Origin of the sequence: Cytobacillus sp. S13-E01 (assembly GCF_029193815.1) — a bacterium.
Classification (GTDB): Bacteria; Bacillota; Bacilli; order Bacillales; family Bacillaceae_L; genus Bacillus_BV.
This window is the reverse complement of record NZ_JARFVC010000037.1, coordinates 1-40,793: the sequence shown is the minus strand read 5'-3', so window position 1 is coordinate 40,793 and position 40,793 is coordinate 1. Positions and strand designations below refer to the sequence as shown.

At 36.2% G+C, this 40,793-nt stretch carries 34 protein-coding genes and 1 rRNA gene; 10 read left to right on the top strand and 25 right to left on the bottom strand.

All coding sequences use genetic code 11. The features are described 5' to 3' along the window. Nucleotides 1-133 precede the first annotated feature (133 nt). The 14 genes from PY093_RS17890 to PY093_RS17825 all read right to left on the bottom strand — a co-directional run bounded on the left by PY093_RS17890 (nt 134) and on the right by PY093_RS17825 (nt 15,934). Nucleotides 134-1,198, bottom strand: coding sequence for an IS30 family transposase (locus tag PY093_RS17890; RefSeq protein ID WP_275647170.1), 1,065 nt, complete (start codon nt 1,196-1,198; stop codon nt 134-136). Nucleotides 1,199-1,353: 155 nt separating this feature from the next. After that, complete coding sequence (locus PY093_RS17885) at nt 1,354-2,640, bottom strand: adenylosuccinate synthase (RefSeq protein WP_275647169.1); 1,287 nt, start codon at nt 2,638-2,640, stop codon at nt 1,354-1,356. Between the two features lie 218 nt (nt 2,641-2,858). Then, on the bottom strand, nt 2,859-4,223 hold the full coding sequence (dnaB, locus tag PY093_RS17880) for a replicative DNA helicase (RefSeq protein ID WP_275647168.1): 1,365 nt from the start codon (nt 4,221-4,223) through the stop codon (nt 2,859-2,861). 404 nt (nt 4,224-4,627) lie between these two features. Continuing rightward, nucleotides 4,628-5,074, bottom strand: a complete 447-nt coding sequence (gene rplI / locus PY093_RS17875) for a 50S ribosomal protein L9 (RefSeq protein WP_275647167.1) — start codon at nt 5,072-5,074, stop codon at nt 4,628-4,630. Then, complete coding sequence (locus PY093_RS17870) at nt 5,071-7,044, bottom strand: DHH family phosphoesterase (RefSeq protein ID WP_275647166.1); 1,974 nt, start codon at nt 7,042-7,044, stop codon at nt 5,071-5,073. Before PY093_RS17870 ends, rplI begins: the two co-directional genes overlap by 4 nt. A 29-nt stretch (nt 7,045-7,073) precedes the next feature. Continuing rightward, a complete protein-coding gene (locus PY093_RS17865; RefSeq protein ID WP_275647165.1) occupies nt 7,074-8,012 on the bottom strand; it encodes a YybS family protein in 939 nt (312 codons plus the stop codon). Between the two features lie 519 nt (nt 8,013-8,531). After that, the gene (gene rpsR, locus PY093_RS17860; RefSeq protein ID WP_275647164.1) at nt 8,532-8,774 is read right to left on the bottom strand and encodes a 30S ribosomal protein S18; all 243 of its coding nucleotides are present in this window, start codon (nt 8,772-8,774) and stop codon (nt 8,532-8,534) included. Between the two features lie 47 nt (nt 8,775-8,821). Further along, nucleotides 8,822-9,343 carry a single-stranded DNA-binding protein gene (gene ssb, locus PY093_RS17855; protein ID WP_275647163.1) on the bottom strand — a complete coding sequence of 174 codons (522 nt, stop codon included), beginning with the start codon at nt 9,341-9,343 and terminating at the stop codon, nt 8,822-8,824. A gap of 51 nt (nt 9,344-9,394) precedes the next feature. Beyond that, entirely contained in the window at nt 9,395-9,682 is a 288-nt protein-coding gene (gene rpsF / locus PY093_RS17850; RefSeq protein ID WP_275647162.1) for a 30S ribosomal protein S6, read from the bottom strand. Between the two features lie 187 nt (nt 9,683-9,869). Then, nucleotides 9,870-10,970 (bottom strand): redox-regulated ATPase YchF, encoded by a 1,101-nt coding sequence (ychF, locus tag PY093_RS17845; RefSeq protein WP_275647161.1) that lies wholly within the window; start codon nt 10,968-10,970, stop codon nt 9,870-9,872. Nucleotides 10,971-11,332: 362 nt separating this feature from the next. Next, nucleotides 11,333-13,333 carry a molybdopterin-dependent oxidoreductase gene (locus tag PY093_RS17840; RefSeq protein ID WP_275647160.1) on the bottom strand — a complete coding sequence of 667 codons (2,001 nt, stop codon included), beginning with the start codon at nt 13,331-13,333 and terminating at the stop codon, nt 11,333-11,335. Nucleotides 13,334-13,583: 250 nt separating this feature from the next. Further along, entirely contained in the window at nt 13,584-13,781 is a 198-nt protein-coding gene (locus tag PY093_RS17835) for a DUF951 domain-containing protein (protein WP_275647159.1), read from the bottom strand. 204 nt (nt 13,782-13,985) lie between these two features. Continuing rightward, nucleotides 13,986-14,867 (bottom strand): mechanosensitive ion channel family protein, encoded by an 882-nt coding sequence (locus PY093_RS17830; protein WP_481769319.1) that lies wholly within the window; start codon nt 14,865-14,867, stop codon nt 13,986-13,988. A gap of 47 nt (nt 14,868-14,914) precedes the next feature. Beyond that, nucleotides 14,915-15,934 (bottom strand): YkvI family membrane protein, encoded by a 1,020-nt coding sequence (locus PY093_RS17825; protein WP_275647174.1) that lies wholly within the window; start codon nt 15,932-15,934, stop codon nt 14,915-14,917. Between the two features lie 146 nt (nt 15,935-16,080). On the opposite strand from PY093_RS17825, the gene yyaC reads away from it, so the two are divergent. Continuing rightward, complete coding sequence (gene yyaC / locus PY093_RS17820; protein WP_275647158.1) at nt 16,081-16,707, top strand: spore protease YyaC; 627 nt, start codon at nt 16,081-16,083, stop codon at nt 16,705-16,707. Between the two features lie 339 nt (nt 16,708-17,046). Here the strand turns inward: yyaC and PY093_RS17815 are convergent, their stop codons facing one another. From PY093_RS17815 to rpmH, 11 genes are all read right to left on the bottom strand, one after another. After that, nucleotides 17,047-17,781 carry a DUF554 domain-containing protein gene (locus PY093_RS17815; protein ID WP_275647157.1) on the bottom strand — a complete coding sequence of 245 codons (735 nt, stop codon included), beginning with the start codon at nt 17,779-17,781 and terminating at the stop codon, nt 17,047-17,049. 26 nt (nt 17,782-17,807) lie between these two features. Beyond that, nucleotides 17,808-18,662, bottom strand: a complete 855-nt coding sequence (locus tag PY093_RS17810) for a ParB/RepB/Spo0J family partition protein (protein ID WP_275647156.1) — start codon at nt 18,660-18,662, stop codon at nt 17,808-17,810. After that, nucleotides 18,655-19,416 (bottom strand): ParA family protein, encoded by a 762-nt coding sequence (locus tag PY093_RS17805; RefSeq protein WP_275647155.1) that lies wholly within the window; start codon nt 19,414-19,416, stop codon nt 18,655-18,657. The genes PY093_RS17810 and PY093_RS17805 overlap by 8 nt, the downstream gene beginning before the upstream one ends. 682 nt (nt 19,417-20,098) lie before the next feature. Beyond that, nucleotides 20,099-20,965, bottom strand: a complete 867-nt coding sequence (gene noc, locus PY093_RS17800; protein ID WP_275647154.1) for a nucleoid occlusion protein — start codon at nt 20,963-20,965, stop codon at nt 20,099-20,101. A gap of 235 nt (nt 20,966-21,200) precedes the next feature. Then, nucleotides 21,201-21,917: a 16S rRNA (guanine(527)-N(7))-methyltransferase RsmG gene (gene rsmG, locus PY093_RS17795; protein ID WP_275647153.1), complete on the bottom strand. Its 717-nt coding sequence runs from the start codon at nt 21,915-21,917 to the stop codon at nt 21,201-21,203. A gap of 55 nt (nt 21,918-21,972) precedes the next feature. Then, complete coding sequence (mnmG, locus tag PY093_RS17790; protein ID WP_275647152.1) at nt 21,973-23,853, bottom strand: tRNA uridine-5-carboxymethylaminomethyl(34) synthesis enzyme MnmG; 1,881 nt, start codon at nt 23,851-23,853, stop codon at nt 21,973-21,975. 31 nt (nt 23,854-23,884) lie between these two features. Beyond that, nucleotides 23,885-25,270, bottom strand: a complete 1,386-nt coding sequence (gene mnmE, locus PY093_RS17785) for a tRNA uridine-5-carboxymethylaminomethyl(34) synthesis GTPase MnmE (protein WP_275647151.1) — start codon at nt 25,268-25,270, stop codon at nt 23,885-23,887. A gap of 528 nt (nt 25,271-25,798) precedes the next feature. Further along, nucleotides 25,799-26,419, bottom strand: a complete 621-nt coding sequence (gene jag / locus PY093_RS17780) for an RNA-binding cell elongation regulator Jag/EloR (protein WP_275647150.1) — start codon at nt 26,417-26,419, stop codon at nt 25,799-25,801. Next, a complete protein-coding gene (gene spoIIIJ / locus PY093_RS17775) occupies nt 26,416-27,141 on the bottom strand; it encodes a YidC family membrane integrase SpoIIIJ (RefSeq protein ID WP_275647173.1) in 726 nt (241 codons plus the stop codon). The genes jag and spoIIIJ overlap by 4 nt, the downstream gene beginning before the upstream one ends. A 230-nt stretch (nt 27,142-27,371) precedes the next feature. Further along, complete coding sequence (gene rnpA / locus PY093_RS17770) at nt 27,372-27,722, bottom strand: ribonuclease P protein component (protein ID WP_275647149.1); 351 nt, start codon at nt 27,720-27,722, stop codon at nt 27,372-27,374. 359 nt (nt 27,723-28,081) lie between these two features. Continuing rightward, nucleotides 28,082-28,216: a 50S ribosomal protein L34 gene (gene rpmH / locus PY093_RS17765; RefSeq protein WP_275647148.1), complete on the bottom strand. Its 135-nt coding sequence runs from the start codon at nt 28,214-28,216 to the stop codon at nt 28,082-28,084. A gap of 1,260 nt (nt 28,217-29,476) precedes the next feature. On the opposite strand from rpmH, the gene dnaA reads away from it, so the two are divergent. The 9 genes from dnaA to PY093_RS17720 all read left to right on the top strand — a co-directional run. After that, nucleotides 29,477-30,826: a chromosomal replication initiator protein DnaA gene (dnaA, locus tag PY093_RS17760; protein WP_275647147.1), complete on the top strand. Its 1,350-nt coding sequence runs from the start codon at nt 29,477-29,479 to the stop codon at nt 30,824-30,826. A 224-nt stretch (nt 30,827-31,050) separates the two neighbouring features. Continuing rightward, nucleotides 31,051-32,190 carry a DNA polymerase III subunit beta gene (gene dnaN, locus PY093_RS17755; protein WP_275647146.1) on the top strand — a complete coding sequence of 380 codons (1,140 nt, stop codon included), beginning with the start codon at nt 31,051-31,053 and terminating at the stop codon, nt 32,188-32,190. A 163-nt stretch (nt 32,191-32,353) separates the two neighbouring features. Next, nucleotides 32,354-32,569 carry a S4 domain-containing protein YaaA gene (gene yaaA / locus PY093_RS17750; protein WP_275647172.1) on the top strand — a complete coding sequence of 72 codons (216 nt, stop codon included), beginning with the start codon at nt 32,354-32,356 and terminating at the stop codon, nt 32,567-32,569. Between the two features lie 15 nt (nt 32,570-32,584). Then, nucleotides 32,585-33,703, top strand: a complete 1,119-nt coding sequence (gene recF / locus PY093_RS17745) for a DNA replication/repair protein RecF (protein ID WP_275647145.1) — start codon at nt 32,585-32,587, stop codon at nt 33,701-33,703. A gap of 9 nt (nt 33,704-33,712) precedes the next feature. After that, entirely contained in the window at nt 33,713-33,985 is a 273-nt protein-coding gene (gene remB / locus PY093_RS17740; protein WP_275647144.1) for an extracellular matrix regulator RemB, read from the top strand. Nucleotides 33,986-34,058: 73 nt separating this feature from the next. Continuing rightward, the gene (gyrB, locus tag PY093_RS17735; RefSeq protein WP_275647171.1) at nt 34,059-35,981 is read left to right on the top strand and encodes a DNA topoisomerase (ATP-hydrolyzing) subunit B; all 1,923 of its coding nucleotides are present in this window, start codon (nt 34,059-34,061) and stop codon (nt 35,979-35,981) included. Nucleotides 35,982-36,320: 339 nt separating this feature from the next. Further along, on the top strand, nt 36,321-38,867 hold the full coding sequence (gyrA, locus tag PY093_RS17730; RefSeq protein WP_275647143.1) for a DNA gyrase subunit A: 2,547 nt from the start codon (nt 36,321-36,323) through the stop codon (nt 38,865-38,867). Between the two features lie 94 nt (nt 38,868-38,961). After that, complete coding sequence (locus PY093_RS17725; protein ID WP_275647142.1) at nt 38,962-40,038, top strand: HD-GYP domain-containing protein; 1,077 nt, start codon at nt 38,962-38,964, stop codon at nt 40,036-40,038. Between the two features lie 357 nt (nt 40,039-40,395). Beyond that, nucleotides 40,396-40,793: ribosomal RNA gene (locus tag PY093_RS17720) — 16S ribosomal RNA — on the top strand; the annotation flags it as partial.

Sequence of the window (40,793 nt, the reverse complement as noted above, 5' to 3'; positions counted from 1 at the left end):
CCACTCCATTTTTTTCCTTTTGTTGGCATGGCTTTTTGTAGTCTTGGAGGAGAGTTTGTCAAGAGGAAGAGCGTAGCGGCTCTTGATAAACTCTCCTCCAAGACTTATTCTATCTGACCAACAAAAGGAAAAATTAAGCTACACTATGTAGTTCACGATCTATACATTGCTCAGGTGTTTGGTAGCCTAGTATTTTTCTAGGTCGATTATTAATAGCGTCTGTGTACATTTGTAAGTCGCTATAAGTAAGAGTCCTTAGTGACTCTCCTTTTGGTATGAACTCCCTTAAAAGTCCGTTGTGTCGCTCATTTGTGCCTTTTTCCCATGAAGCAAAAGCGTGCGTAAAGAACACTTGTACGGCTGGTTCTTTTTCTTCAATAAGAGAAAGTGTAGAAAACTCTGATCCATTATCAGTTGTAAGTGATTTGAAATCTTCTAATCCATGTTTCTTCATCAATTGTAAGGTTGCAGCTTGAACTGTTTCCGCATCTTTACCCCAAATCTTTTTCGTCAAGAGGAAGCGAGATTTCCTCTCAACCATTGTCAAAATAACTGGTTCTCCTTTTGTCTTTTTACCAATTACCAGGTCAACTTCCCAATGACCAGTTTCTTCTCGTGAAAGTACAGAGGCGTCTCTTTCTTCTATACTTCGACCGAGATGTTTTGTATTTTTACCTTTTGGCTCAGAAGGTTGTTTCTTTCGTGGCCGCATCCGCGTTTTCATTGGTAAATCAATATTACGGATAGATAGAACGCCTTGACCAATTAACGTATAAACCGTCTTCGTACAAGGTACATGTTCATCTGGATGGTCCTTTCGATACGTGTGGACAAAGGTATCAATACTATGTTCACGTGGCTGTTTCTTAGTAGAAATGATGGCCTTTGGTAATTCCTTAAAGAAACCCTCCGAGTATTTATGGAAGTCTTTTGCATGACATGATTGCCTGTTTTCATGATAAACACGTGCTCCGGAATCAGCCAGGTAGCGATCGTAATATGTTCGATTAGATGCCATTTGACGCGTTCTACCACGTTTTAGTTCTCGTGATATCGTTGATTGACTTACATTTAGCTCTTGTGCCATTTCAGCTTGCGTGTAGGTGCCTTGCCTTGCCATTTCCTCAAGTCGTCCTCTGTGAATATCTGTCAGGTGTTTAAAGCTTCTTTCGGTTGTGGTAAAATTAGTATTGTTCATGTAGATGCTCCTTACTTATTGGTTTGGTCACTTTTAAGTATATCGCATCTACATGATTTTTTATATTTTCTCTATGCATTTCATTTTACAATTAACCTCTTAAATAAAAAGGCCCTTTTAGCACAATACAATCTGTACTAAAAGGGTCTATTTCATTATGCGTATACACTACGAACAATATTTGTTTGTGTACGGTCTGGTCCTACAGAGAATACAGAAAGAGGGATACCTGTTAATTGGGATACGCGTTCAATATAATGACGTGCATTTTCAGGTAAGTCCTTTAGGTTTTTAACTCCTGTAATATCTTCTGTCCAGCCTGGTAATTCTTCATATACTGGCTCACATTTAGAGAGAATTTTTAAGCTTGCTGGGAACTCTTCGATTACTTCCCCATTATATTTGTAAGCAACACAAATTTTTAATGTTTCAATTCCGGTCAGAACATCGATAGAGTTCAAAGATAAATCAGTAATACCACTAACTCTTCGTGCGTGACGTACAACAACACTATCAAACCAACCTACGCGGCGTGGACGTCCAGTTGTAGTTCCATACTCACGACCAACTTCACGAATTCGCTCACCGATTTCATTCTCTAATTCTGTTGGGAATGGACCATCACCTACACGAGAAGTATAAGCCTTACATACTCCGACAACATGATTAATCTTTGTTGGTCCTACTCCAGAACCAATCGTTACGCCTCCAGCAACTGGGTTAGAGGACGTTACAAATGGATATGTACCTTGGTCAATATCTAACATAACTCCTTGTGCACCTTCAAACAATACTCGACGCCCTTCATCTAGTGCATCATTCAGCACAACTGATGTGTCACATACATATTGTGCAACTTGTTGTCCATACTCGTAATATTCATCTAAAATGGCTTCAATTTTAAAACCTTCAACTTCATATACTTTTTCTAGTAGACGGTTTTTCTCCGCTAAATTATGTGTTAGTTTTTCTTCAAATACTTCACGGTCTAATAAATCTGCCATACGGATACCCACACGAGCAGCTTTATCCATATAAGCCGGACCAATACCCTTTTTGGTTGTTCCAATCTTGTTAGCACCTTTACGTTCTTCCTCAACCTCATCTTGTTTTAAATGATAAGGAAGAATGACATGTGCACGGTTACTAATTCGTAAATTGTCTGTACTTACACCACGATCATGTAAATATTTTAGTTCCGTAACTAGTGCTTTCGGGTCAACGACCATTCCATTACCAATCACGCAAATTTTATCTGAATAAAAAATCCCTGAAGGAATTAAATGAAGTTTATAAGTTTCACCGTTAAATACAATCGTATGACCGGCATTGTTTCCACCTTGATATCTTGCAATAACCTCTGCATTTTCAGATAGAAAGTCGGTAATCTTTCCTTTACCTTCATCTCCCCACTGCGTTCCAACAACTACTACTGAAGCCATAGGCTTAGCACCTCCGAATGTACTTCTAAAAATTAACGTTCATTTTCTCAATCAAACAAACTAAGTGTATCAATTTCATATAGTAAAGTCAATAAAACACGAACGTTTAATTAGTAATTATATTATTCGTTCGTATTAGTAATTTGAACTGTTCATAACTATTTTATCCTATAATATAAAAAAAGAACCCTCTCATTTGAAAAGGTCCTTCCACTATTCTATGCACCTGGTGGCATATCTGTGTCATCAAATCGCCGCTCTAAGTTAACGAATTTATTATATTCTTTTACAAAAGCTAAGGCGACAGTGCCAACTGGACCATTACGTTGCTTTGCAATAATGATTTCAATAATGTTCTTATTCTCAGATTCCTTATCGTAATAATCGTCACGGTATAAAAACGCGACAATATCGGCATCCTGCTCAATACTTCCAGATTCACGAATATCCGACATCATTGGGCGTTTATCCTGTCTTTGTTCGACTCCACGTGATAACTGTGAAAGGGCAATAACAGGCACCTTGAGTTCACGAGCTAATTCTTTTAAAGAACGAGAGATTTCCGAAACTTCCTGTTGACGGTTTTCACCACTTCGGCCAGAACCTTGAATAAGCTGCAAATAGTCGATTAAAATCATACCTAGGCCAGTTTCTTGTTTTAAGCGTCGACATTTTGAACGAATGTCGCTTATACGTATACCAGGTGTATCATCAATAAAAATCCCTGAATTAGAGAGGCTTCCCATTGCCATTGTGAGCTTACTCCAGTCCTCTGCTGTTAAAGCACCTGTACGGAGGTTTTGCGCATTAATATTTCCTTCGGCACACAACATCCTCATAACAAGTTGCTCAGCACCCATCTCAAGGCTGAAAATAGCGACATTCTCATCTGTTTTAGTAGCCACATTTTGAGCGATATTTAAGGCAAAGGCCGTTTTACCTACTGATGGACGTGCCGCAACAATAATTAAATCATTTCGTTGAAAACCGGCGGTCATCCGATCTAATTCTGTAAATCCCGTCGGAATACCGGTAATATCACCTTTACGGTTTGTAAGTTCTTCTATATTATCATAGGTCTGAACGAGAACATCTCTTATATTTTGGAATGCACCCGCATTTTTTCTTTGGGCTACTTCCATGATCGTCTTTTCCGCTTCGCTAAGCAGGGCTTCAACTTCATCTTCACGTGAATATCCATCTTGAGCTATTGTAGTTGCTGTCCTAATTAATCGTCGGAGAATTGATTTCTCTTCAATTATTTTCGCATAATATTCTATGTTAGCTGCTGTTGGAACAGAATTAGCAATATCACTTAAATAGGATACACCACCAATTTCTTCTAATAGTTTTACATCTGCTAATTCCGACGTAACTGTAATTAGATCGACTGGTTCGCCTTTATCATTAAGAGTAAGCATTGCATTAAATATTTTTTGATGTGTTGCACGGTAAAAATCCTCTGGTATTAAAATCTCAGAAGCTAATGTTAATGAAGCTGGCTCTAGAAAAATGGCCCCTAACACAGCCTGCTCTGCCTCAATATTTTGCGGAGGAATACGATCAGCAAGAAGGGTACTCATATTATCTCCACTCTCCCCTTTTGTTTATAGAGATATTGTAAGAAAAGCGCAAGGCGCGCCCGCCTTTCGGCGCGTCGATTAAAACCCGCCACGTCCTGTGGCGAACATCGACATCAGCACATCCTGTGCAAGTCAAGCATAAGACGAGCCCTGACTGAAGGCGTTTGTTGCCTTCGGGAAGGGATTGTCTTATGACCTCAGGTCCGATGGCGCCCGGAGCTAGACACTATAACTAAGTACAAACTTTTATACTTTCTTATCTTTTTAAACAAAGTTACATTCTATATATCTAATAGTCTATTTTTATCTTGTACGCTCATTATATAAGAAAAATGTGACCTGTATTTATAACAAAATCACATTTCACTATTTTATATGATAAGAAAGCTTTATTTCAATGGTAATTACTGCTCTTTAACTTGAACCTTAACAGAAGCAGTCACTTCTGGGTGTAGTTTAAGAGGAACATTTGTAAAGCCTAAAGACCTTATTCCATCCGGCAAATCAAATTTCCGCTTATCAATTTTAATTTTATGTTTTTTAGAAAGTTCATCTGCAATTTGTTTACTTGTTACTGAACCAAATAAACGGCCCCCATCGCCAGCTTTAGCGGTTAACTCAATTGTTAATGACTCAAGTTTTTCTTTTAATTGTTTAGACTGCTCTAATTCTTCTGCAGCCTCTTGTTTAACTTTATTTTTCTGTGCATCCAGCATTTTAATATTACCAGGTGTTGCTTCAATCGCTACCCCTTGTTTAATCAAGAAGTTATGTGCGTATCCATCTGAAACATTTTTCACTTCACCTTTATTTCCTTTACCTTTCACATCTTTTAGAAAAATCACTTTCATGATTTTTTCCCTCCTTCTAAATAATCGTCTATTGCAGCTTTTAATCTTCCTTCTACCTCATCTATTGTAACATTCAGCAATTGTGTTGCAGCGTTTGTTAAGTGTCCGCCGCCTTCAAGACTTTCCATGATTACTTGGACATTAACTTCTCCAAGTGAACGTGCACTTACGCCAATTAAAAGGTCATTTCGTGCAGATATTACAAAAGAAGCAACAACTCCGTTCATCGCTAACAGTGTATCAGCCGCTTGAGCAATTAGTACTTGATCATATGCTTCATCTGGATCACCTTTTGAGATAGCAATACCTTGTTTATAAATAGAGGCATTTCCTACTAATTTAGCACGTTTATTAAAATGTTCAATATTTTCTTTTAAAAATTTCTGTACAAGAACTGTATCTGCTCCTTGTGAGCGAAGATAGGAAGCTGCATCAAATGTCCGCGAACCTGTACGTAATGTAAAACTTTTTGTATCTACAATAATACCAGCTAATAATGCTGTAGATTCAAGCATATCAATTTTCATCCGTTTTGGTTGATATTCTAATAACTCGGTTACAAGTTCTGCTGTTGAAGATGCATAAGGTTCCATATAAACCAGTAATGGAGAGTCAATAAATTCTTCACCACGGCGATGATGGTCAATTACAACCACATTATCAATCTTTGATAACAATCGTTCTTCAATAACTAATGAAGGTTTATGGGTATCTACTATAACAAGTAATGTTTCATCAGTTGAAACTTCTAATGCTTCTTCGGGACTTATAAAATGGCTCCAAAGATCAGGATGATTTTTCACTTCTTCAATCAAGCGCGATACACCTATATCAATCTCATTACTATTTAAAACGATATAGGCATCTGTTTGGTTGATTTGTGCAACCTTTAATATCCCTATAGCTGCTCCTATAGCATCCATATCAGGGTATTTATGACCCATAATCACGACTTTATCACTTTCATTAATAAGTTCTCGTAGGGCATGTGAAATTACACGAGCACGTACTCTTGTGCGTTTTTCCATTGGATTGGTTTTACCACCAAAAAACTTAACCTTTCCATTTGTTTGCTTAACTGCAACCTGGTCTCCACCTCTTCCTAATGCTAAATCCAAACTTGACTGAGCTAAAGCTCCTAGCTCTGGAAGAGATGAAACACCAGTTCCAATTCCAATACTCAATGTTAAGGCGATATTTTCTTTTGCTGTCTTTTCTCTTACCTCATCAAGAATAGCAAATTTACTTTTCTCTAAATGTGTTAGAATATGTTCATTAAATACGGCAGTGAAACGTTCTGAAGATGTTCTTTTTAAATAGACACCATGATCCATAGCCCATTTATTTAGAATCGAGGTTACCTGACTATTAATGGTACTTTTTCTTTGATCATCCATTCCTTGCGTAACTTCATCATAATTATCAAGAAAAATGACACCTAATACCGTACGCTCATTTTCATACAATTTCTCAATTTCTGTCTGTTCAGTAACATCAAAGAAGTATAATAGTCTTTCATCACGTTTTAAGATGACTTTAAACTTTCGTTCGTGAAGTGTAACCACTTCTGTCTCAACCTCTTGTTTAATCAATGGAACTAACACTTCGCCAACATCAAAAAGAGATCTTCCTACTAATGTGTCTTCATTAAAGCAAGATGCAATAAAAGGATTTGTCCACTCAATATAGAGGTCATCATTAAACAGCATGATTCCAATCGGCATTTCCATTAGGGCTTCTTCCCCAACCTTTTTTAACCGATAAGACAAGGTTGAAATATAACTTTCCATTTCTTTATTTAAAATAGAATCTGCCTTATAAAGATAAAATAGAACTAATCCAAGGAGCAGAAAACAAGCTAACCCTATAATCCAATTAAAATAAAATGTAATTCCCAATAATATTGTTGAAATAAGCATTAATGCATAAATGGGATAGCGGAATATCTTCTTTTTATAAAATTCAGGCATAATTTCAGCTCCTAAATATCAATGGTGCATTATTTTTTGAGTTGAATTTTTTCTCTAATTTGAAATCCTAAGTCAATTATACCTAAGATTCTAATAATATAAAGGAGAAATGGTAAGATGAGTGAAACAATCGTTATTGCAATTGGGATGCCCTTCACAATCCCCTTTTGGTAACAAAAATAAAAGATAAAGGATACTCCTTGAATCATCATTAAAAGCTGCAATATGTAAAAGAGATTTATGATTGCAGTATATCCAAATGTTCCAACTTCAAATTGTAAGAACATCAAGACCATTACAATTAAGTAATACCATAATATACTTTTTGGTAACATCAGATCTCTAAATGGTGGCCAAGCTTCGACATCTATTTTTAACCTCTTTAAAAATGGAATTGATGCCAATTGAGTAAAAAAGGCAAGTATAAAAGCAAGCATGAGAAATGTACTAGGTAATAAATAAGGAATAACTTTTAATGCCTCCTCAAACTGCTGTAAGGCTGTTTCATTCCCTTGTTGGCCTATTGACTTCAAAAAGTCTGATGAAGTGTCCATTGTTTCTCTTGTGGTAGTCAGTGCTAAATCCATCACATTAATATTCATCAATGTAACAGCAATAACATAGAGAATTACAATATTAATAATGTAGACTAACGTTCCACCTAATAATATTCCATATCTACTTTTTCTACTTCTAATCAAATAGCCAAGCACAATTCCGCTACTGCCAAACATAAAGGTTAGAGGCAAAGCGGCAAATGACCCTAGAATAATAGTTAACAATAGCGCAGCGATAAATAAAACTACAGTATTATTTATTCCATTTCTAATTGTGTAAATGATAAAGGGTAATGGTAATACAAATAGGACGATTATTCCTACTAATGGAACGTATAAAAAAAGTAATAGTAATATACTATATAATGCAAGTAATATAGCACCTTCTGTAAGTTGTTTTGTTTTTTCCACTTCTTCACCTCACGATCAAGCTTAGTAATTCCCATAAGGAAGGGACCATTCTATTTTATCCGCAATCCGAAGCCCATTCAACTATCTTGCGTATACAATAAAAAGCTGTTAACCATTTTTCCCTATAATTTAATTATTTAACAAAATATATTGTAAATGGTACGTTAAATTTATAATTAATTATAAACTAAACCTACAATTAGTGGGGGTTTTACTGCCCCTTTAGCGTGGAATAATACAGTTTATACGGTTGTTCATTTTTAAAAAGAACAAAAGCGCAAGCGCCCCGTTTAGGGACGTATGGACTGGACTGAGCCGCATGAGATAAAGGAAATACGAAAGAGCGATAGCGATTCGATGTTGACTTATCGTAAGGAGGTGAGGGAAGTCCACTAGTCGTTGGGCGCTGGAGCTAGACGTAGATAGACAAAGACACGAAGTTATACACAACCTTACAATTTTATAAATTCCTTATCAATTAAAAAAGCAGTGAGGAGTACTCACTGCTTTTGAATGCTATTATTCACCAGTTACATATGGTAATAAAGCCATTTGACGAGCGCGTTTGATCGCAACTGTTAGTTTACGTTGATATTTAGCGCTAGTACCTGTTACACGACGTGGTAAAATTTTACCACGCTCTGAAATAAAACGTTTTAACACGTCAAGATCTTTATAGTCGATATGAGTGATTCCGTGTGATGTAAAGAAACACACTTTACGACGCTTTGCTCCACGTCCACCTCTACGTCCTCCTGCCATGTGATACGCCTCCTTTCACTTTTAATTTTTAAGAATATATGGTCGGCCTAAAATGGCAAGTCATCATCTGAAATGTCAATTGGTTGTCCATCATTTGCAAATGGATCGTCATCAACTCGAGTATATCCTTGGTTATTATTACGTTGTTTCTGTTGGTTCTGATCTTGTTGTCCGTAAGAATACCCTTGTCCTTGTGGTGATCCACCGTAGTTACCGCCACCGCTGCGTTGTTGATCATTGCCACCACTATTCCTAGGCTCTAGAAATTGGACACTTTCAGCAACAACTTCAGTAATATATACACGTTTACCATCTTGGCCTTCAAAATTACGCGTTTGAACTCTGCCATCAACACCCGCTAAACTGCCTTTTTTAAGAAAGTTTGCAACGTTTTCTGCAGGTTTACGCCAAACTACACAACTAATGAAATCCGCTTCACGTTCACCTTGCTGGTTTGTAAACGGTCTGTTAACAGCTAAAGTAAACGATGCTACAGCTACTCCACTTTGGGTATACTTTAATTCAGGATCCTTCGTAAGTCTGCCAACGAGAATTACGCGATTCATCATCAGAACCACTCCTTACAAGCTATTCAAAAAGAACATACTGTCCTTATTTCCTTACTCTTCTACTCTAATAATGATTTGACGGATAATGTCTTCACTGATTTTAGCTAAACGATCAAACTCGTTAACAGCTTGAGCATTCGACATTATGTTAATAAGCATGTAGTAACCATCACGGAAATCGTTGATTTCATAAGCAAGACGACGTTTACCCATTTCTTTAACGTTTGTAATCTCCGCACCATTGTCAGTTAAAACGCCATTAAAACGCTCTACTAAAGCTTTTTTCGCTTCATCATCAATGTTTGGACGGATGATATACATAATTTCGTATTTTCTCATCACGTTCACCTCCTTTTGGACTAACGGCCCATTATAGGGCAAGGAGCAATCTTTTAAATTACTCACAGGAACAAATTATACCATAATCAATTGTGTACTGCAAGATAATAAAAATCCTTTTGTTTTTGTAATCTTTCAAAAGCAAAAAACCTCGGTCTATAATTGTAGACTGAGGTTTTTATCTTTATTACACGTTAAAACGGAAATGAATGACATCGCCATCTTTAACGATATATTCCTTGCCTTCAAGGCGGACTTTGCCTGCTTCACGTGCAGCACCCATCGTGCCATTGGCAAGTAAATCTTCATAAGAAACAGTTTCCGCGCGAATAAATCCACGTTCAAAATCTGTGTGAATAATCCCTGCGCATTGCGGAGCCTTCATGCCTGTTCGGAATGTCCATGCACGGACCTCCTGTTCTCCAGCAGTAAAATAGGTTGCTAATCCAAGTAGATTATAGGAAGCGCGAATTAATTGATCTAGCCCTGATTCAGGAATCCCAACTTCTTCTAGGAACATCGCTTTTTCATCACTATCCAGTTCAGCAATTTCTGACTCGATTTTTGCACAAATAACAATAACTTCTGCATTATCTTTATCAGCAAATTCACGGACCACTTTAACATATTCATTTGAAGATGGATCAACTACATCATCTTCACTCACATTTGCAACATAAAGAACAGGTTTAATTGTTAGAAGGTGTAACGCCTTTACATATTTCATTTGTTCTTCTGTGAATTCAACCGTACGTGCTGGCATATCATTTTCGAATGCCTCTTTTAATTTTACTAGAGCTTCATGCTCATAGACAGCATCCTTATCTTTTTGTTTCGCCAATTTACCTACACGGTCCATTCGCTTTTCAACAGATTCTAAGTCAGCTAAAATGAGTTCAAGATTGATTACTTCAATATCATCAATTGGGTCGACTTTTCCAGAAACATGTGTAATATTATCATCGGCAAAACAACGAACAACATGACAAATTGCATCAACTTGACGAATATGTGATAGGAACTTATTACCTAATCCCTCACCCTTACTAGCACCTTTTACAATTCCAGCAATATCTGTGAATTCAAATGCTGTTGGAACTGTTTTTTTAGGCTTTACAAGCTCAGTTAATTTATTTAAACGATGATCAGGAACCTCTACTATTCCAACATTCGGATCAATTGTACAGAACGGATAGTTTGCAGATTCTGCACCCGCTTGTGTAATTGCATTAAAAAGTGTTGATTTTCCGACATTTGGAAGACCTACTATTCCTGCTGTTAATGCCATTATAAACTTCACTCCTCTATTTTTCCATAAGGCTATTTTCGTAAACTTATTGCTATCAAAGGTATATATTAATTCTCATTGTAGATGGTATAGTGGCATCTTCCCTGAACATAATGCGTGAAAATCCTAAAATTACATTCTAAGGGATATTAAAACCAACAATCCTTTAGAAAAGAGTCTTTCGTTAACACATAACACTACACAATTATAGATATTTACTATTAAAAAGACAAGTTTATTTATCATTCCTCACAATAACGCAATAATGTTCTTCTAGCCTGTTACCTGTAGATAGCTTACGAAAATAAAAATTCTATAAGTCAAAAAAACCGCTCACAGAGCGGAACGGAATAATTTATACTTTATAACTTCTCAATATTAACTAAGCAATCATACAAACTACTTCCAAGTCCATTATCAGATTCTTTGTTTGATGTTAGCAGATTTACACTTCCTCCAAATTTACTCCATTGACCTTCGTCGATGTTAATGGTTCTAGGATGAGCCTTCTGCATAATTCTTACCATTCCCTTTAACTCTCCTCTTCCATTATACACCTTCACTTCATCATCATCGTTTAGCCCTTTTTCTTTGGCAATATCCTCAGATATATCAACCCTTATTTGTTGCAAAGCATCGATAATATGGTAATGCTGAGAGTGATTTGAGCGCATTGGATGAATAGTCAACAGTGAATAAGGATACTCCTTTAATAGATCCTGATTCGTCGATTCCTCAGGAAATAATAATTTCAGCTTACCATCATGACCTTTTTCTATAGCACCGCTTGATGTAAATTCAAATTTACCACTGGCTGTACCAAATTTATAATCACTCCAAGGCACATCCTCAACTGGTAATGGTAAGTGATGATTTTCCATTATCTTTTCAAGGGTTATTCCCTTTTCCTCTAACTGACCAAGACCTATTTTTAAAAATTCCTTTCTAGTATAGGAAAAATCTTTACCAAAACCTAGTAAATTAGCTAACTCAGTCCAAATCCATAAATCTGACCTGGCTTCCCCTGGTGGATCTACTAGTTTTGGACCATAGTTCATATAATGATGATACATAGATGAATAATAGATATCTTCTTCTTCAAATACTGTCGTTGTTGGCAGAACATAATCCGCTAATGAGGCTGTGTCTGTCATAAATTGATCAACTACAACTAGTGTATCGACAGATTCAAAAGCTTTTTTGACTAAATTAGTATCAGGAACTTGTGTCAAAGGGTTACCGCAGGTTACAAAAATCATCTTAATTTCTGGATTCACTGCCTTTAGTATTCCTTCTGCTTGTTTCATCATTGTAAATGTTCGAGATTGACTTTTACGTTCAGCTAACGCAAGTGCCCCAGTATCAAAGCTTTGCCCAACTTGAAGATTACCAAAATTAGCACCTCCGCCACTTATCCCAATATTGCCACTTACAGCAACTAATGCATCAATAAGCCGAATCGTATTGCCGCCATTTGTGTAGCGCTGCATTCCTAAGCCCATATACGTGGTGGTAGGACGATCACAAAAAACCTCTGCTAGGTATGAAATTGTTTCACGTGGAACATCTGTTTTTTCTACGATTTCCTCAATTGAAATACTATTAACTAACTCTAGTAAATCTACAAAACCGTATGTGTGGTCAGTAATAAATTCTTGATGTTCCAGATTATTTGAAAGAATCTCCTTGATAATACCTAACGCAAGAATACCATCCATTCCTGGCTTAACAGATACATAGTGGTTTGCCATTTTAGCCGTAGCATTATAAATTGGATCTATAACAATAATTTTTGTACCTTTTTTCTTCACATCTAGTAAGTAATGGTAGAGGTGCATATTTGTTCGTACTACATTCCTACCCCAAATAACAACGTTCTTACTATTATAAATATCCTCTGGCGAATGACTCCACGCATTACCAAAATCCCATTTTTGCGCTTCGATTCCAGCACCCCAACATATACTGCCTACTAATTCAGTAACCCCACCATAGCAATTAAAAAAGCGTTTATCTAAATTTTTTAATAGCCCACCGTTTGAATAGTCATGGCTATGTAAGACAGCATGAGTTCCAACGTTTTCTTTTATATCTATTAATTTTTTTGCTATTTCGTGTAATGCCTGTTCCCAAGGGATTTGTTTGAATTCCCCATTAATCTTTTTTAAAGGATATAACAAACGTTCGTTAGAATTAGTTCTCGTTTCAAGCATTCGACCTCGCCCACAAATTTTACCTTTTGTAATTGGATGTTGCTTATCTCCATCTATTTTTGTGATTTTTCCATTCTCAACTGTAACTTCAAAACCGCAGCTATCCCAACAATTAAGCGAGCATGATGAAGTAACTATTTTTGTAGCCAAAGGTTTCACCTCTCTTTTAGTTCTATACTAATCACAGTTTACTAAGAAAAGCGCAGGGCGCCCGCCTATCGGCGACATGCATAAGACAAGCCGGCTGGAAGGTTGTTCTTTACCTTCCGGACGGATTGGCTTTTGACCTCGAGTCGATGGCGCCCGGAGCTAGACGCTAAAACTAGGTACAAACTTTTATACTTTCTTATCTTTCAAAAAAGGCCTAACTAAAGGTAAGTTAGACTCTTTTTCCACTGATCTATTCTTCATGCTTAACAAGAATTTTTTTTACTTTCCTTGAAAACTCTTTTCTAGGAATCATGACACTATGAGCACAGCCTTCACACTTGATTCTTATATCCATTCCCATCCGGATAATTTGCCAGCGATTAACTCCACAAGGATGAGGCTTTTTCATTTCAACAACATCATATATAGCAAAGTCCTTATCTATCATTATAAATCACCTTTTCTAATTTGCACTCTCATGTATGAAGAAAAATGGCGGGGAAACGTCACAAAGTATCCTATATATCCTAGCCATGCTAACATTAACTAGCATATATTAAAATAGATTGTATCACTTCTTTCCTCCACCGCCTTATTGAAGTGGATTTGTTGTCTTTCTTCATACTAGGTAGTTTGGCATTTCTAAGCCGCTTTAATTTTGTTTAGCTTTATTATCTTCATTTCTAGTGTACATAACAAGTCTTGGGTATGGAATTTCAATTCCATGTTCATCAAGTCGAAGTTTCACCTCTTTACGAAGCACTCTTGAAATATAAAAGTGGCGCATCGGTAATACCTCACAAGTAACCCTTAATACTACTTCTGAAGCCCCTAGCATTTGAACACCTAATAATTCTGGTGGATTAATTATGTCCTCATATTTATCAGGTAACTCCAATAACAGCTCTTCAATGACTCTTTCTGTCTTAGGAATATCCTCTTCATAAGAAATACTAATATCAACAACTGCAATGCTATTATTAATTGAAAAATTGGTAACTTCAACAATACTTCCATTTGGTAATATGTGTATCTCACCTGTAAAGGCTTTTATTTTGGTTGTTCTTAGTCCAATTTCTTCAACAGTTCCTTCAAAGGTACCTGTCCTGATAAAGTCACCAACAGAAAATTGATCTTCAAAGATAATAAAAAAACCTGTGATGATATCGCGAACAAGGTTTTGTGCACCAAAACCTACTGCAAGACCTACAATCCCTGCCCCTGCTAATAATGCACGAATTTCAATTTCCATTGATTCGAGAATCATAATAATGACAACAAAATAAACAACATATCTCAGTACATTTTCAAGAAGTTTAATTAATGTTGCTTCTCGTCTTTCAGAAATTTGAAGAGGACCTCTGCTTCTAGCCTTAAAAATATTTTGGATTGCAATTCTGCCAATCCGAATAAGGATTGAAGATACAATTAGAATGACAACTATCTTCAATAAACTTGTTCCAATGTTAATCCAAAGCTCTTCATTCATTAAATTGCCCTTGGTTTTTACATACAAATTATTTAACCAATCCAATAAGATCTCCCTCACATTGTTAATATTACATTTATTTTAGCAGGATTTTAATCCCATTTGTAGCGATTTGTAATTGGGAACAATAAAATTGCTCCAAGCAAGTATAGATTAGCAATCCCATATAGCGGATATAGAACAGATACAAGTGTCGCAAATCCAAATGTAGTAAATGGAATCATGGCAAGAACTGTAATAGCAGCAATAGCCCATAGAGGTAGATTAATACCTTCGCGAAATCTTGATGTAATTCCAAATACGCCAGAGGCTGCAGTTGTATAGATAGCTGCCCATAGTAAAAATGACATGAAGATGATCATTGAATAGGGATAATTTTCTAAAATGGCAAATAATGGTATTTCGTATAATACAATTTGACTTGCAATTTGCATAAGAGATTCATTGTAGATAAAAGAGATTGTTCCTAATACAATACCACTTCCAACACTTGAAATTAAACCCTCAGCCTTACTTTTCATTTCTTTACCAATGGCAGATAAAACGGCCACTAATGGTAATACATTTAAAGCTGAAAATGTAAAAGCAGCAGGCCAATTTTTTTGTGCCTCTAGATTAAAAGAAAACGGCTGTCCATTTTTTAAAATGAAAGATAGTAAAATACCAATAAGTCCAATAATTAATATAGGAAGAATAAAAGCATTTATCGAAATCATACCCTTTATATCCCAAACAAACAAGAGTACTAATAAAAATGCAAAAATAAGGATTCCACCCCAATAGGGAATATGAAACATCTCAAGTGTTGCTCCTCCGCCTGCTAGCATTACAACAGTTGTAGAAAAAAGGTATATTACAATCATGATTTCATAAAAGTATGACAGTTTCTTTCCGATTAACCTTTTTAGTACTGGCGAAAAGTGCTCAGACTTCTCTTCATAGCTTATTTTCATAATTACATAGCAACAAATTGAAAAAATAATAGTAAATAATAGAATAGCAAGTCCACTTTGGTCACCAAAGAATTGCCATAACTCCCTACCTGATGCATAACCCGCACCAATTGTTGTGCCCATTATTAGAAACATCCACTTTAAACCTGATCGCCACATAACTCCTCCACCTTCCATTGGTTACTCCTGCAAACAATTACTCTTCATTTAACTTCGTATATTTTTGACTTTCAAATTCACTTTCTACGTATAGATTTTTACTTTTATCCGTATACTGTTAGTACTATTAACAAGGGGTGGAACCTATGAATCTAAAACCTAATTTTTTTGATATCCGCGAAAAAGAAGATTTGCCGAGGATTTCATATGATCAAGACGATGCACGTAAAATTATTTCGATGAGATTAACATCCCTTTTACCAACATCTAATCGCCCAATCGTATTTATTTGTATTGGTACAGACCGATCTACTGGTGACTCACTTGGACCTTTAATTGGCTCAAGAATGCTTGAATTAGGGATATCTCACTTCCATGTATATGGCACATTAGACGAACCTATACATGCAGTTAATTTAGTTGAAAAGATTAAATTGGTTCAGGAATCCTATAGAAACCCCTTTATTATCGGAATTGACGCCTGTTTGGGTAGATTAAAAAGTGTTGGAGTTATTACCATTGATGAAGGACCAGTAAAGCCAGGGGCTGGAGTCAATAAAGAATTGATGCCAATTGGAGATATTCATATTACAGGTATCGTTAATGTAAGTGGATTTATGGAGTTTTTTGTCTTACAAAATACTCGCCTAAGCCTGGTTATGAAAATGGCTAATACCATTGCTGATGGGATAGTGGATTCAGAGCGTTTGATTGTTAGAAGGCAAGAAATAGTCAAATATTCAGCCCAACATTCTCAATATAAAGCACCTTAAACTAGGATACTCTTATGATTTCACTCTATGTGGTTAGGTACTGTAAAATTAAAGAGCTAATCAAAGATATAACCTCAAAAAAGCAAGAAAAGCGCAGGGCGCCCGCCTATCGGCGCGTCGATTAAAACCCGCCACGTCCTGTGGCGAACATCGACATCAGCACATCCTGTGCAGTCAAGCATAAGTCAAGCCGGCTGGAAGGTTGTTCTTTACCTTCCGGACAGATTGGCTTATACCATAGAGCCGATGGCGCCCGGAGCTAGACACTAAAACTAGGTTCAAATTTTTATACTTTCTTATCTTTTAAAAAACCCATTCAAAGTGCAGAGGCTTTTTATGCTACATAAAACTTTGAACAAAATAGAGCATATTACTCCAATAGTAGACACATGTTACTAAAATGGCCGTTACTAAAATAGAAGGTAATAAATTAGCTACACGAATCGTCGTTATTCCCATTAAGTTTAGACCTATAGCGAAAATCATAAGTCCCCCTGTAGCTGTCATTTCTGAAATAAATGCATTCATTAGATCAGTAGGAATCCACTTTTCAATTTGAGTTGCAAAAAGAGCGATGGACCCTTGGTAAACCATAACAGGGATAGCAGAGAATAAAACACCGATACCGAGTGTAGTTGCTAATATTAGGCTTGTAAAACCATCAATGATTGATTTAGTATATAAGACGCGATGGTCTTGCCTTAGCCCACTATCAAGTGCACCAATAATAGCCATCGCACCAATCACAAAGATTAATGTAGCCGTTACAAACCCCTTAGCAATACTACCTTCACCTTTCGCACCGACCTTATATTCAATCCAAAAACCTAATTTATTTAGTTTATCATCCAGTCCCCACCATTCTCCAAGAACTGCACCAAGGACAATGCTGATAATTACGATTAAAAATTGGTCACTTTTTAAACCCATTTGGATTCCTAGAATCATTACTGCAAGCCCAATACCGTGCATCACAGTTGCCTTAATGGAATCAGGAATACGATGAAGTAACTTTCCGATTAGAGTACCTAATATGATAGATAAACCATTCACAATTGTACCTAGTAATACCATACTTTTATTCTCCTAATTCTTACAAATTACGACACACTAGAAGAATCTAATATCTCAAGAATTCGTTCTAAATCTTCGTTAGAGAAGAACTCGATTTCAATTTTCCCTTTTTTCTTATTCTGTTTAATAGAAACCGATGTTCCAAATCTTTCTTGGAGGAATGTTTCACGTTCTTTTATAAACACATTTTTTTCTTTTTTGGGTTTCACTGTTTCACGTGGAACATTTTCATTGATTTGTGTCACTAACAGTTCAAGTTGACGCACATTCAATTTTTCTTTAATCACTTTGTCAACAACAGCTTGAAGCTTATCCTTTTTCTTTAGTCCAAGTAATGTCCGACCATGCCCCATTGACAACTTGCCTTCTGAAATAAGAGCTTGTATTTGCTTAGGAAGAGTTAAAAGGCGAAGATGGTTTGCAATATGTGGACGACTTTTCCCTAATCTTTGTGCTAACTGTTCTTGTGTTAATTTTAAATGATCAATTAATGATTGGTAAGCAACTGCTTCTTCAATAGGTGTTAAATCTTCACGTTGAAGGTTCTCCAATAAGGCAATTTCCATCATTTGTTGTTCTGATAGATCCCTTACTACAACCGGTACTGCTGTAAACTTCGCTTCTTTTGCTGCACGGAAGCGTCTTTCTCCAGCAACAATTTCAAATCCTCTAATACTTCTTCTAACAATAATTGGCTGTAAAATTCCATGAGTCAGAATGGATTCCTTTAACTCCGTAATTGCTTCTGCATTAAAGTTTTTTCGCGGTTGGTAGGGGTTGGGACGTAGTTCGTTAATTTTCACTTCTTGAACTACCTCTTCTTTTCCAACTTCCATACTTGAAAATAAAGCATTAATTCCTTTTCCTAAACCCTTAGCCATTTACAACCACTTCCTTTGCAAGATCTAAGTAAACTTCGGCTCCTCTTGATTTCGGATCATAAATAATGATTGGTTCACCATGGCTTGGTGCCTCACTTAAGCGAATATTTCTTGGAATAATTGTTTTATATACTTTATCCTGGAAATATTTCTTCACTTCTTCAATGACTTGAATACCTAAATTTGTTCGAGCATCTAGCATTGTTAGTAATACACCTTCAATCATTAGCTCAGTATTTAGGTGTTTTTGAACTAATCTTACAGTATTAAGTAGTTGACTTAACCCTTCAAGTGCATAATACTCGCATTGAACTGGTATTAATACTGCTTCAGAAGCAGTTAAAGCATTAATTGTCAGGAGTCCTAGAGATGGTGGACAATCAATAATTATGTAATCATATTGATCTTTTACCTCATCCAATGCCCTTTTTAACCGAACTTCCCTTGATATAGTTGGCACTAACTCAATTTCAGCACCCGCTAGTTGAATTGTTGCGGGAATCATATATAAGTTTTCAACCACTGTTGGCTTTATAACATCTTTTGCATTAACATCATCAACCAATACATCGTAAATACATTGATCAACTTCAGCTTTTTCGATACCAGTTCCACTCGTTGCATTACCTTGTGGATCGATATCTACAAGTAGTACCTTTTTTCCGATATATGCTAAGCAAGCACTTAAATTAACAGATGTCGTTGTTTTACCAACTCCACCTTTTTGGTTTGCAATCGCGATGATTCTACCCACGATTTCACCTACTTTCGGGTAAAGTATTACTTCCATTAGAGAGGGATTCACAATCCATCACTGTTAGAAATTCTGATCAGGTTCTTATTTTCAGTCGGTAGTTCCCTCTATTAATAAAGTTGTAAGGGTACATATCGATAGTTAAAACGCGGTAACAATTTATTACACTTTCACTATTTTATCATGAAAAAGAATAGTTTGATGTTTTTTTACAAAAAAAATAGTAGATTAGTAAAAACAATATTTCATTAGTAGAAAAGTTCCACGTGAAACATCTAAATTGATTATCATGAGCAAAACATAAGAAAAGCGCAGGGCGCCCGCCTATCGGCGCGTCGATTAAAACCCGCCACGTCCTGTGTCATTGTCGACACTTGCACATCGTGTGCTTCGAAGACTCCGACGAAAGAAGCGTTCTTTGCTTCTGTAGGAGGAGTTGAAGTTTCCCCTCGTTTCTAGGCGCTGGAGCTAGACAGGCTTATACCATAGAGTCGATGGCGCCCGGAGCTAGACACTAAAACTTGGTACAAATTTTTATACTTTCTTATCTTTTAACGAAAACTCGCCGAGTGGCGAGCCAAAAGGGTGAAGACAAAGGCGTAGTTGCATTTATGCGTTTTTGAATTTATGGATATTATACGTTCGAAAAAAATACCCCATCACAAGGTAGATGAGGAAAAGGTTATTTTTTGGGGATTTTAATTGTAAATTGATAATAGTCATCAAATTCTTCTTCTGCTGAATCAATCGCTACCCCACTATCTGTCACCATTGATAATGATTGGCGAATCGTATTCATTGCAATTCTTGTATCTCTACTAAAAGCCTTACGCTTCGGTTTAGGTTTACTTTGACTTTGTTCTAGTATTTTAACCACTCGATCTTCCGTCTGTTTAACATTCAGCTGTCTTTCTACTATTTCTTTAAGTAAGTGCACTTGTTTTTCGGGTTGTTTTAAGGGAATAAGTGCACGGGCATGTCTTTCGGTAATTGTTTTGGCCATTAAGGCTTCTTGTACTTCTTGTGGCAGCTTTAATAATCTTAATTTATTTGCAACAGTTGACTGACCTTTACCCAATCTCTGAGCTAAAGCTTCTTGGGTTAAGTTATGTAATTCTAAAAGTTTCGCATATGCTACTGCTTCTTCAATTGCAGATAACTCTTCTCTTTGAAGGTTCTCAATTAGTGCAACAGAAGCTGTCTCTTTATCATTAAAGTTTTTTACAATAGCAGGTATTGTCTCCCATTTAAGAGATTGAACAGCTCTCCACCGTCGTTCACCAGCAATAATTTCAAACTGATCATTCGAATATTCTCTAACAACGATTGGTTGAATGATTCCATGCGTGCGTATCGTTAAAGCAAGCTCTGTAATCTTCTCTTCATTAAAAACTGTACGTGGCTGAAATCGATTGGGTACTATATTAGAAACAGGTATTTGTTTTATTTCCTCATTATTCCTTAGTTTTTCCTCAACAACATCATTTTCTACTTCATTATCTACTTCTTTTTCACCAAGACTAAAGAAACGTGAAAAAGTATGCTTCATGATCCTGCACCACCTTTTAGAACTCCCTCTATTAGAATTCTCCATTTTTTATATCTTTCCTGCAAGTTGGAAATAGATTTTAAAATAATATTCTATTATTAAAGGCCTACCATAATAATTTAAGAGTGAACTAGGTTAGTAAATTAGTAGTATAAATGTTTCACGTGAAACATTTCTACCTTTTAGGGGAAGAAAATGGCTTCCTCCCCGTACGAGTAATCATCACCACATCACACTATTTAATAGGAGATCGATTTGGTGTACCAGGTTTTCTAGGATATTTCTTAGGTGTTGTCTTAATTTTATTGATTAAAATGATGTTACGGTCACTTTCTTCTTTAGGCAATAAAAAATGCTTAATTTCTGAAACTTGTCCACCAAGTATTGAAATAGCTTTTTTACCTTCTTCTATTTCATCTGCAGCTGCGCTAGCTTTCATTGCTATAAATGTACCACTAACTTTTGCTAGTGGTAAACAGAGTTCACTTAAGACTGATAACCTTGCTACAGCTCTTGCCATTACAATATCATAAGACTCTCTAATCTCAGGTCTTTGACCAAACGTTTCAGCTCTATCATGATAAAAGGTTACATTATCTAGCTTTAACTCGTTCGCTAAAAGAGTTAAAAATGAGATCCGTTTTTGTAATGAATCTACTATCGAAACTTTTAAATTTGGAAAACAGATTTTCAATGGAATACTTGGGAACCCCGCACCAGCTCCTACATCACAAATCGACAAATCCTTAGAAAAGTCAAAATGAAATGCGGATGTGATCGAGTCGTAGAAATGTTTTAAATAAACATCTGGCTTATCAGTAATTGCCGTTAGGTTTATTTTTTCATTCCATTCAATTAATAGCTCATAGTATCTTTCAAATTGCTCAAGTTGACTAGGAGAAAGCGTTATCCCCTTCTCCTCCAACATACTTTTAAATTCAATTGTATCCATGTGTCCATCCTTTCGTGCAACACATTGTTAGGTATTTAATAGCACCTAAATCGCCTTATATTTTTGCGATTCTGCCTTGCTCTAAATATACAAGAAGTATCGATACATCAGCTGGATTAACTCCAGCTATTCTAGAGGCTTGAGCAACTGAAAGTGGTCGAACTTCTTTAAGCTTTTGTCTTGCTTCAGTTGCTATACTAGAAATAGCGTCATAATCGATATTTTCTGGAATCTTCTTATTTTCCATTTTTTTATGGCGTTCTACCTGTTGTAATGACTTTTCAATATAGCCTTCATATTTAATCTGAATTTCTACTTGTTCGGTAATATCATAGCTAATTTCAGTTTCAGCAGGTACCATTTTTTTTATATGTTCATATGTCATTTCCGGTCGCTTTAAAAGATCAGCTGCACGGATACCATCTTTAAGCTCACTGCCACCCGCTAAGCGAATAATTTCTTGCACTTCCATTTTTGGCTTTATGATTATAGTCTGTAATCTTTCTTTTTCTTGTTCAATGGCTGCCTTTTTCAATTCAAATGCTTTATATCTTTCTTCAGATATTAATCCTAATTGATAGGCCTTATCTGTTAAACGAAGATCAGCATTATCATGACGAAGTAACAAACGATATTCAGCACGTGATGTTAATAATCGGTACGGCTCATTTGTTCCCTTCGTTACTAAATCGTCAATGAGTACTCCTATATAAGCATCGGCTCTACTTAGGATTAATTCTTCCTTACCTATAGCACGTCTTCCTGCATTAATTCCAGCCATAATTCCTTGACCAGCAGCTTCTTCATAGCCTGAGGTACCATTAATTTGGCCCGCTGTATACAAGTTTTTAATGCGCTTAGTTTCTAATGTTGGCCATAACTGTGTAGGAACAATTGAATCATATTCAATTGCATAACCCGCTCTCATCATTTGAACATTTTCTAATCCTGGAATAGAAGTTAACATTTTTTGTTGAACATCTTCTGGTAGACTCGTTGATAGACCTTGGACATATACTTCTTGGGTATTTCGTCCTTCTGGCTCTAAAAAGATTTGATGGCGTGGTTTATCATTAAAACGCACTACCTTATCTTCTATTGACGGGCAGTACCTAGGACCTGTTCCTTTAATCATGCCTGAATACATTGGTGAACGGTGTAAATTATCATCTATGATTTGATGTGTCTCAGTGCTTGTGTAGGTTAACCAACATGGTAATTGTTCAGTAATATATTTAGTGGTTTCATAAGAAAAGGCTCGTGGAACATCATCTCCAGGTTGTATCTCCGTTTTGCTATAATCAATGGAATGACTATTAACTCTAGGCGGTGTCCCTGTTTTAAAACGAACTAAGTCAAAACCAAGCTCTTCTAAATGCTCTGATAAGCCTAAAGAAGGTTGTTGATTATTAGGACCACTTGAATATTTAAGATCCCCGATAATTATTTCGCCTCGTAGGAACGTACCCGTTGTAATGACCACAGTTTTAGCCTCATACTCGGCTCCTGTTTGTGTAATGACACCTTTACATGTTCCATCTTCAACAATTAGTTTTTCAACCATTCCTTGAATTAAATCTAAATTTTTTTCATTTTCAAGCGTTTTTTTCATTTCATGCTGATAATCAAATTTATCTGCTTGGGCTCTTAGTGCTCGAACTGCAGGCCCCTTACCTGTATTAAGCATACGCATTTGAATATGCGTTTTATCAATATTTTTGGCCATTTCTCCACCTAAGGCATCAATTTCACGTACAACGATTCCTTTAGCTGGACCACCTACTGATGGGTTACATGGCATAAATGCGACCATATCTAGGTTGATAGTAATCATTAATGTTTTAGCCCCGACACGTGCAGCAGCTAAACCAGCCTCACAGCCAGCATGCCCTGCACCTATAACGATGACATCATATGAGCCAGCTTTATATCCCACGTAGGCACCTCCTTATCATTTCTAAACATGGTTATTTTCCTAAACAAAACTGTGAAAATAATTGATTTATTAGACTTTCATGTACTGCATCACCGATGATCTCACCGAGCAATTCCCATGTCCTAGTAAGGTCAATTTGCACCAAATCAATTGGTACGCTCATTTCAATACCTGTAATTGCATCATTTATTGTCTTTTTAGCCTGATTTAATAACGCTATATGACGAGAGTTGGATACATAGGTCAAGTCACTGGCTTCAAGGCTTCCAGCAAAGAACATCGAAGAAATAGACTCCTCAATAGTATCAATGCCTTCTTCTTCAAGTATTGATGTCGTAACGAGGTGTTGATTACCTGTTAATTGCTTCACTCTTTCTATATCTATTTTCCTAGGAAGATCTGTTTTATTTATAATGACTATTGTATCCATACCTTTAACAGCTTCAAACAATTGTTTATCTTGATCCGTTAGCTCTTCATTATTATTAAGGACAAGAAGTATTAAATCTGCTTTTTTCAAAACCTCTCTAGACCGCTCTACACCAATACGTTCAACAATATCTTCCGTCTCGCGTATCCCTGCCGTATCGACAAGACGCAAAGGGACACCCCTAACATTGACATATTCCTCAATAACGTCCCGGGTTGTACCAGGAACATCGGTAACAATAGCCTTATTTTCGTGAACTAGGCTATTTAATAATGATGATTTTCCAACATTCGGCCTTCCGATAATAACAGTTGAAAGACCTTCACGCAATATTTTGCCTTGATTTGATGTTTGTAGAAGTTTATTTATTACTCCATGAACAAATAAAGCTTTTTCAATTAGGACAGAATGTGTCATTTCTTCTACATCATCATATTCAGGGTAGTCAATATTTACTTCAATGTGAGCTAAGGTTTCCAATAGTTCCTGCCTTAATTTTTGAATCAGCTTTGACAAACGACCTTCCATTTGGTCAATCGCTACAGTCATTGCTCGGTCTGTCTTTGCTCTTATTAAATCCATGACAGCTTCAGCTTGGGATAAATCGATTCTTCCATTTAAAAATGCTCTCTTTGTAAATTCTCCTGGTTCTGCCAGTCTTGCCCCTTTAGCTAAGACCAACTGTAATACTCTATTTACAGAAACTAATCCACCATGGCAGTTAATTTCGACAATATCTTCTCTCGTAAATGTTTTTGGTCCTCTCATTAAAGAAACCATTACTTCCTCAACAACTTGATCTAAATCAGGGTCTACTATATTTCCATAATGAATCGTATGTGTTGCTACTTCACTAAGACTTTTCCCTGCTTTACCTTTGAACAATCTATCTGCAATTACAATTGCTTCCTCGCCACTTAAACGAACTATAGCAATTGCTCCTTCTCCCATTGGAGTTGATATTGCGGCAATCGTATCAAATTCCATTACTCCACCTCTTTTGCCACTTCACGGTTGCATTTCCTACAATACAAACTTTTTCATCATTTACTCATACAAAATTTAGTATTCCCTAATTATCCACAAGGGATAACGTTACCGTTCCTTTTTTTAAAACGTTACTATGATTTTAACTTATCCACATGTGAATAACAATATTAAAACAAACAAATATCGACAGTTAGAGTAATCCACAGGCGGAAATGTAAAGAGGTTACCGTTTGTATAGAAAAGTGACTTTGAAAAATAACAAGAAAAAAGACTTGATATATAACCAAGTCTAAAAGATTTTTTTTACAACCTGAGAACATAAGAAAAGCGCAGGGCGCCCGCCTTTCGGCGACAAGCATAAGACGAGCCGTCTGGAAGGTTGTTCTTTGACCTTCCAGACGGATTGGCTTATACCATAGAGCCGATGGCGCCCGGAGCTAGACACTAAAAACTAGGTACAAACTTTTATACTTTCTTACCTTTTCAAAAAGCCCTAGGACCGAAATCCTAGGGCTTTTTGAAATACTATTTAACTGGTGATATAACGATGTGACGCTTAGGATCTGCACCACTTGAATATGTTTTAACTTTTCTATTTGAGACTAGAGCGGTATGAATCACCTTTCGCTCGTATGAAGGCATTGGTTCTAATGGTACATCTTGTTTAGTTCGAATAGCTTTTTCTGCAAGTCTTCCAGCAAGTTGAACTAATGTTTCTTTACGTCGCCCTCGATAATTCTCAGCATCAACAATGATATTGATAAATTGCTCTGAAAAGCGATTTGCCACTAGCTGGGTTAAGTATTGCAAGGAATTTAGAGTTTGTCCGCGCTTTCCTATCAGGATTGCTATCTTTTCACCAGAAAGATTGAACTCGACATTTTTCCCCTGGATCGTTACTTGAATGTCTGCTGTAACGCCCATATTTTCAGTAACTTGCTGTAAAAACTTTTTCGCCTCTTCGATTGGATCAATTACTATTGATACTTTAACAACAGCTGGTCTCGCACCGAAGATCCCAAAGACTCCCTTTTTACCTTCATCAATAATACTAATTTCTGTGCGGTCTTTTGTTGTATTTAGTTGAGCCAAAGCTGATTCTACTGCTTCATCGACGGTTTGCCCTGTAGCAGTTATCTGTTTCACTTTTTTGCTCCTCCCGCAGGTTTTTCAGATGCTTCTTTAAGATCTGGACCTTTAATAAAGTATGTTTGAACAATCATAAACAAGTTACCGACTACCCAGTATAAAGATAGTGCAGCAGGGAAAGTAACTGCAAAGACAATAATCATTACCGGCATGATATAAAGCATCATCGCCATTTGTGGATTTTGGTTTGCCGTACCTGCCATCATGATCTTTTGTTGAATAAACGTTGTAAGACCTGCAACTAACGGCAAGATGTAATACGGATCTGATTCTCCAAGATCAAACCATAAAAAGTTATGATTAGCAATTGCTTCAGTTCTCATGATTGCATGGTAAAAACCAATTAAAATCGGCATCTGTATGATTAGTGGGAAACACCCTGCCAATGGATTAACACCATGTTTTTGAAAAAGCTGCATCGTTTCTTGTTGAAGCTTTTGTTGTGTTTTTTGATCTTTAGAGCTGTATTTTTTTCGTAACTCTTGCATTTCAGGTTGTAATGCTTGCATCGCTTTTGAACTTTTTGTTTGCTTAATCATTAAAGGCAATATAGCAAAACGTATTATTAGAGTAACAATAATAATTGCCAATCCATAATTTTCATTCGTTAAGTTAGCAAAGTATGTAATGAGCCATGAAAGTGGATAAACAATATATGAATTCCAAAATCCTTCGCTTTCTGCATTAATCGGCACGTTAACTTCAGTACAACCAGTCATGATTGTTAACAGAGCAATTAATGTACTAATCAGTAATATTCGCCTTTTCAACCGTTTTTCCTCCTATAATAAAAGTATTTCCTATTAAAATATTCCAAGAAAAGCGCAAGGCGCGCCAGGAGCTAGACACTAAAACTTGGTACAAACTTTTATACATATGCTATAAAAAATGTAGACACTTCTATTTTATCATTTATCGAGAGAGAATTCTTTCTTTATATTAGAAAAAATTAATGCTTACTTTTCGGCTTTAAAACCTTCGCCACTTTTAAAACATGACGTAAACTACTCGTAACCTCATGATAATCCATTGCTGAAGTTGGTTTTCTAGCAATTATAATATAGTCTTTATTCAAATCAACATAATCTTTATGCTCTAGAAAAAATTGTCTAATAAGTCGTTTGATTCTATTTCTAGTCACTGCATTTCCTATTTTTTTGCTAACCGATAGACCAATCCTAAAATGAGTTTGATCCCTTTCAAGCACATAAATAACAAACTGGCGATTTGCAGTTGAGATCCCTTTTTGGAAAACAGTTTGAAATTCTTTATTATCTTTTATGCGATAATCCTTTTTCATTTATAACACTCCTGGATTTCCTAAGGATAAACTCTAAAACCAAACCCCCTATACCATTATGAGCATAAAGTATTTTGATTTAAACATATAATTTATTCCTTCTCATGCTATTTCTTTCTCAATTTTACAGCAAAGACATTATTTATCCTATGTAAAAGAAATTAAATAAAGTGAAAAAAGCCAGGAATATAGCCTACATACATAATGATGACTCATTTCACAGGCTCAACTATTTTTTAAAATGAACTTTAAATTAATTACCAAAGTGTGGTTGACAAATATCAAACAATCGGAAGTCAATGCAACACTGATTGGACAAACTCTTTATTAGAAAAAAAGACCACTGATGATTCAGTGGCCTATGCTGATAATACTTTTCTTCCCTTTTGACGACGACGAGCTAAGACTTTACGTCCATTACTAGTGCTCATACGGCTACGGAAACCATGAACTTTACTACGCTTACGCTTGTTTGGTTGAAACGTTCTTTTCATTATATGACACCTCCCTAAGGAATTTGCTCTTTATTAAAAAGTTAAAAGACAGTCTTACTAATTATAGTGACGATACCAGTAAATTGTCAACCTTTATCTAATTACTCAACCTAAAGGAATACTATAACTTATTTTTTATATTTAGTAAAACATTTATTTAAGGAATATATTTATAAAGTCACGGAAGCCTAACATTTTAAGTTACGTTTTAATAATTGATTATAGCCTTAACGATGATTTTATTGTTTTACAGCCATGCCAAACTCATTTCATATATTGCTCCTTCTTATTTAGAAGAGGAAGCACCGGTTTCATAAAAATTTAAAAAGGCCTCTGGATCATTTGATTTCGTATTTTCGCTTCCGATTGACGGGCATAAGCCTATAATATTCTGACCGAGGCGCTTCCGCTTTTTTAGGAAATACTAAATGTAGCATTTCAAATTCAGCTTGGTTGTCTAGCTACAGCGCCTAGAAACTCAAGAAACTTCAACTCTGTCAATAGAAGCAAAGAGCGCTTCTTTTGCCAGAGTCTCCAGTTTTCTCGTTTCTGACCGAGGCGCTTCCGCTTTTCGGGATCTGTCTAGCTACGTGCGCTATCGGCTCGAGGTCATAAGCCAATCACTTTCAGAAGGAAAGAACACCTTCTGCAAGCGCTCGTCTTATGCTTGTCGCCGATGAGCAAGCGCCCTCCGCTTTTCTAGGTTGTCTAGCTACAGCGCCTAGAAACTCAAGAAACTTCAACTCTGTCAATAGAAGCAAAGAGCGCTTCTTTTGCCAGAGTCTCCAGTTTTCTCGTTTCTGACCGAGGCGCTTCCGCTTTTCGGGATTGTGGATAGTTTTTTCGACATAATTTTGTATCCACAACAGTTATCGACAAGTTTCACACATTATCTTGTGTTGTGGAAAGTTTTTTTCCACAAGGTATAGATATTGTGGATAAGTTTTAGAAAACCATTGCTTATAAGGGGAATTTTTGATATTATATTTGTGTTTTCACACTTTATAACTTTATCCCATATTTACCGTTATCCACAGTTGTGGATAACATGTGGACACTTTTTCAACAAAGTGGATAAATACTTGTCCACAAAAAGTGAAATTTGTCGAAAAGATACTTTTCTTCTATAATATATAATTATTCACATTCTAGAGCAAATGTATATTTATAACTCACTATACAACTACTTACTTATGCGTTGTACAAACGTTATACAACTAGGTGAAATCCGTAAATCTGAGTAAAAGGAGGGAAAAATAATTGGAAAACATTGCTGATTTATGGACGAAAGCGTTAGGTGAAATAGAGAAAAAACTTAGTAAACCTAGCTTCGAAACATGGCTTAAATCAACAAAGGCACATTCTCTTCAATCTGATACTTTAACAATTACAGCTCCTAACGAGTTCGCAAGAGATTGGCTTGAATCACGTTATTTACACCTTATTGCAGAAACCATCTATGATTTAACAGGTGCTGAATTAAGTATTAAATTTATTATTCCCCAAAATCAGTTAGAAGAGGAATTCGATCTTCGAACTCCAGCAAAGAAAATTTCCAAGCATGATGATGAGCAGATTGAATTACCTCAAAACATGTTAAATCAAAAATATACATTCGATACATTTGTAATTGGATCTGGTAACCGATTTGCACACGCTGCATCACTTGCAGTAGCTGAAGCACCAGCAAAAGCATATAATCCTCTGTTTATCTATGGAGGAGTAGGATTAGGAAAAACCCATCTTATGCACGCAATTGGCCATTATGTATTGGATCATAATCCTAATGCTAAAGTAGTCTATTTATCTTCTGAAAAATTTACAAACGAATTCATTAATTCTATTAGGGATAATAAAGCTGTTGATTTTCGTAATAAATATCGAAGTGTCGATGTTTTACTTATAGATGATATTCAGTTCTTAGCTGGAAAAGAACAAACTCAAGAGGAGTTTTTCCATACATTCAATACACTGCATGAAGAAAGCAAGCAAATTGTTATTTCAAGTGATCGACCCCCAAAAGAGATTCCTACTTTAGAAGACCGCCTACGTTCCAGGTTTGAATGGGGATTAATAACTGATATTACACCTCCTGACCTTGAAACAAGGATTGCAATCCTACGTAAGAAGGCGAAGGCAGAAGGTTTAGATATTCCAAATGAAGTTATGCTATATATTGCGAATCAAATTGATACTAATATTCGTGAGCTTGAAGGTGCATTAATTCGTGTTGTTGCTTATTCTTCTTTAATTAATAAAGATATAAATGCTGACCTGGCAGCTGAAGCTTTACGAGATATTATTCCCGGTTCGAAACCTAAAGTAATTACAATACTAGAAATTCAAAAGGTTGTAGGTGCGCATTTTAATATAAAGCTAGACGACTTCAAAGCAAAGAAACGTACAAAAACAGTTGCATTCCCTCGTCAAATTGCTATGTATTTATCAAGGGAATTAACTGATTTTTCGCTACCTAAAATCGGTGAAGAATTCGGTGGACGAGATCATACAACAGTCATCCACGCCCATGAGAAAATTTCTAGGTTAGTCGAAACTGATGCTTTACTTCAAAAACAAGTAAAAGAAATTCATACCCAATTAAAAGGGTAAACCTAAACTATCGTAGAAAGGTGCTTAGTTATTACACCGGGAAATTTGTGTATAACTAGCATCAGTTTATACACAGTCTATCCACAAGTGGATAGACTGTGTTTCCTTTATCAAATGTAGGTTGTCCACATTTCCACAGGACCTACTATTACTTCTACTATATTTTTAAAAAATAATATACTATTCAGCTCATATTTATTTAGAACAGTTAAGGAGGATTTTTCATGAATTTTATCATTCAAAAAGATTATCTCGTTCAAAGTGTTCAAGATGTAATGAAAGCTATTTCATCACGAACAACCATTCCAATTCTAACTGGGGTTAAAATTGTTGCTACAACTGAAGGTGTTTCCTTAACAGGCAGTGATTCCGACATTTCTATTGAATCATTTATACCTACGGAAGAAGATGGCAATGAGATCGTTGAGATAAGAGAAACTGGAAGCATAGTGTTACAAGCTCGCTTTTTTCATGAAATTGTTAAAAAACTACCTAAAGATACAGTTGAGATTGAGGTTCAAAATCATTTTTCTACTATTATCCGTTCAGGAAAGGCGCAATTCAACTTAAATGGTTTAGATGCTGAGGAATACCCTCATTTACCACAGATTGAAGAGGAAAATATGTTTCAGATTCCTACAGATTTATTGAAAAATATTATTCGTCTAACTGTTTTTGCGGTGTCCACCTCAGAAACACGCCCTATCTTGACAGGTGTAAACTGGAAGGTTGGAAATAGCGAATTAACCTGTACTGCAACAGATAGTCATCGATTAGCCATGAGAAAAGCCCGTGTTGAGACTGCAAATGAAGATACGGATACTTACAATGTAGTCATACCAGGGAAAAGTTTGAATGAACTTAGTAAAATCTTAGATGATACAGATGAATTAGTTGATATTGTTATCACGGAAAACCAAGTTCTTTTTAAGACTAAACACTTACTATTTTTCTCACGATTACTTGACGGGAACTACCCTGATACATCTAGATTAATTCCAGACGAAAGTAAGACAGATGTTGTAATCTCAACAAAGGATTTTTTACAAGCTATTGATCGCGCATCGCTATTAGGAGAAGGTAAAAATAATGTAGTTAAACTATCTGCATTTTTAGATGGTATTATCGAGATTTCTTCTAATACCCCCGAAATTGGAAAAGTAATTGAGGAAATTCAAAGCCAATCAATCGAGGGTGAAGAATTGAAAATATCTTTCAGTGCAAAATACATGATGGAGGCATTAAAAGCGCTAGACAGTACGGAAATCAAAGTCAGCTTTACCGGTGCGATGAGACCATTTTTAATTCGCACAATTCAAAACGATTCAATTTTACATTTAATCCTTCCTGTTCGTACTTTTTAGAAATATCAAATAGGGAATCTAACAAATATTAAGCTTAGCTACTAGTCATTGAAAATTCATTCTAGTAGCTTTCTTTGATATTTCGGGATTATTTAGTATGATTGAGGTATAATTAGTGGTTGGTATCCAAAATAACCAAACGAACGAAAGTAGGCGATTCAATATGGCTAAACAGATTGAAATTTCTACAGAGTATATCCCGTTAGGTCAGTTTTTAAAATTAGCAGAACTCATTCAAACTGGTGGAATGGCAAAGTGGTTTTTAAGTGAGCATGAAATCTATGTGAATGGTGAGCTTGAGAACCGTCGGGGCAAAAAACTTAAAAATAACGATACGGTAGATATACCAGGCTTTGGTACCTTTATTGTTAAAACATAAAGTGGGTGATCCCCTTTGTTTATAAAAGAATTATCATTAACGAATTATCGAAACTACGAAAGTCTTGAAGCAATCTTTGAGGATAAAGTAAATGTCATCCTAGGTGAAAATGCACAAGGAAAAACAAATGTGATGGAATCGATCTATGTATTAGCCATGGCGAAATCACATCGGACTTCAAATGATAAAGATCTTATTCGTTGGGAGCAAGAGTATGCTAAAATAGAGGGTAGGATAAAAAAACGGAATAGCCCTTTATCATTACAATTAGTTATTTCAAAAAAAGGTAAAAAAGCAAAAAGTAATCATCTTGAACAAAAGAAACTAAGTCAATATGTAGGTAGTATGAATGTTGTTATGTTTGCCCCTGAAGACTTAAACCTAGTTAAAGGCAGCCCTCAAATTAGAAGGCGTTTTATTGATATGGAGATTGGCCAGGTTTCACCAGTGTATCTCCACGATTTAAGTCAGTATCAGAAGATTTTAGGACAACGCAATCATTACCTGAAATTACTTCAAACAAAACGTCAGACAGATCAGACGATGTTAGATGTTCTAACTGATCAGCTTATAGAAGTAGCTGGTCGAATTATAAATAAGCGATTTGAGTTTCTAGCACTATTACAAAAGTGGGCTGAACCTATCCATCATGGAATTAGTAGAGGCCTAGAAACACTAGAAATTATATATAAACCATCTGTAGAGGTATCAGAAGAGATAGATTTGTCGAAAATAATAGAAGCATATGTTGAAAAATTTGCTAAAATAAGAGATAGGGAGCTAGAGCGAGGAATTACATTAGCAGGACCACACCGTGATGACTTAGCTTTCTTTGTAAATAACAAGGATGTCCAAACCTATGGTTCTCAAGGACAACAACGGACAACAGCCCTCTCACTAAAACTTGCAGAAATAGAGTTAATTCATTCTGAGATTGGTGAGTATCCGATTCTGTTATTAGATGATGTTTTATCAGAATTGGATGATTATAGACAATCACATTTATTAAATACGATCCAAGGTAAGGTACAAACATTTGTTACAACGACAAGTGTTGATGGAATAAATCATGAAACATTAAGACAGGCAGCCACTTTTAATGTGACTGCTGGAGAAATGACAAAGCTTAAATGAGGTGATGAAATGTTCATTCACTTAGGGGATAATGTCATCGTTCGTTCATGTGATGTGGTAACTATTCTCGATCGTCAATTATTAAAATCTTCATCAATCGTGAACGAGTTTTTAGATATACAAAAGCACCGAATTATTGAACTAGCTTGTGGTGACACAAAATCGGTTGTGATCACAGTTGATAAGATATATCTTTCACCACTGTCATCTAGTACGTTAAAAAAACGTGCACAACATGTTTCTGAATTAGAGAGAGTTTTTGAAGAAGAAATAGCTGAATAATAACTGATAAAGAACACGTCATTTTAATAGTTAATAGGTTTTGTCAAATGAAAGTTGGGTGGTATAAGTGGCAATGGAACAAAAAGAGATGAATGAACAAGCGTATGACGAAAATCAGATTCAAGTTCTTGAAGGTTTAGAAGCAGTACGTAAACGTCCAGGAATGTATATTGGATCAACAAGTGGAAGAGGACTTCACCATCTAGTATGGGAAATTGTCGATAATAGTATTGATGAGGCATTAGCGGGACACTGTGATGAAGTTAACGTCTACATTGAGGCTGATAACAGTATTACAGTAAAAGATAATGGTCGTGGTATCCCAGTTGGAATCCATGAAAAAATGGGCAGACCGGCTGTAGAAGTCATTTTAACAGTACTGCATGCTGGTGGAAAATTTGATGGTGGAGGCTATAAGGTTTCAGGTGGTCTACATGGTGTAGGTGCATCAGTTGTTAATGCACTTTCAACCTTACTTGAGGTTCACGTTCATAGAGATGGTAAGATCCACTACCAAAAATTTGAACGCGGAGTACCAATTAGTGATCTTGAAATCGTCGGTGAAACAGATCACACTGGGACAATTATTCATTTTGTTCCAGACGTAGAAATTTTTAAAGAAACGCTAGAATATGATTTTGATACTTTAGCAAACCGTCTACGTGAGTTAGCCTTCTTAACGCGTGGTGTAAAAATCACGATAGAGGATAAACGTGAGGAAAAGAAAGAAAAAGAATACTTCTACGAAGGCGGAATTAAGTCGTACGTAGAACATTTAAACCGTACAAGAGAAGTTATTCATGAAGAGCCTGTATTTGTTGAAGGTGAGCGTGAAGGCATCACAATTGAAGTAGCTCTGCAATATAACGATAGCTATACTAGTAATATCTATTCGTATGCAAATAATATTCACACCCATGAAGGTGGAACACATGAAGCGGGCTTTAAAACAGCGTTAACCCGAATTATTAATGATTATGCTAGAAAACATCACATCTTTAAAGAAAATGATGCCAACCTAAGCGGAGATGACGTTCGTGAGGGGATAACTGCCATTATTTCGATAAAACACCCTGACCCACAATTCGAGGGTCAAACGAAAACAAAACTAGGAAATAGTGAAGCAAGAACCATTACAGAGTCCATTTTCTCTGAAAAATTCGAATCATTTTTATTAGAAAATCCATCTGTAGCAAGAAAGATTGTTGAAAAAGGTGTTATGGCTGCACGTGCAAGATTAGCAGCGAAAAAAGCGCGTGAATTAACTAGAAGAAAAAGTGCTTTAGAAATTTCGAATTTACCTGGTAAGCTTGCAGATTGTTCCTCAAAGGATCCTTCAATTAGTGAAATATATATAGTTGAGGGAGATTCAGCGGGTGGTTCAGCAAAGCAAGGACGTGATCGTCATTTCCAAGCAATCCTGCCATTAAGAGGGAAAATCCTTAATGTTGAAAAAGCACGATTAGATAAAATTTTATCAAATAACGAGATTCGAACAATTATTACAGCGCTAGGAACAGGTATTGGAGAAGATTTTGATATCTCCAAAGCTAGATATCATAAAATTGTTATCATGACAGATGCGGATGTAGATGGTGCTCATATCCGAACATTGATTTTAACTTTCTTTTATCGTTATATGAGAAAAATACTCGAGCATGGCTATATTTATATCGCTCAGCCCCCTTTATATAAAATTCAAGCGGGTAAACGTATAGAATACGCCTACAATGATCGCGAAATGGAACAAATTTTATCTGAAATGCCAACTCAACCAAAACCAGGAATTCAACGATATAAAGGTCTTGGGGAAATGAACCCAAGTCAGCTTTGGGAAACAACAATGGATCCTTCTACTAGAACATTACTTCAAGTAAGTCTTCAAGATGCAATGGAAGCGGATGAAACGTTTGATATTTTAATGGGTGACAAGGTTGAACCTAGACGGAATTTCATTGAGGAAAATGCAAAATACGTTAAAAACCTAGATGTTTAGTATTCTTGCAGGATAGAAAAATCTATCCTGTCTTTTACATAAGAAAAGCGTAGGGTACCCGTTCAGCGACGTATGTACTAAAACCGGTCCGCATGAGATAAAGGAAACACGAAGTATGATAGTGATTCGATGTTGACTTATTACGCTAGGAACGCGCACGTCCTGTGCGCTACGCCTTACTTGCACATCCTGGATCATCGTCGTAAGGAAGAAAGGGAAGTCCACTAGTCGCTGGGCACCCGTAGCTAGACATAAACTCAAGTTTAAACTTTTATATTTTCACTATTTATTATAGAACCCGAACTATAAATTCTTTACCCTGATTAGGGAGGTCGTTACATGTCTGAAACCAATAATCCCCAAGTAAAAGAAATTAATATTAGTCATGAAATGAGAACATCATTTTTAGATTATGCAATGAGTGTTATTGTGTCCCGTGCTCTTCCAGATGTACGAGATGGTTTAAAACCAGTTCATCGCCGAATTTTATATGCTATGAATGATTTAGGAATGACTTCTGATAAAGCCTTTAAAAAGTCGGCACGTATTGTTGGTGAAGTTATTGGTAAGTATCATCCACACGGTGACACAGCTGTATATGATTCTATGGTACGTATGGCACAAGATTTCAATTTTCGTTATATGCTCGTCGAAGGCCATGGCAACTTTGGATCAGTAGATGGAGATCCTGCTGCTGCAATGCGTTATACCGAAGCGCGTATGTCCAAAATATCCATGGAGCTTATTAGAGATATCAATAAAGATACAATTGATTATAGAGATAACTATGATGGTTCAGAAAGAGAACCTGCAGTTCTACCAGCACGATTTCCCAATCTATTAGTAAATGGTGCTGCTGGTATCGCGGTTGGGATGGCAACAAATATTCCACCACATCAACTAGGCGAAATTATCGATGGCGTATTAGCAATTAGTAAAGACCCTGATATTACTGTTGCCGAATTAATGGAGATTATTCCTGGTCCTGATTTTCCTACTGCAGGACAAATACTTGGAAGAAGTGGTATTCGAAAAGCGTATGAAACTGGACGTGGCTCTATCACAATACGTGCAAAGGTAGAAATCGAAACGAAAAGTAGTGGCAAGGAAGTTATTATCGTAAAGGAATTACCATATCAGGTTAATAAGGCAAAGCTAGTTGAAAAAATTGCTGACCTTGTAAGAGATAAGAAGATTGAAGGTATTACAGATCTTCGTGATGAATCTGACCGTAATGGGATGAGGATGGTAATTGAAGTACGCAAAGATGCGAATGCTAACGTACTTTTAAATAACTTATATAAGCAAACGGCGCTACAAACAAGCTTTGGTATCAACTTGCTTGCTTTAGTTGATGGTCAACCAAAGGTCCTTAACTTAAAGCAATGTCTTTATCATTATCTTGAGCATCAAAAGGTTGTTATACGACGCCGTACAGCTTTTGAATTACGAAAAGCAGAAGCCAGGGCTCATATCTTAGAGGGTTTACGTATTGCATTAGATCACCTAGATGCTGTTATTTCCTTAATTCGTAGTTCTCAAACAACTGAAATTGCTAAAAATGGACTAATGGAACAATTTTCTTTATCCGAAAAACAAGCACAAGCTATCTTAGATATGCGTTTACAGCGTTTAACTGGTTTAGAACGTGAAAAAATTGAAGAAGAGTACCGAAGTCTTGTTCAACTTATTGCAGAACTAAAAGCCATTTTAGCAGATGATGGAAAGGTATTAGATATTATCCGTGAAGAGCTAACTGAAATTAAAGAGCGCTTCAATGATCAACGCCGTACAGAAATTGTAGCGGGTGGAATTGAGATGATTGAAGACGAAGATTTAATTCCACGTGAAAATATTATTATTACCCTAACTCATAATGGGTATATTAAACGACTTCCAGTATCCACGTATCGAAGCCAAAAACGTGGTGGACGTGGTATTCAAGGTATGGGAACAAATGAGAATGATTTTGTTGAACATTTATTAACAACATCAACTCATGACACAATCCTTTACTTTACTAACAAAGGAAAAGTATATCGAACAAAAGGTTATGAAATTCCTGAGTATAGTCGAACAGCCAAAGGGCTACCGATAATAAACTTGCTCGGAATTGAAAAAGGTGAATGGGTAAAAGCGATCATCCCTGTTGAAGAATTTGTTGACGATTGGTATTTATTCTTTACAACAAAAGAAGGCATCTCAAAACGTTCACCATTATCATCCTTTGCTAATATCCGTAATAACGGCTTAATTGCTGTAGGTCTTCGTGAAGAAGATGAACTAATATCTGTTCGATTAACGGATGGAACAAAAGATATTATGATTGGAACAAAGAATGGAATGCTAATTCGATTCAACGAAACAGATGTACGTTCAATGGGTCGAACTGCATCAGGGGTTAAAGGAATCACTCTTGGTGAAGACGATGAAGTTGTAAGTATGGAGATTATTGATGAAAATGTTGACGTGTTAATGGTTACGAAAAATGGTTATGGAAAGAGAACACCAGAATCAGAGTATCGTCTCCAAAGTAGAGGTGGTAAGGGTCTAAAAACAGGCAATATCAATGAAAAGAATGGGCAGGTTGTTGCAGTTAAGGCTGTAACGACTGAAAATGACTTAATGCTGATAACTGGTGCAGGAGTATTAATCAGAATGTCTATTGGTGATATTTCCCAAATAGGAAGAAACACTCAGGGTGTTAAACTAATTCGTCTTGGTGAAAATGAATTTGTTGCAACGGTTGCCATGATTGAAAAAGAAGAACCAATAGATGATGATGAACTAGCTATTGATGAAACTTCTACTGTTAATACTACAACTGAAGAAACAACTAACCAAGAAGTTATCGAAGAAATAACAGATCCAGAAACTGAAGAATAAAAACGAGAGGAACACTATTGCAGTGTTCCTTTTTTTTGGTAAAATGAAATATTATGTGACGAGATAAAATAACGGCTATGGAAGAAGGTTTACAATGAGAGTTAGTACTAGTCAGTTACAAGAGGGTTGTATAGTAGCGAAGGATATCTTTTCGCTTACTAACAAACCAGTAGTGTCTAAAAAAACCGTGTTAACTGAAGAATACATTGAAATTTTAAAAGCATTTTTAATTAAAGATTTGAACGTGGAACCAACACTAGTAAGTGGTGAACCATTTAAACCTTCTGAAATAATAGAAGAAGAAGAGTCGGCAGAGATAATCGCAACAGAGTCTTTAACTGGTCATTATTTGCGAACTGTACAGGAATATAAAAAATTATTTAGTAATTGGCAAGCAGGAGCCCCCATTGATATAGCAAAGGTACGAAATTTGATTTTACCTTTATTCGAAAGAATTGTTGTATTGCCAGGCGAAATTTTTCAATTACGACACTATTCCTCTAAGGAAGATTACTTATATCATCATTCAGTTGTAGTGGGTTTACTTTCTGGCTTAATCGGTAAAAAACTACATTATGACAAAGGTGATTATATCCAACTTACACTTGCAGGCCTTTTAAGTGACTGCGGAATGTCGAAAATAGATCCAAAAGTATTAACCAAAAGGTCTTCACTAACATCAGAAGAATATGCTGATGTAAAAAGACATCCTCTATATAGTTACAAAATGCTTGAAAAAATTCCAGTTCTAAAAGAAAGCGTAAAACTAGCAGTATTTCAACATCATGAAAGAGTGGATGGAAGTGGATATGTGCTAGGTGTGACTGGCGAAAAGTTACACCCCTTTGGTAAAATTGTAGCAGTGGCGGATATCTTTCATGCAATGACATCAGATAGACCTTATAGCAGAAAACAACCTCTCTTTATAGTATTAGAGCAAGTTATCCAAGATAGTTTCGGAAAATTTGATCTCCAAGTTGTCCAAGCCCTAACCAGCATGGTTGCAAATATGTCAATTGGAACGAAGGTTAAATTGTCATCTGGATTAATAGGGGAAATAGTTTTTATCGAAACTAAGTCACCGACAAGGCCAATGATTAAGTTAGATGATAATAATGAGTTTGTTAAGTTAGATAAAAATAGAGACTTACATATTGAGGAAATATTATAGAAAGTACGGACGGGGACTTTAAGTCTCCAACTTTTATATTAAAATAGCTTATTAAGGTTTTCAGAAAGAGAAATTTTTTTATGAATAATGTATTGATTTTTACACACAACCTTGTTATACTTCTATAAGTCGACAAAATGACTTACTTAGTTTAAAAAGATAACTAAAAAGAAGTTGACTCAACATGAATATTTATGTTATATTAATAAAGTCGCCTAAATGCGATGATTGATCTTTGAAAACTGAACACAACACAAGCGTCAATGTTTGTTTTAAAAAAGTAAGTAATGAACATCGAAGATCGTCACGTCCTGTGACAACATCGATGTCAGCACTTCCATGTGCTAGCAATCAACTCTATTGGAGAGTTTGATCCTGGCTCAGGACGAACGCTGGCGGCGTGCCTAATACATGCAAGTCGAGCGGTTCTTAGGAAGCTTGCTTCCTAAAAATAGCGGCGGACGGGTGAGTAACACGTGGGCAACCTACCTATAAGACTGGGATAACTTCGGGAAACCGGAGCTAATACCGGATAATATAAGAGATTACATGGTCTTTTATTGAAAGATGGCTTCTTGCTATCACTTATAGATGGGCCCGCGGCGCATTAGCTAGTTGGTGAGGTAACGGCTCACCAAGGCGACGATGCGTAGCCGACCTGAGAGGGTGATCGGCCACACTGGGACTGAGACACGGCCCAGACTCCTACGGGAGGCAGCAGTAGGGAATCTTCCGCAATGGACGAAAGTCTGACG

Bases quoted from the DNA above. Each gene is read 5' to 3' on its own strand.
- PY093_RS17890 (WP_275647170.1), bottom strand. From the start codon at position 1,198: ATGAACAATACTAATTTTACCACAACCGAAAGAAGCTTTAAACACCTG.
- PY093_RS17885 (WP_275647169.1), bottom strand. From the start codon at position 2,640: ATGGCTTCAGTAGTAGTTGTTGGAACGCAGTGGGGAGATGAAGGTAAA.
- dnaB (WP_275647168.1), bottom strand. From the start codon at position 4,223: ATGAGTACCCTTCTTGCTGATCGTATTCCTCCGCAAAATATTGAGGCA.
- rplI (WP_275647167.1), bottom strand. From the start codon at position 5,074: ATGAAAGTGATTTTTCTAAAAGATGTGAAAGGTAAAGGAAATAAAGGT.
- PY093_RS17870 (WP_275647166.1), bottom strand. From the start codon at position 7,044: ATGCCTGAATTTTATAAAAAGAAGATATTCCGCTATCCCATTTATGCA.
- rpsR (WP_275647164.1), bottom strand. From the start codon at position 8,774: ATGGCAGGAGGACGTAGAGGTGGACGTGGAGCAAAGCGTCGTAAAGTG.
- ssb (WP_275647163.1), bottom strand. From the start codon at position 9,343: ATGATGAATCGCGTAATTCTCGTTGGCAGACTTACGAAGGATCCTGAA.
- rpsF (WP_275647162.1), bottom strand. From the start codon at position 9,682: ATGAGAAAATACGAAATTATGTATATCATCCGTCCAAACATTGATGAT.
- ychF (WP_275647161.1), bottom strand. From the start codon at position 10,970: ATGGCATTAACAGCAGGAATAGTAGGTCTTCCAAATGTCGGAAAATCA.
- PY093_RS17835 (WP_275647159.1), bottom strand. From the start codon at position 13,781: ATGATAGATAAGGACTTTGCTATATATGATGTTGTTGAAATGAAAAAG.
- PY093_RS17825 (WP_275647174.1), bottom strand. From the start codon at position 15,934: ATGTGGCGATCAGGTTTAAAGTGGATGTTTCTAATAATGGGCACAACA.
- yyaC (WP_275647158.1), top strand. From the start codon at position 16,081: ATGAATCTAAAACCTAATTTTTTTGATATCCGCGAAAAAGAAGATTTG.
- PY093_RS17815 (WP_275647157.1), bottom strand. From the start codon at position 17,781: ATGGTATTACTAGGTACAATTGTGAATGGTTTATCTATCATATTAGGT.
- PY093_RS17810 (WP_275647156.1), bottom strand. From the start codon at position 18,662: ATGGCTAAGGGTTTAGGAAAAGGAATTAATGCTTTATTTTCAAGTATG.
- noc (WP_275647154.1), bottom strand. From the start codon at position 20,965: ATGAAGCATACTTTTTCACGTTTCTTTAGTCTTGGTGAAAAAGAAGTA.
- rsmG (WP_275647153.1), bottom strand. From the start codon at position 21,917: ATGGATACAATTGAATTTAAAAGTATGTTGGAGGAGAAGGGGATAACG.
- mnmE (WP_275647151.1), bottom strand. From the start codon at position 25,270: ATGGAATTTGATACGATTGCCGCAATATCAACTCCAATGGGAGAAGGA.
- spoIIIJ (WP_275647173.1), bottom strand. From the start codon at position 27,141: ATGACTGGTTGTACTGAAGTTAACGTGCCGATTAATGCAGAAAGCGAA.
- rnpA (WP_275647149.1), bottom strand. From the start codon at position 27,722: ATGAAAAAGGATTATCGCATAAAAGATAATAAAGAATTTCAAACTGTT.
- rpmH (WP_275647148.1), bottom strand. From the start codon at position 28,216: ATGAAAAGAACGTTTCAACCAAACAAGCGTAAGCGTAGTAAAGTTCAT.
- dnaN (WP_275647146.1), top strand. From the start codon at position 31,051: ATGAATTTTATCATTCAAAAAGATTATCTCGTTCAAAGTGTTCAAGAT.
- yaaA (WP_275647172.1), top strand. From the start codon at position 32,354: ATGGCTAAACAGATTGAAATTTCTACAGAGTATATCCCGTTAGGTCAG.
- remB (WP_275647144.1), top strand. From the start codon at position 33,713: ATGTTCATTCACTTAGGGGATAATGTCATCGTTCGTTCATGTGATGTG.
- gyrB (WP_275647171.1), top strand. From the start codon at position 34,059: ATGGAACAAAAAGAGATGAATGAACAAGCGTATGACGAAAATCAGATT.
- gyrA (WP_275647143.1), top strand. From the start codon at position 36,321: ATGTCTGAAACCAATAATCCCCAAGTAAAAGAAATTAATATTAGTCAT.
- PY093_RS17725 (WP_275647142.1), top strand. From the start codon at position 38,962: ATGAGAGTTAGTACTAGTCAGTTACAAGAGGGTTGTATAGTAGCGAAG.